This is a genomic window from Streptomyces sp. NPDC104761 (genome assembly GCF_055583445.1).
Genome location: NZ_JBVJNZ010000001.1, coordinates 174,585 through 230,184, shown reverse-complemented (window position 1 = coordinate 230,184; position 55,600 = coordinate 174,585). Strand labels below are relative to the sequence as shown.

Below are 55,600 nucleotides of genomic sequence, written 5' to 3'. Positions count from 1 at the left end.
GACCGCGACGCGGAGGTCGGACCACTGTCCGGCGCCGGGGAAAGCGGCCGCGCGGACGCCGCCTTCGGGGGAGGGAGACGTCCGCGCGGCAGCGCCGGTGCGTGGGGGATCCAACCTCAGGGCATCCGACCAGGGGCGCGGGGAACTGCGCGATCAACCCCCACGCACCCGCACCCGGCAGCGCACCGCGCCCACCCCGCCCCTTGTCCGCCCGACTCCGGCGGTCGCGCGGGGTCCTTGGACCATTCCTCGAGTGAACCGTCGTACACGGACACGTCCTGACGGCCCAGCAGGGTGAGCGCGAGCGCCGTCGAGCTGGTGGCCGCGCAGGTGTGAGCCTCACCGGCGGCGCCACTCCGCCGCGAGGAGTTCGTACGAGCGGACGCGGTCGGCCTGGCCGTGGGTGATGGTGGTGATGAGCAGTTCGTCGGCGCCGGTGGCCTCCTGGAGCTGTTCCAGGCGGTCGGCGACGTGCTGCGGGCTGCCCACGAACTGGGTGTCGAGGCGGTCCTGGACCAGTTCCCGGTCCTCGTCGGTCCAGACGTGCGCCCGGGCCTCCTCGGGGGTGGGGAAGGGGATGGCCCCCTCGGCGGTGCGGATGCCGCGGACCCAGGGTCCGTAGCCGGTGGCCAGTTCACGGGCGGTGGCGTCGTCCTCGGCGACCACGACGTCCGCGGAGACGCTGACGTACGGCTTGCCGAGGGCGTCCGAGGGCTGGAAGTACGACCGGTAGCCGTCCACCGCCTCCAGGACCGTGGCCGGGCTGACGTGGTAGTTCGCGGCGAAGCGCAGACCCCGCTCGCCCGCGACCCGGGCGCTCTCGCCACCGCTGCTGCCAAGGATCCACACCTCCACGTCGGCTCCCTCGCCGGGCACGACGTGGGCCTCGACGCCGTCCTCGGTGCGGTAGGTCCCGGCCAGCAGGGCGAGGATGTCGTCGATCTGTTCCGCGTAGTCCTGGGACTCGGCGTTCGGGAGCAGGAGCAGCTTGCGGTGGAGTGCGAACCGCGGGGAGCCGAGGAGCCGTGCGAAGGAGAAGCGGGGCGGGACGACCAGGCCGTTGGGGGCCCGGCCCTCGACCACCGGGGTCGTCGTCGGCGCGGCCGTCTTCTCCGCGGGCGGACGGCCGCCGGACCGGCCCAGCCCCAGGTCGAGGCGGCCCGGGTGCACGGCGTCGAGGAGACCGAACTCCTCGACCGTGGACAGCGCGGTGCGGTGGCCGAGTTGTACGGCGCCGGAGCCGAGCCGGATCGTGGTGGTCGCGGCGGCGGTGAGCGCCAGGACCACCGCGGGGGAGGTGCCGGCCACCCCCGGGTTGAGGTGGTGTTCGGCGAACCAGTAGCGGGCGTAGCCGAACTCCTCCGTACGCTGTGCGAGTTCGACGGAGTTGCGCAGGGCGTCGGCGGCGGTGGCACCGCTCGGGATCGGCACCAGGTCGAGGACGCCGAGCGGGATGTCAGACATGGGCCGCCTCCTCGGCGGCCGGGTGCACGGGTGCCCAGGGGAAGGGCGGGTCGGGGATGTCCTTGCGCAGGACCGGGGCCACCGCCGACTGGAAGAGCTCCAGCGAGTCGCGGTGCTGGGTGTCGGTCAGCCCGCCGGCGTCTGCGTGGAGATGCAGGACGGTGTGCCCGAACTGCTCGTGATAGCGGTGGACTTTGTCGATGACCTGCTGCGGGCTGCCGATCAGCGCCGAGCTGCGCTCGACGAAGTCCTCCAGGGTCTCGAAGGCGACCGGCAGCCCGGCCCTGCGGAAGAAGGCCAGGTTCGCCTCGAACACGGGGCGGTAGGCGGCCAGGGCCTGCTGGCTGGTGGGCGCCACCAGGAGGCCCGCCGTGCCCGCGCCGACGGCGATGTCCGCCGGGTCGTGGCCGTAGTGCTCCCAGCGTTCCCGGTAGTACCGGACCAACTCGGCGTAGGGTTCGATGGGGTTGGTGACGTTGGCGGAGAACAGCGGGTCGCCGTAGCGGGCGGCGAGGTCGACGGACTCCTTGCTGGTGGCGCTGCCGTGCCAGACCCGGACCGGCCGCTGGTAGGGGCGGGGCCAGACCTCGGCGTCCGTGAGCTCGGGCCGGAACCGGGTCTTCGCCGTCACCTTGTCCTGCCGCCACAGCTGCCGGAACACCCCGTAGCTCTCGGCGTTGCGGTCCCACTGGTCCTCGGGCGTGACGTGGAACAGCTCGCGCTGCGCGGAGCCGTTGCCCTTGCCGATGATCAGGTCGAGGCGGCCCTCGGAGAGGTGGTCGAGGGTCGCGTAGTCCTCGTACGCCCGGACGGGGTCCAGCAGGCTCAGCGTGGTCACCGCGGTGAACAGCCGGATGCGCCGGGTGAGCGCGGCGACGTGGCTGAGCACGACCGTCGGGGAGGAGGAGATGAACGGGCGCTCGTGCCGCTCCCCCACCCCGAAGCCGTCGAAGCCCAGTTCCTCGGCGAGCACGGCGTTGTCGAGGACCTCGCGGAACCGGTCGTGGGTGGACTTCTGTCTCCCGGTGACCGGATCCGGGCGGTGCACGATCAGGGTGATCGCCAGGAACCTCACGACGCCACCCGCTCACTGCGCCTGTCGTCGGGGTGGGCGAGGCCGAGGTGGTCGCGCAGGGTGGTGCCCTCGTACTCGGTGCGGAAGGCGCCCTGCTCCTGGAGGAGCGGTACGACCGTGTCGGCGAAGGTGTCGAGGCCGCCGGGGGTGATGTGCGGGACCAGGATGAAGCCGTCGGAGACGTCGGCCTGCACGAAGTCGTTGATGGTGCGGGCGACGGTGGCCGGGGAGCCGACGAAGGTCTGCCGGTTGCCCGTGTTGATCACGAGGTCGCGGATGGACCACTTGTTGGCCTCGGCGAGCTCGCGCCACTCGCGGGCGATGGCGAGCGGGTCGCGGTACATCCTGACCTGGGCGCGACCGCGGGAGATGTGCTCCTCGCCGACCAGCGGGTCGACGTCGGGCAGCGGTCCCTCCGGGTCGTACGACGACAGGTCCCGGTTCCAGACGAACTCCAGGTGCTTGAGGGCGGTCGCGCCGCTGACCTGCTGGCGGCGTACCTGGTGGGCGATCTCCTCGGCCTCCGCGTCGGTGTCGCCGAGGACGAAGCTGGCGGCGGGCAGGATCAGCAGTTCCTCGGGGCGGCGGCCGTACTTGGCGAGGCGGGACTTCACGTCGGTGTAGAAGGCCTGGCCGGCGTCGAGGGTGGCGTACCGGCTGAAGATGGCGTCGGCACCGGAGGCGGCGAACTCGCGGCCCTCGTCGGACTCGCCGGCCTGGAAGATCACCGGGCGGCCCTGCGGGGAGCGGGGCACGTTGAACTGACCGTGGATGTCGAACTGCGGGCCCTTGTGCACGAAGGAGCCGGCCCTGGCGTCGCTGAGGAAGGTGCCGGTGGCCTGGTCGGCGAGGATCTCATCGCCGTGCCAGGAGTCGAAGAGCTCGTTCGCGGTGGCGAGGAACTCCTTGGCGCGGGAGTAGCGCTCGTCCTGCGGCAGGAACCCGCCGCGCCGGAAGTTCTCGCCGGTGAAGGCGTCCCAGGAGGTGACCACGTTCCAGGCGGCCCGGCCGCCGGACAGGTGGTCGAGGCTGGCGAACTGGCGGGCCACCTCGTAGGGCTCGTTGAAGGTGGAGTTGATGGTGCCGGTCAGCCCGAGGTGGTCGGTGACGGCGGCCAGCGCGGCGAGGACGGTGAAGGTGTCGGGGCGGCCGACGACGTCCAGGTCGTATATCTTCCCGCCCTGTTCGCGGAGCCGCAGGCCCTCGGCGAGGAACAGGAAGTCGAACCTGGCGCGTTCGGCGGTCTTCGCGAAGTGCGTGAAGGAGCTGAACTCGATGTGGCTCCCGGCGGCCGGGTCGCTCCACACGGTGGTGTTGTTGACGCCGGGGAAGTGCGCGGCCAGGTGGATCTGCTTCAGCGGCTTGCTCATGTCGGTGCGGGGTCCTTCCGGCTCAGGCGTTGGCAGCGGCGTAGCGGTTGACGGGGCGGGCGAGCCCGAGCAGGCCGCGCAGGGTGTCCGCCTCGTAGGCGGTGCGGAAGCGGCCGAGGCGCTGGAGTTCGGGGACCAGGTCCGCGGTGATGCGCGGCAGGTCGTGGCCGAGGACGGCGGGCCGCAGCCGGAAGCCGCTGAGGCCTGCGGCGGCGAACTCCTCCAGGACGTCGGCGAGTTCGGCCGCCGTTCCGGTGAAGATCCGCGCGTCGCTGGTGTAGGCGCCCCCGTCGAGGGCGTCGAGGCGGTCCTTGCGGGCCTCGGCCGCCGCCCGGTCGTCGTCGAGGAAGACCACGAGGTCGCCGAAGACGTGCACGGTGTCGCCGGCCCGGCCGGCGGCCTCCTGCTCGGCGCGGATCTCGGCGACGATCGCGCGGGCGTCGGCGGCGTCCTGCGGGGTGACGTAGCCGACGTCGGCCTGGCGGGCGATCAGCCGGTAGGGCACGGTCTGGTGGCCGAGGGCGGTGACGAGCGGCTGGCCCTGCGGCGGGCGCGGGGTGATGGAGGGGCCCTTGACGCTGAAGTGCCGGCCCTCGAAGTCGATGTAGTGCAGCTTGTCGCGGTCGACGAAGCGGCCGGTGGCGGCGTCCCGGATCTCGGCGTCGTCCTCCCAGCTGTCCCAGAGCCGGCGCACGACCTCGACGTGGTCGGCGGCCTCCTCGAAGTGCTCGGTGAGTCGCTCCTGCCCGGCCGGGGACCGCAGCTCGGCCAAATCGATGGGCGGGAAGGCGCGCCGGCCGAAGTGGTCCGCCTCGTTGGGGCGGGCGGATATCTGCACCCGCAGCCCGGCGCGGCCGGTGCTGACGTAGTCCAGGGTGGCGATCGCCTTGGAGATGTGGAACGGCTCGGTGTGGGTGGCGATCACCGTCGGCACCAGGCCGATGTGGCTGGACAGGGGCGCGATCCGGGACGCGATCAGGACGGCGTCGAGGCGGCCCCGGACCTGGTCGGTACGGCCGTCGAGCTCGCTGTAGTGCGAGGACTGCAGGCCGAGGCCGTCCTCGATGGTGACGAAGTCGACGAGGCCGCGCTCGGCCTCGGCGACCAGGTCGGCCCAGTAGCCGGCGGTGAACAGCTCGTGGGGGCGGGCGACCGGCTCGCGCCAGGACGCCGGGTGCCAGCCGGTGCCGTCCAGGGCGACGGCGAGGTGCAGAGGGGAAACGGGAGATGAGGACACAGTGGTGCCTTCCTGAGAGTCCGTACGAGGGCGCGCCGGAGGGAGGGGCGCGGCGGGGACGACTGGTCAGGAACAACAGAGCGCGCCGGCCACGCGCTGCAGGTCGATGTGCGGCCGGGAGTGCAGGACGGTACGGCGGCTGGGGCTGAGAAAACGTGTCACGTCCCGCACCTCCCGGCCTGCTCCGCGTGCATCTCGTCGTGACTCACAACAGACCGGCGTCCGTGGTTGTTCCCGGGCTCCGCACGAGCAGGGTGCGGCCGCGCAGCCGCTCGGTGAAGCCGATCGACTCGTAGAGCCGGATCGCGTTCGCGTTGCCGGGAGCCGCGTGCAGGAACGGGGTGTCCCCGCGCTCCCGGATCCCGGCGGCGACCGCGCGGATCAGGCGGGTGGCCAGGCCCCGCCCGCGGTGGTCCGGGTCGGTGCAGACGGCGCTGATCTCCGTCCAGCCGGGCAGCCGCAGCCGCTCCCCGGCCATGGCGATCAGCCGTCCGCGGTCCCGGATGCCGAGATAGGTGCCCATCGCGACGGTCCGGGTGCGGAACGGGCCCGGTTCGGTACGGGCGACCAGGTCCAGCATCTCGGGCACGTCGTCAGGACCGAGCCGTACCGCCTCGGGGGCGGGCTCGGCCCTGAGCGCCGTGTCGACGAACTGGACGCCGGTGCCGCCGCCGACCACCTCCCAGCCGGGCGGCGCCGCCTCGACCGGCTTGATCCTCACGGTCGTTCCCGGGCCGACGAGCGTGCGCAGGTCGGCCCAGGCGGCCGGGTCGGTGGCATCGGCGACGGCCGCGTAGCCGTAGACGTCGTCCGGATACCGCGCCGCCCGGCCGACCCGCTCCCCGAGGTGGGCGTGCGGGCCGGTGAGGGCCGCCCAGACGGCGTTGTCGAGCGGGGACGTATCGGGGCTGAGCGAGGCCCCGCCTCCGTGGAGGCCGGTCTGGAGGGTCACGGAGGCGCGGTCCTTTCTCGCCTGGCTGCCTTGCTTCTTGACGGGTGATCAGGAGTTGTCGAGGGGCAGCCCGGGCGGGTTGACCTCGGACTTGGCGACGGCCTCGTTGGAGAGGTTGTAGGCCTTGAGCCACTCGGCGTACTGACCGTTCTTGATCAGGTAGTTGATGGCGTCCGCGAGGGGCTTGGCGAGGCCGCTGTCCTTCTTGGCGGTGGCCGCGATCAGGCCCTGGAGGCCGGCGCCGGCGCCGGAGTAGGTGCCCGCGGTGCGGGTGGCGTTGGGCGTGTTCGCGGTCTGCTTGTTGTGGTACGCGATGCCGGGGTTGGGACCGAGGTAGGCGTCGATCTTGCCGCTGGACAGGGCCAGGTAGACGCTGTTGCTGTCCTGGAAGTACTTGACGGTGACCTTCTTGCCTTCCTTCGCGAGCTTCGCCTTCCACTCCAGGAGGATCTTCTCCTGGTTGGTGCCGGCGCTCACGGAGACCGTCTTGCCGGCGAGGTTCTCGTAGTTCCCGTCGAAGTTCCAGGTGCTCTTCTTCGGCACGGTGAAGGCGAGGTTGTCCTGCCGGTAGGAGGCGAACTCGTACTTCTTCTTGCGCTCCTCGGTGTCGGTGACGTTGGAGAAGGCCACGTCGACCTTGCCGCTGTCGATGCCGACGAACATGTTCTCCCAGGTGGCGTTCTGGATCTCGGGCTTCAGGCCGAAGACCGCGGCGACCAGGCGGCCGAGGTCGGGCTCGGAACCGGTGAGGGTCTTCTGGTCGCTGCCCACGAAGGCCAGCGGCGGGAACCCGGCGGGCAGGGCACCCTCGCCGATGACGAGCTTGCCGCTCTTCCTGACGGAGTCGGGCAGTTCGGCGCTGATCGACTTGACCTCGGAGACCTTGATCGTGGTCTGGGTGGCGGCGCCGTTGGAGACCTGGCCGATGACGACCTCGCCGGTCTTCGCGGCGGAGGTGCTGGTGGCCGCGTCGCTGTCGCCCCCGCAGGCGGCGAGCCCGGTGGCGAGGGAGGCGGCGACGGTCGCCGCGGAGATGCCTCTGATCAGGCTGCGTCGGGTGAAGTGGGCAGGCATGGTCGTCCTTTGTGACGGGGTGAGAGGGAGAGAGGCGTGGGGGGGGAGATCCGGGGGTACGGCGGTTCAGAGGACCTTGCTGAGGAAGTCCCTGGTCCGTTCGTGTTGCGGGTTGTCGAGGACCTCGGAGGGCGGGCCCTGCTCGACGATCCGGCCGCCGTCGATGAAGACGACCCGGTCGGCGATCTCGCGGGCGAAGCCGATCTCGTGGGTGACGATGACGAGGGTGGTGCCGCTGGTCGCCAGGTCCTTGATGACGGCGAGGACCTCACCGACGAGTTCGGGGTCCAGGGCCGAGGTGGGCTCGTCGAAGAGGATCACGCCGGGGCGCAGGGCGAGCGCGCGGGCGATGGCCACCCGCTGCTGCTGGCCGCCGGAGAGCTGGCGTGGGTAGGCGCCGATGCGCTCGCCGAGGCCGACCCGTTCCAGGAGTTCCTTGGCCAGGGCCTGGGCCTCCGGCTTGCCGAGCTTTCCGGTGGCGGCCGGGGCCGCGGCCACGTTGTCCAGCACGGTCAGGTGCGGGAAGAGGTTGAAGTTCTGGAAGACGAAGCCGATCCGGCCGCGCTGGGCCAGGATGGCGCGCTCGCTCAGCTCCTTGAGCCGGCCGCCCTGCCGTTTCACGCCGATCGGCTCGCCGTTGATGCTGACGTGGCCGCGCTCGGGCTTCTCCAGGTGGTTGATGACCCTGAGGAGGGTGGACTTGCCGGAGCCGGACGGGCCGAGGACGACGGTGACCTCGCCGGGGCGGATGGTCAGGTCGATGCCGTCGAGGACCCGGTGGGTGCCGTACCACTTGTGGACGCCGTTGATCTCCAGGGCGGCGGGGGCCGTCGCCACGGTGTCGGTGATGGTCATATCGCGGCCTCCCGGCGGATGCGGGCGCGCAGGCCGGTGAGACCGGTGCGCAGTTTCTGCAGGGGGGTCGGGGGCAGCGCGCGGGTGGCGCCGCGGGCGTAGTACCGCTCCACGTAGAACTGGATCACGGAGACGACGCTGGTCAGGATCAGGTACCAGACGGTCACCACGAGGAGGAGCGGCACGATGTCGCCGGGGTAGGTGGAGCCCATGCTCTGCGCGGAGCCGAACAGGTCGAGCAGCGAGACGTAGAAGACCAGTGAGGTGCTCTTGATCAGGCCGATCAGCTGGTTGACGTAGTTCGGGGTGATCGACCGCAGGGCCTGCGGGAACACGATCCTCCGGAACTGGTAGCCCTTGGGCAGGCCGAGTGCGGCGGCCGCCTCGTGCTGGCCCTGGTCGACGGAGAGGATGCCGCCGCGGACCACCTCGGCCGCGTAGGCGGCCTCGTTGAGGCTCAGGCCGATGACCGCGACGACCATGTCGGTGGCGAGCTTCGACTCGTCGAAGGAGAAGAAGGCCGGCCCGAAGGGGACGCCGATGCTCAACGTCTTGTACAGGGCGCTGAAGTTGTAGAGGAAGAGCAGGACCACGATGAGCGGGATGGAGCGCAGCGCCCACACGTAGGTCCAGCTGACCGCGCGCAGCACGGGGCTCTTCGAGAGCCGGGCCAGCGCGAGCAGGATGCCCCCGAGCAGGCCCAGTACCGCGCTGTAGGCGGTGACTTCGAGGGTGATGACCAGTCCGTCGAGGATGGTCGGCCGCAGGAACCAGTAGCCCCAGCGGTCCCACTGGTAGAAGGGGTTGGTCACCAGTCCGTGCACGAACTGGGTGGCCAGGACCAGGACGACGGCGGTGGCGATCCACCGTCCCGGCCTGCGCAGCGGCTGAACGCGCTGTGCGGCGAGGGGTGGTGACGGTTCGTCGGAGGCGGGCGGTGCCTCGGGGGCGGCGATCGTGGCGCCTGGGGGTTCACTCATGGCGGGCTCCGGCGGAGTCGGACACCCACGTGTCCCACGGCGGGGGCCGCGCACCGGTCCGTGTTCGGGCAAGGCGCGGTGCGCGGGGGCGCGCGGGGCACGGGGCTGGGCGGACGGCGGCACACCGGACGGCCGGTGTTCCGACGGGGACGCTGGGGTGCGAGGCTGCGGGGAACCGGCGGAAAGGCCTGGTCAGACCCGACAGCGGGCACAGCCCGGTGCGGTACACGCGCTACACAGGGCGCTGTTGACACGGAGCAGGTCGACGGCTCGGTCGGCGACGAGCGGGCTCGGGTACGGGCGTACGCAGCCCTCGGCGCGGCGCTGGGCCGTCCTTGAGGCTGCGTACATGTCCGTCACCTGTCACTGTCGTGCCGGCCCCGGAGGGCACTCGCGCTTACCGATTCGTCGCTTGCCGAAACGTCGTCGGTCCGGTCGTCACCTGGGGCACCCCACCGCGGTGCGAGGGTTGCCGGTCAGCAAGCCAGGGCTTGATGCTGACGCTCATGACCGTTCTGGTCCGTAAGTAACGCAGTTGCCCGAACGAATGTCAACGCCTGTCCGACTGGCGAAACGGTTCGGACCTCTCTCACCTGCGCGGACCGCGGGATGCGTCCGCCGCGTGGCCCGCCCAGTCCAGGATCTGGACGGCCGCGCCGGCGGCTTCCAGGCCCTGGCAACGGCCGTGATGGCGGCGGGCGATGCCCTCCAGGTCGAGGTGGGTGCCGAAGGCCGGGTGGGCGGCCAGCCGGCGGGCGTAGGCCCACAGCACCGGGTGGCCGGCGATGGCGTGCACGGCGGCGGCGTCCAGGTGGTTGCGGTGCACGGTGTCGAGTTGCACCAGGGTGACCCACAACTCGATGTCGGCGGCCGTGAGTTGCCCGCCGACCAGGAACTCCACCCCGGTCAGCCGGCGCTCCAGTTCGTCCAGGGCGGCGAGCAGCACCTCCAGCGCCTCGGGGTCGCCGCCCTCGCGTCCGGCCCGCTGTGCGGCCTGCTCGATGTCATCGGCGCACAGCCGCTCGACGGCCTCGATCCCGGCCTCGGCACCGCACGGGTAGAGCCGGGCGACGCCGTCGCCGAAATGCTGGTCCAGGTCGCGCAGGATGTCGCGGCTGTGGGTGCTGACGATACGTCCGGACCAGTCGTCGCTGAACACGGGCGCGAGGGCGGGTCCCGAGTAGTGGTGGGCGCTGGCCTCGTACAGCGGGCGCAGCACCGCGTGGCTGCCGTCGGGACAGTCCGGAACGGCGGGCAGGAAGGTGACGGGACAACAGTCGTCCAGGGCCAGCAGGCTGTGCCCGACGGCGATCCGCAGGCCGTCGGGACAGGCCGTGGAGAGGTGGAGCCGGTAGCGGCGCGGCACGGCGTAGTGGCCGCTGCGCGCGTCACGGCCGATGCGGCCCCGGAAGGCGGGAGCGGTGCGGACGGACGGCAGGGCGGCGAGTGGAGTGATGGACATGCGTCTCCCCGAGGCGGGCGCGCGGACGTACGCGCGGCGGAAGCGTTCGTCGGTGGGTTATCGGCGGATTCCGGTGAGTCCTTGTGGACGGGCGCCCGGCTCGTACGGCCGGGGTCGGGCACCCGGCTCGTACGGCCGGGGTCGGGCACCCGGCTCGTACGGCCGGGGTCGGGCGCTCAGCCTCTGCGGCCGGTGGCGCCGCACATCCGCAGCAGGTCGAGGTGGCGGCGGGAGGTGAGCAGGGGGGCCGTCCAGGGCGCGGGGCTCTCGCGGCGCTGTCTGCCGGTGAGCGTGCGCAGGCGACCCATCTTTCCCTACCTTTTCACTAGGATTCTCCCACCTGGAGTGTCGATCGGCCTCCGCCCGGCGTCAAGGGGGCGTCCACGCCTGGGACACCCGGCCCCGACTTGCCGCCGCGCGGGCGGGGCGGTGCGCTGGTGGCGGAGGCCGAGTGACAGGAGCCGGAGCCGATGACCGAGCCCCCGGGTCCCGGGCCGGTGCCGGGCGCCGTGCGCGAGACCTTCGCGTTCCGCTGCGAGCGGTGCGGCCACGGCTGGGAGGCCGTCTTCCAGGCGGTGTTCTTCACCGACCCGGTCGCCGACCCGGAGCTGCAGAGCACCCTGGAGTACGTCGACGAGGCCGGCCGAGCCGTGCCCTCGCCGCTCACGGACGCGGTGTGCCCGCGCTGCGGCAGCCGACGGGTGCGGGTCACGGCGGCCTGATCACGACGCTCACCCGAATGGCACGTGCGGGTGGTCGGAGCCTGCGGCCGGTGGTGGCGTGGAGGGACGCAGCGACGTCGTCCGGCGTCGTCCGGCGGAAGGGGCGCACCGGCGCCGCCCGCCCAGTGCCGTACCGCGTCCCCGAGGAGGCAGTCGCGATGACCCGTCCGTCCCGACCCGCGCGTGTGCTCGCCACGGCCCTCGCGGCGGGGACCCTGCTCGCCACGGCGGCCTGTTCGGACGGCAGCGGCTCCCCCGAGGCCGCGGCCGTCTCGCCCGCCGCCGAGCGCTCCCCGGCCCCGTCGCGCACCCCCACCCTCACCGGCCCCGGGGCGCAGGCCGCGCTGATCACGCCGGCCGACATCGAGGACGACTGGCAGCTGGCCAACGACGCGGCCACCTGGCGCAACCAGATGCTGGTCGGAAAGGTCGACGTCGCCCAGTTCCTCAACGCCAAGTCGGACGCCGCCGACTGCCAGCGGCTGCTGGACAGCCTCTACTCCGACACCCTGCTGGGCCGCGCCACCGGCGCCTCCGGGCTGCGCGGCTTCACCTCGGAGGACTCCCGGCTGCTGTACCAGGTCGGCGACTACGGCCAGCCGACGATGGACGCCACCATCAAGTGGCTGAAGAAACTCCCCAGCGAGTGCAACCAGTTCACGGCCACCGGCTCGGACGGCAGCAAGCGGACCGTCCAGGTCGTCGAGTACAAGGAACCGCCCAAGGCGGGCGACAACCTGGCGGCGCTCACGGTCACCGTCCAGGGCACCTGGGACGGGCAGGCCGCCACGACCACCCTCGACGTCGCGGTGCTGCGCGTCGGCGCCTCCGGGGCCGCGGTCACCAACGGCGGCCTCTCGGGCGTCGACCACGACAGCACCGCCCTGGCCGTGCAGAACGGCGCCAAGCGCCTCAAGGACGTACTCTCCGGCAAGACCCCGGCACCGCTGCCGAGCCAGTTCGAATAGGTCAGCCGGACCGTGGGGGCGCCAACGCGATCTCTGGGTCTTGGAGCGGCTCGGTAGGTGGGCACACACTAGTCGGCCGTGGCAGGTGACCTGTGGACCCCAGTGATTTCGATGGCCGGTGTGACGCCGGAGCCTGACCTGACGTCGCAGGTCACAGCCACTCGTTGAGCGCAGCGACCCGTACGGTCGCCTCACAGCGCACTACCAGGCCACGTCGTCGGCCACCGCGGGCAGGCGCCCGTTCCGGTCCGCCAGTGTCGCGGCGGGCCGGTCGTCGGTGTTCGCGGCGAGCACGAGGCGGGCCGCCGTACGCCAGCGCTCGTAGGTCTCGGGCGCGGCGGTGGCCAGCCGGTGCACGTCGGTCACCCGGAGCCGGCCGCCCAGGCCCGCCGCGCCCGCCGGACGCAGCCACCGCAGCTCGGCACCCCCAAGCGGTGCCGCCGCCCGGTCCGGCACCACCTGCTCGATGCGGGCGAGGTCCGCTGCGGCGGCGGTCGCGTAGAGGGCCAGCGCGACGAGTACGACGGCCATGTGCGCGTCGAGCGCGTTGCCTCCGGCGGGCGGGTAGAGCCGCTCGTAGACCTCGCCGTCGCTCGGCAGGGCCCAGGCGCACAGCCGCCGCGCCCAGTGCAGGCAGTCGGTCAGCGGCGGGGTGCCGGTCGCGGTCAGGACGCGGCCCTCCCAGCGCAGCAGGTGCCCGGGCACGTCCGGCGACGGCGGGTACAGCGTCCGGTCCTCGGAGATCCGCGGCAGCATGTCGATCCTGACCGTCGCGCCCGGGAACCGGGGCGGAGACCCCTGCGTGCTCAGGTGCAGCAGCTGCCGCACTCCGCACGCGGCCACCTCGGGGTCGGTCCAGACGTGGCCCTCCGCGCACTCCAGGTGCGCCTCGCGTCCGTCGGCCACCAGCGTCAGCCCTGCCGTGCGGCCGCAACGGGGGCAGAACAACGGCACATCAAGCACGTCGTCGATCAGATCGCCGTACTTCGTCACGACGATCTCGCCGGCGACCAGCACCCGGACCAGTCCCTGCACGCGTCTCCCTCCGAGCGGGCCGACGGTCACTGTCGCCGTCGATGGTCACACATCCGCACGGCACCGACCCGACTCCGCCCCGTGTGAAACGCGCCGCTCAGAGGTCCGTTGCGCCCGGACAGTGGTGACGAAGTACGCGGAGTACGCGCTCGTCACAGCCCTGACGTCCCACAACGAGCTGTCCACGTCGGTCAGGACGACCATCACCCTGTCCTCGGTTGAGCCACGTGCTTCGGCGTCGATCAGCCGGCCGCCACTGCTTCGGCTGTATCGCGTGACAAGCGGACCGGTCTGCCCTGGCGGCCCCTGCCGTCCACGGGGATCGAAGGCGGGGGGATCGAAGGCGGCCGCCAAAACGGCCGGCGTGGGACGGCCCCGCCCGGCGGACCGTGTCTGCCCGGGTCAGGGCGTCAGGACGATCCTGCCGAACACCTCGCCCGCGTCCATTGCGCGGTGGGCCGGCACCGCCTGGTCGAGTGGCAGCGTCGCGTGCACGACCGTGCGCAGGTCCCCGCGCGCGGCATCGGCGAACTGGGACGACCGCACGGCCTGCCGGTCGGGTCCGGGCACCGTGTCGGAGCTGAAGGTGGCGAACGACAGTGACCTGCGGAAGGCGTCCATCAGCCGGGTGCCGAAGTCCGCCGGCGGCTGCCCGCCGACCACGCCGACGGCCACGTACCGCCCGTTGGCGTTCAGCCTGTCCAGGAAGAGGGGAAGCTGGGGACCCCCCACGACGTCGATCACCACGTCGAAGCCCGACGGTGCGTCCGGGCCGCCCTCGCCGGAGCGGCCGACGACATGGGTCGCGCCCAGGTCCCGCAGGCGGCCGCCGCGCTCCGCCGACGACGTGGTGACCGCCACCGCGCCCGCACCGCCCCTGGCCGCGAGCTGGACCGCCGTGATCCCGATGCTGCCCGCCGCACCGCGCACGAGCACGGTCTCGCCGGGCGCGAGGCGGGCGCGGTCCAGGGCGAAGTGGGCGACCACGCCGGAGCCGCCGAGCGTCACCGCGTCCGCGCCGCTCAGGCCGTCAGGCAGCGGAAGCACGTCCTCGACCGAGGCGACGGCCTGCTCGGCATACCCACCCCACAGGCCGGTGAACGCCCACACCCGCCGTCCCATCCACGATCCGTCCACGCCCTCTCCCAGCGCGGTGACGCTTCCCGCCACCTCGCTGCCGAGGAGGTGGCCCTTCCGGAAGCCGTAGGCGGCGAGCGTTCCCCGGCGGATCACGGCGTCCACGCCGCCCACCCCGATCGCCTCCGTGGTGATCCGTACCTGCCCCGGGGCAGGTACGGGCACGGGCAGGTCGACGAGTTCCAGACCGTCAGGGCTTCCGAACTCCCTGATCACGACAGCCATCATCTCTGCTCCTCAGGTCGGTGGACGGACGGGTCGCAGCTGCTGCGACCGGGAGCGGCGAGCCCGGCCCGACAGCCCGAGGCACCGGCGGGGAGCCGGACGGGGCGGCGTCACCGCCCTCGGACCGTAACGGACGCCCCCGTCCGCTTGGCTAAAGTGAGAGGCCATGACCGCCCGTTTGCCTCACCCTGTGCGCTCCGACGCCCGCGACAACCGGGCCCGCGTCCTGGACACCGCCCGCGCGGTGTTCGGCGAGGAGGGCCTGAGCGCGCCCATGCGCGAGGTCGCCCGGCAGGCAGGCGTCGGCCCGGCCACGGTGTACCGGCACTTCCCGACCAAGCAGGCACTGATCCTGGAGGCCTTCGCCGAGCAGCGACGAGCCTGCCATGCCGCCGTCCGCGACGCCCTCGCAGACTCCGACCCATGGCACGGGTTCCGGAGCCTGGTGGAGCGGATCTGCGAACTCCACGCGCACAGCCGGGGATTCGCCGACGCCTTCATGACGGCTTTCCCCGAGGCCATGGATTTCGCCGCCGACCGAGAGCGGACGCTGCGTGCGGTTGCCGAACTGGCCCGCCGCGCCCAGGAGACCGGCAGGCTCCGCCCCGGCTTCGTCGTCGACGACCTGATCCTCATGCTCATGGCCCACCGGGGCCTCCAGGACGCCCCGCGTGCCTCCCGGCTCACGGCCTCCCGCCGCTTCGCCGCCTACATGATCGAGGCGTTCCGCACCGCACCGGAGACGGGAGCCCCTGCACCGCTGCCGCCGGCACCACGCCTGCAGTCCGTCGATCACTCGCCCGGCAACGCCCCCCGTACGCGGAACGGCGGTTCGGGCCTCTGAACGTCCCACCCGTGGAGTGCCGCTCCGCGCCGTCGACAGGTTGGGCGAGGAACCGGTCCCCGAAAATGGCCGAAAGGCCCCTCCAGAACTTGTCTGAAGCGGCCTCTGACCTGCGACTTCGAAAAGTCGGGACGACAGGATTTGAACCTGCGACCCCTTGACCCCCAGTCAAGTGCGCTACCAAGCTGCGCCACGTCCCGCTGCGGAGTCACGCGGCGGCTGCCCCGTGATCACGCAGGTCAACACTACCGTACGCGTACGGGTGCTGCCGTCGGCTGCTCCACGACCGGGCCGGCGACGCGGCTCGCGCGGCGGACCGGGACGAGGAGGGCGGCCCCCGCCGCGGTGAGGCAGAACAGGGCGAGCAGGGCCCAGGCGTGGGTGTAGCCGGAGGCGTACGGCAGCCCCGAGGGCTGGAGCCGGCCGGTGACCAGGACGCTGGTGAGCGCGGCACCGATGGAGCCGCCGATGGTGCGGATGTTGGCGTTCATGCCGGTCGCGGCGCCGGTCTGCTCGGGCGGCACGCTGCCGACGATGAGGTTGGCCATCGAGGCGAAGGCCAGGCCGATGCCAAGCCCGAACAGGCCCGCGACGACGCCGATCTCCCACTCCTTGTCGTGCCAGAGGGCGAGGAAGCCGCAGGCCAGCGCGCCGAGCGCGGCCCCCGCGGTGAGCTGCGCCTTGGCGCCGACGCGGGGTTCGAGGCGGCCGCCGATGACGCCCGAGAGGAACATGGCGACGAGCATCGGCAGCATGAGCAGGCCGGACTCGGTGACCGTGGCGCCGAAGCCGTAGCCGGCCGCGGTGGGGGTCTGGACGAAACCGGGCAGGAAGGACCAGATCGCGTACATGCCGGCACCGAAGAGGAGGGCGGCCGTGTTGGTGGTCCAGACGGCGGGCAGCCGCATCACGCGCAGGTCGATCAGCGGGGTGGCGGAGCGGGACTCGGTGAGCAGCCAGACGGCGCACAGGACGACGGCCGCACCGAAGAGGCCGAGCACCTTGGCCGAGCCCCAGCCCCACTGCCCCGCCTGGCTCAGCGGCAGCAGCAGCGCCACCAGCCAGGCGGAGAGCAGCCCGGCGCCGAGCCAGCTGACGCTGCCCTCGGCCCGCTTGGGCGACTCGGGAACGTAGCGGGCGGCGATCAGGACGGTGGCCGCGACCACGCCGACCGGGATCCAGAACAGCCAGCGGTAGTCGAGCGCCGAGACGATCGGTCCCGCGGCCACGATGCCGACGCCGCCGCCGGCCGCGATCACCGCGGACAGGTTGCTGATGCTGCCGCTGACCTCGGCCGGGGTGAACTCGTCGCGGATGATGCCGAAGGAGAGCGGGAACAGGGCACCGCCGACGCCCTGGACGACCCGGGCGATGATCAGGACGCCGATGTTCGGCGCGAGGGCGGCGACCAGGCAGCCGGCCAGGACGGCCAGCAGGACGGCGACGAGCGTGCGCTTCTTGCCGATCAGGTCGCCGACCCGGCCGAGTATCGGGGTGAAGACCGAGGCGGACAGCAGGTAGGCCGTCATCACCCAGGTCGCGGTGGACTGGGAGGTGTGCAGGGCGTGCTGGACGGTCGGCAGGGCGGGGGCGACCAGCGACTGGAGCATGGAGAACACGCCGGCACCGGTCGCGAGGACCGCGAAGGTGAGGCGGGTGGACTTCCGGGGCATGAAGAGCCTCTCCGACATCGGAACGGAGGGAACAACGGAGGAAACTGCGAGCGAGACCTCCGTGCGCGTGCGGGAAGGGGACACCGGGCCGCGTCCGGCCATGGCGGTACCGCTCCGCACTGCTAAAGTGGAGGTACCCCTCCACTCTACTGGAGGCAACCCTCCGCTTCAACCGAAGTCGAGGAAACCCTCCGGTTTACCCGCGCACACGGGAGGCAGCAGTGACGGACAGCCCGTTCCCCGTCAGCGAGATCGTCGCGTCCCGCAGACCGCACCGTAAGGACGCGGCCCGCAACTACGACGCGCTCGTCACGGCCGCCCGCCAGGCGTTCGCCGAGCGCGGCGCCGACGTCTCCCTGGAGGACGTCGCCCGCCGCGCGGGGGTCGGGATCGGCACCCTGTACCGGAACTTCCCCACCCGCCGCGACCTCTTCGAGAGCGTCTACGCGGACGAGGTCAACGCGCTGTGCCGGGCCGCCGTGGACCTGGCCGGGCTGGAGCCCTGGGAGGCTTTGAGGACCTGGCTGGACCGCTTCACCGGCTACATGGTCACCAAGCGGGCGGTGCGCGAGGCCCTGAACGACGAGTCGGAGATCTTCCAGGCCTGCCGTGACTCGATGTACGCGGCCGGCGGCCCGCTGCTCGAGCGGGCCCAGAAGGCGGGCGTGGTCCGCACCGACATGGAGATCGGCGACCTGCTCCGCATGGTCTCCGGCATCACTGCGACGGCCTTCGACGACGACGCCCAGCGCGACCGCGTCCTCGGCATCGCCCTGGACGGGGTACGCACCGGCCGTTAGCGGGCACCGCTCCCCCAGCGCCCCCGCCCCCACCGGCTCACGCCGGCTCAGAGCCGTACGACGACGAGCGCGATGTCGTCCCGGCCGCCACTGGCGACGCCCAGGCGGGCCAGCACGATGTCGGCGAGCTGTTCGGTGCCCAGATGGGCGAACTCGCCGAGGACGCCGCACAGTTGCCCCAGGCCGACGTCGATGTCCTGGTCCCGCCGCTCGATGAGCCCGTCGGTGTACAGGACCAGGGTGTCGCCCGGCCGGTACGGCAGGCTCGCCTGCGGACGGGGCACGTGCTGCGGACGGGCACCGAGCGGCGGGTCGGTGGCCTGGTCCAGCAGGTCACAGCTGCCGTCGGGGTGGATGAGCATCGGCGGCGGGTGGCCCGCGCTGCTGTAGGTGATCAGGCGGCTGGGCATGTCGACCACCGCCTTGACGGCGGTGGTGCCCAGCGCCCCCTCGACGGACCTGGCGTACAGGCCGAGTACCTCCAGGGCCTGGGCGGGGCGTTCCAGGGCCCGGATGGCGGCGGACAGGGCGCTGCGGAGCATGCCCATGACGGCCGCCGCTTCCAGGCCGTGCCCGATGACGTCGCCGACCGCGACGGCGAGCCGGTCGGGCGGGATGTCGACGACGTCGTACCAGTCGCCGCAGACGTTGAGGGAGCCGGTGGCGGGCAGGTAGCGCACCGCGATGTCGCGGTGGTGGGCCAGGTCGGGGACGTGCAGCATGGCTTCCTGCAGGATGACGGCGACCTCGCGCTCGCGCGTGTGGGCCTGCCGCAGCTCCTCGTTCAGCCGCTGCAACTCCCGTGCCCGGGCGTAGAGTTCCGCCTCCAGGGCCTGGGTCTCCTTCAGCCGCTGCCCCACCCGGACGCCCTCGGGGTGGGTGGCCTGGTACTCCTTGACGAACGCGGTGACGTCCTCCACCCGGTGGATGATGTACATCACCTCCCCGTCCGGGCCGAGCACCGGGGTGTTCACCGGGGACCACCAGCGCTCCTCGAAGACCCCGGGACGGCTGGCGACGGGGATGTCGTACTTCTGCAGCGCCATCGTGTCGGGCCGGCCGGTGGCGAGGACCCGGCGCAGGGAGGCCCCGAGGTTGCGGACCCCGTCGGCGTCCGGGTCGGCGGGGTTGTCCGGGAAGGCGGTGAAGATGTGCCGCCCCAGCAGGTCCTCCCGGGTGCGTCCGGTCGCCGCGAGATAGGCCCGGTTCACATCGACGATGACCAGGTCGGGACCGAGCACCAGATACGGGCTCGGTGTCGCGGCGAAGAGCGCCGTGTGATCAACCCGCGATGCCACCGCTGACGCTCCTTCCCGCCTCAACGGCTCCGTCCTCAATCTACGGTCCGCACTGCGGCTCTGCCCGTCGTGCGGGTCCTCGCGGACCGGCGTGCCGGTCCGGGTCGTGTCAGGCTGGAGATCCGGGCCGACTGGGACGGCGGTGAGTACGGATGAGCGCGAGCCCTGTGGGCAGCCCGGATCCCGGCCCCATCGGTGCCCGGAACGGGCCCGCCGTCTCCCGCCGGGATTTCGACGCGCTCTTCGCGGCGGTCCGCACCTGGGGCCGCTGGACCCCGGCCGACCGCGGCGCCTGGAACCGGGTGACCGCGGAGCGGGTACGACGGGCCACGGCCGCCGTGCGGTCCGGCCGGGTCGTACCGCTGGCGCTGCCCTGGAACACCGTGCCCGGCCCCGACAACCCCAGGCCCGCCCTGCACCACATGACCGATCTCGGTGACGTGGAGAGCCCGGAGCCCGCCACCCACAAGGACTTCATCGCCGCCGACTACCACGGCAAGTCCGTCACCCACCTCGACGCCCTGTGCCACGTCTCCTACCGGGGGCAGGTGTACGACGGCCGGGCGGCGAGGGACGTCGTCGGCGCGGCGGGCGCCCGGTTCGGAGCGGTGCCGGCGCTCGGACCGCTCGTGACCCGGGGCGTCCTGCTCGACCTCCCCGCCGTGCTCGGGGTGCGCTGGCTGGAGCCGGGGCTGGCGGTGCACGCGGAGGACGTCCTCGCCGCGGAGCGGACGCACGGCGTGCGGATCGGCGAGGGCGACGCGGTGCTCGTGCGCTCCGGGCGGACCCGTCGTCGTGCGGAACTCGGCGCCTGGGACCCCGGCACGGCCTGCGCGGGCCTCCACGTGGATGCCGTGCCGCTGCTGGCCGAGCGCGGCATCGCACTGCTCGGCGGCGACGGCGACAATGACGTACGGCCCTCCCCCGTGGCCGGTGTGCACTCGCCCGTCCACACCCTCGCCGTGGCCGCGATGGGGGTGCCGCTGCTGGACAACCTCGATCTGGAGGCACTGTCGGCCGCGGCCGCCGAGGCCGGGCGGTACGAGTTCCTGCTGGTGGTGGCGCCGCTGGACATCCCGGGCGGGACCGGTTCGCCGGTCAACCCGGTCGCCGTCCTGTGAGAGCGGGTGCGTGATGTCCGTAATCTTACGTATATCCTATTGTTGTAGTCATAGTTGCCGACAGAACGTGTGGCCGTACCTGGGGGCGTACGCGTGCGCGTACGTGTCGGCGAAAACGGACTCTGCGAACGCGAGCGAGGCGAAGCGTGGTTCGGGGCGGCGGGAAAGCGGCGGCGACGGGGCCTGCGGCGAACGGCAGGGGTCCCGCCCGCTCGCGTGAGCGTTTCCTCCAGGGCGAGGCGGTCGAGGCCGCCGTACGCATTCCCATCTCGCACTCCTGGCAGCGCTGCCGGGCCCTGGGGCTCTCCCCCGACCAGCCGGGGCTCCCCTTCCGGGACGACTTCGAGCGTGATGCCCGGGTCGTCCGGGCGGCCGCGCCGGTGCTCGACCGGCTGGAGTCCTGGTTCGCCGGCACCAGGATGAACATCTCCGTCGCGGACGCGAACGGAACCGTGCTGCTGCGCCGTTTCGGAGATGCGTCGCTGGCCAGAAGCCTGCCGGCGTTCCAGCGCGTTCCCGGGTTCGTCTTCGCCGAGCGGTACGCCGGCACCAACGGGATCGGGCTCGCGCTCGCGGAACGGCAGCTCGTCCAGGTCTACGGCGCCGAGCACTTCGCCGAGCGCGCACAGGGCAACGCCTGCCGGGCGCTGCCCGTCCGCGACCCGGTCAGCGGCCGTATCGAGGGCGTCCTGTGCCTCGGCTACCCGCGCACCTTCGAGGACCCCGCACTGGCCACCGTGATACGCCGGGCGGCCCACGCCATCGAACGGCGGCTGCTCGGGCAGAGTTCCGAACGCGAGCGGGCCCTGCTGCGGGCGTACCTGGACACCGGTGCCGAGACCGCCGCCGGACCCCATCGCCGTCTGGGGCTCGGTGAGCCGGCCCTCGGGATGCGCCCCTGCGACCGGGCGGTCCTCATGGAGAAGGCCGTCGAGCTGATCTCGTGGGCGCAGCGGGCCGCCGTCCACGTGGCCCTGTCCGACGGCCGCCGGGTCACGCTGGTCAGCCGTCCGACGACGACCGCCACCGGCGTGCAGGGCTTCGTCGTCGAGGCCGTCCTGCCCGGCCCCGCACCGCACGAGCCGCTCCTCGTCCCGTGGCCGGCCGGGGAACCCCCGCGCCCCGTCCTCGTCCCCGCCGTCCCCGCCGACTTCGCCCACGACGCCCACGACAGCGCCCGGTCCGCCGTGGCCGCCGCGGGGGTACGGGCCGCGTCCGCGCTCTTGACGGCCACGGCCGTCTCCGACGCCACGGCACCCGGCTCCGTGCCCGGCACCACCGCGCCCGGCCTCGTCCCGCTCCGGGCCGGGACGCCCGGCACCGAGCCGCCGTTGCCTCCGGCGGAACCCCCGGCCAGAGGGCTCGTGCTGGTGGGAGAGCCGCACGTGGGGCGGTACGCGCTTGCCGCCCGCCGCCGCCTGGAGCTGCTGACCGACGCCAGCACGCGCATCGGGACCACCCTGGACGTGCGACGCACCGCCGAGGAACTCGCCGAGACGGCGGTGCCACGGCTGGCCGACTACGTCACGATCGACCTTCCGGAGGCGGTGCTGCGCGGCGAGGAGGCCGCCGACCCCTGCTCCGACCTGAACCGCACGGTGGTCCACGGCATCACGGACGACTGTCCGTTCCACCCGGTCGGCAAGCGCGTCGACTACGGCCCGGCCACTCCGCACCTGCGCTGCCTCACCGGCGGGCAGGCCGTGCTGGAACCGGACCTGAGGACCGCCGTGGGCTGGCTCTCCCACGACCCGCCGCGCACCGAGGTGATGCTGGCCCACGTCCACTCGCTCATCACCGTGCCCCTGGTGGCCCGCGGCGTCGTGCTCGGCGTGGCCGCGTTCTACCGCGGGCGGCAGCCCGCGCCCTTCGACGACGACGACCGCTCGCTCGTCCAGGAACTCGCCGGCCGCGCCGCCCTGTCGATCGACAACGCCCGCCGCTACACGCGGGAGCGCACCATGGTGCTGACCCTGCAGCGCAGCCTGCTCCCGCAGGGACTGCCCGACCAGGACGCCGTCGACGTGGCGCACCGGTACCTGCCCGCGGAGTCGGACGTGGGCGGGGACTGGTACGACGTCATCCCCCTCTCCGGCACCCGGGTCGGCCTCCTGGTCGGTGACGTCGTGGGCCACGGCATGCTCTCGGCCGCCACCATGGGACGGCTGCGCACCGCCGCCCGCAGCTTCGCCGAACTCGACTTCTCCCCTGACGAGGTCCTCACCCACCTCGACAACCTGGTGGGACGTCTGGACCGGGAGGGCCCCGCCGGGGGCGACACGGGCGTCTTCGGCGCGACCTGCCTGTACGCCGTCTACGACCCGACGACGCAGCAGTGCACCATGGCCCGCGCCGGGCACCCGCCGCCCGCGCTCGTCCGCCCCGACGGCACGGTCTCCTTCCCCGAGCTGCCCGCCGGGCCCCCGCTGGGCCTGGGCGGCCTGCCCTTCGAGGCGGTCGACATCGACCTCCCCGAGGACAGCCGGCTGGTCCTCTACACCGACGGGCTCATCGGGGGCCGCAACCGCGACGTGGACCTGGTCCTGGACCGGCTGCGCGGCGCCCTCGCCACCCCGGACCGCACCCCCGAGGAGATCTGCGAGACGCTGCTGGACACGGTGGCCCCGGTCCACCCCCGTGACGACATCGCCCTGCTCGTCGCCCGTACCCACGCGCTGGCCCCGCACCGGATCGCCACCTGGGACCTGCCGGCCGACCCCTCCCGCGTCAGCGAGGTCCGCTCCTCGGCGCTGTCCCGGCTGGCCGACTGGGGACTCGAGGAGGCCGGGTTCGCCGCGGAGCTGGTGCTGAGCGAACTGGTCACCAACGCCATCCGGCACGGCTCCGGCCCCGTCCGGGTACGGCTGCTGCACGGCCGGACCCTGATCTGCGAGGTCTCCGACGGCAGCAATACCGCCCCGCACCTGCGCCGGGCGGCCACCACCGACGAGGGCGGCCGCGGCCTGTTCCTGGTGGCCCAGCTGGCGCGCAGCTGGGGCACCCGCTACATCCGGCAGGGCAAGGTCATCTGGGCCGAGTGCGGGGCCGAAGCCGCCTGAGTCCGCGCAGACCCGGGCCGGCGGGGCGACCGGCGCCCCCGTGCCCCGGTGCCCCGGCGGGCGTCCGATCCGGCACCGAAAACGGCACGAGGGCGTCAAATCCGGAATGCCATGAACCGGCCCACTAGTATCACCGGCGAGAGTCGGGAAGAAGAGAACGTCAGGCCGACCCCCGGAGCTGTCCGTGCACGAGCCTCCCGACCCCCTGGTCCGGATCCGCGGGCTGGCCAAGCGGTTCGGCGGGACCCTCGCACTGGACGGGGTCGATCTCGATGTCCGGGCCGGCAGCGTCCTCGCCCTCCTCGGCGCCAACGGCGCCGGAAAGTCCACCCTCATCAAGGTGCTCGCCGGGGTCCATCACGCCGACGCGGGGTCGGTCACGGTGGCGGGACACCCGCTCGGCAGTCAGGCCGCCGCGCGCAGCATGTCGTTCATCCACCAGGACCTCGGGCTCGTGGAGTGGATGACCGTCGCCGAGAACATCGCCCTGACCACCGGATACCCGCGCCGCGCCGGACTGATCTCCTGGCGGCGGACCCGGGAGCGCTGCGTCGCAGCCCTGGAGGCGGTCGCCGGACACCTCGATCCGGACACGCCGGTCGCGCGGCTCGGTCCCGCCGAGCGCTCCCTGGTCGCCGTCGGCCGGGCGCTGGCCGCCCGCGCGCGACTCGTCGTGCTCGACGAACCGACCGCCCGCCTGCCCGCCCCGGACTGCACCCGGCTCTTCCGCGTCCTGCACGACCTGCGGGACCGGGGCCACGGCATCCTCTACGTCACCCACCGCATGGACGAGGTCCACCAGGTGGCCGACGCCTTCGCCGTCCTGCGCGACGGCCGGCTGGTCAGCCACGGCTTGCTGGCGGGCCACGACCCCGCCCGGCTGGTCCACGACATCGTCGGCCCGGAAGCGGCCCGCGACCTCGCCGGCGAGAGACCGGAACGCCCGCTTCCCCCCACCGCCCCCGCCGCCCCCACCCCCGTCGTCCTGGTCCTCGACGGCGCGCGGACCGCGGGCACCGCGCCGGTCACCGCGGAGCTGCGGGCCGGGGAGGCTCTGGGCCTGGTCGGGCTCTCGGGCGCCGGGCACCAGGAGCTGGGCCGCGCGCTGGCCGGTGCCCGGCCCTTCCTCGGCGGCCGGGTCCTGCTGGGCGGGCGGCCCTACCGGCCCCGTACGGTCGCGGACGCCGTCGCGGCCAGGGTCGGCCTGGTGCCCGGCGACCGGCAGCGCGAGGGCTGCGCGATGGGGCTGACCGTGCGTGAGAACCTGCTCGCCAATCCCCGGGCGGCCGGGCGCCCCGCGCTGCGCTGGACGGCTCCGCGCCGCGAACGTGCCCGGGCCGCGGAGCTGATCGAGCGGTTCGCCGTGCGGCCCCGCGACGGCGAGGCTCCGCTCGCCACCCTGTCCGGCGGCAACCAGCAGAAGGTCCTGATCGGCCGCTGGCTGGGTGTGCACCCGCGGCTGCTGGTCCTGGAGGAGCCGACCGCGAGCGTGGACGTCGGCGCCAAGGCCGCGGTCCACCGCCTGCTCGGCGACGCGCTGGCCGGCGGTCTGGCGGTCCTGCTCGTCTCGACCGACTTCGAGGAGGTGGCGGGCGTGTGCCGGCGCGCCCTGGTGTTCGTCCGCGGCCGCGTGACCACCGAGCTGAGCGGCGCGGACCTCACGGTCACCGGACTCGCCCGGGCGGCCTCGGCCCTGCCGACACCCGGAACCGGCGCGGGCTCATGACCGCCGCCGCGCCCCCGCCCGCCGCGCCGCGCTCCCGGCCGCCGCGGCGGGACACGGCCCGGCACCTCGCGGCCTCCTACGGCCTGCTGGTCCTCACCGCGCTGCTCGTCGTGGTCTTCTCCCTCGCGCTGCCGCACACGTTCCCCACCCGGGACACCCTGGACTCGATCCTGTCCAGCCAGGCGATCCCGGCCGTCCTCGCGCTCGGTGCCATGGTCCCGATCGTGACCGGCTCCTTCGACCTCTCCCTCGGCTACGGTCTCGGCCTGGCCCACGTCATGGTGCTGTGGCTCGTCGTCGACGGCGGGTGGCCCTGGCCCTGGGCCTGCCTCGCGGTGATCGCCGGGGGCGGGGTGGTGGGGGTGCTCAACGGCGTGGCCGTCGAGTTCGGCCGGATCGACTCGTTCATCGCCACCCTCGGAACCGGCAGCATGCTGTACGCCGTGACCGGCTGGGTCACCGGGGGCGGCAGGATCGTCCCGGGCCCGGCCGGGCTGCCGGCCGCCTTCACCGGCCTCTACGACTCCACCCTCCTCGGCCTGCCGCTGCCCGCGTTCTACGTCCTCGCCCTGGCCGCCGTCCTCTGGGTGGTGCTGGAGCGGCTGCAGCTGGGCCGGTTCCTGTACGTCATCGGTGCCAATCCGCGCGCCGCCGAACTGGTCGGCATCCCGACCCGCAGGTACACCGTCCACGCGTTCGCCGCCTCGGGGCTGATCGTCGGCTTCGCCGGGGTGCTGCTGGCGGCCCAGCAGCAGATCGGCAATCCCAGCGTCGGCCTCGACTACCTGCTGCCCGCGTTCGTCGGGGCGCTCCTCGGCTCCACCACGATCAGACCCGGCCGTCCCAACGCCCTCGGCACGCTCGTCGCCGTGGCCGTGCTCGCCGTCGGCCTCACCGGCATCGGACAGCTCGGCGCCGACTTCTGGACGGTTCCGCTGTTCTACGGCGGCACGCTGCTGCTCGCCGTCGGCCTGGCCGGTTACTCCGCCCGCCGCCTGCGCACCGGGGCCGACGCGGCCCGGGACGTACCGGCGGCCGCACCGCGCCCGCCGACGGCGGCGTCCGGAGGCGGCACCGCGGGCACCGCGCCATGACCCCCACCAGGGCCGCCCGCCCCCACAGGGCCACCGCTCCTCCCCTGGCGGGCGCGGTCCGGGCCGTCGCCCTCACGCTGCTGGCCGGGGCAGCCGCCCTGACCGGCTGCCAGCGCGGCTCCTCGGGCGGCCCCGCGGTCGCCACCACCGGCCCCGGCGGATGTCCCGCCGTCCAGGCCTCGGCGGGGGCCGCCGTCGCGCGGGCGGAGCGGACCGGGACCGCCTGGGACGGACCGGCCACCGGCCCCCGGGCGGTGGCCGGCAGGACGGTCGTCTTCGTCGCGGAGACCATGACCAACCCCGGCGTCGCGGGCGTCGCGAAGGGCCTGCGGGAGGCCGCGCGCGTCATCGGCTGGGACGTCCGGGTGATCGACGGGGCCGGGAGCCCCGCCGGCATCCAGGCGGCCATGAGCGAGGCCGTGGCCCTGCGGCCCTCGGGCATTGTCATCGGCGGCTTCGACCCGGGCTCGACCGCGCAGCAGGTCGCCGAGGCCGGCGCGGACGGCATCCCGCTCGTCGGCTGGCACGCGGTCGTCGCGCCGGGCCCCAGCAGACGGCCCCCACTCTTCACCAACGTCACCACCCGGGTCGAGGACGTGGCCGGCATCAGCGCGGAGTGGATCATCGCGCACTCCGGCGGCCGGGCCGGGGTCGTCCTGTTCACCGACGCCTCGGTCCCGTTCGCGCGGACGAAGTCCGACCTGATCAGGGCGGAGCTCGCCACCTGCGCGGGGGTGCGGCTGCTGGCGTACGAGAACATCCCGATCCCGGACGCGAGCAGCCGCACCCCGCGCGAGATCGCCTCGCTGCTCGCCCGCTTCCCCGACACGTGGACGCACTCCGTCGCCATCAACGACCTGTACTTCGCCGACGCCGCCCCCGCCTTCCGCGCGGCGGGCCGCAGGGGCACCGGGCCGCCGTTCAACATCGGGGCCGGCGACGGCGACCCGTCCGCCTTCCAGCGCATCGACAGCGGGCAGTACCAGGCCGCCACCGTTCCCGAACCGCTGTCACAGCAGGGCTGGCAGATCGTGGACGAGTTCAACCGCGCCTTCGCCGGCCGGCTGGCCAGCGGCTACGTCGCCCCCACCCACGTCTCGACGGCCGCCAACAGCGCGGGAGCCACCACCTGGGACCCACCGGGCTACCGGGAGGCCTACCGGAGGATCTGGGGCAGATGAGCCTCCCGGTCCCGCCGGCCGGTCCGGGAGGTGTCCGGCGCGTGGTGTCGCGGGCGGGTGTGCGGCGGTCGTCACGGGACACTCGGGGGAGACGGCCGGCGAGCGGGGCGGGGAGGCGAGCGTGGTGATCGCCGTCAATCCGACGGACAGCGGCGCGCTGCTCGCTGCCTTCGGCGCGCTGGGCGTCCTGGCGGTGATCTTCGCCGAGTCGGGGCTGCTGGTCGTCGGCTTCTTCCTGCCGGGAGACACGCTGCTGTTCCCCGCCGGTGTGCTGTGCGCGGCGACCGCGGACCGGGCGCCCAAGCTGGAGCTGTGGCAGGTGCTGGTGTGCGCGGCGGTCGGCGCGGTGGCGGGCGGCCAGGTCGGCTACCTGATCGGCCGGCACGGCGGACGGCCGCTGCTGGCCCGTACCTCCCGGCAGCGGGTGCGAGAGGGCGCCGCCCGCGCGGAGCGGCTGCTCGCCCGCTACGGGTACGGCAAGGCGCTGGTGATCGGCCGGTTCGTGCCGATGCTCCGGTCGGTGCTGCACCCGGCGGCCGGGGCACTGGGGGTGCCGGTACGGCCGTTCACCCTGTGGCAGGCCGTCGGCGGGGTCCTCTGGTCCCAGAGCTTCGTCCTCGCCGGGTACGCGCTGGGTTCCTCGGTCTCCCACATCGACCGCTATCTGCTGCCGCTGGTCGGTGCGATCGTCGTACTGTCCCTGGTGCCGCTGCTGCTGGAGGCCCGCCGGGCCCGCCGCAACCGCTGACCGGACGGCCGCGACGGTGACGGCGAGCAGGACGACGTCCGCCCACAGGAGCTTCGACATGGCGCCGTCGGCCGTGTCGAGCGGACGGGGCGATCACGATGCTCGTGCCGTCGTCCCCGTTGCGGAGCACGACGCGCCAGTGCCCGTCGCCGCTGACGGCGGGCAGGGTCGCGGTCCTGCCCTCCCGCAGGTCCAGGTTGCGTGCGGAGTCCGGCAGCCGGGGACCGGGCTTGTCGTGGGCGGGGTGATCGGGTTCGTCCTGTCGGCCTCGGTGTACGAGCCGATCCCCGGCCTCGCCGTCTCCAACGCCCTGCGGCCGGCGCTGGCCGGCTACGCGAAGACCCTCGCGGGCGAGGTGGGCCCGCGGGGCATCCGCGTGGGCGGGCTGGTGCCGGCCCACATCGGGACCGACCGGACGCTCGAACTCCAGTCGGTCACCGGTGACGCCGCCACCACCGCCGCCGGCATCCCGCCGCGCCGCCTGGGCACCCCGGAGGAGTTCGGCCGCGCCGCCGCCTTCCTGCTGTCGCCGGCCGCGGGCTACGTCACGGGCGCCATGGCGACGGTGGACGGCGGAACAGGGGCCGGCTTCCAGCCGGATACCGCAGGCCCGGCCTAGACGGACACCGGCGGCACCAGTCGGCCCCGGGAGATGAGCGACGCCGCCTTCTTGAGTGGGCGGGCCCGCATGCTGACGCTGTAGCCGTCGATGCCCGAGGTCGCGGCCACGCGCGTGGTCAGATAGCGGTAGAAGTCGTCGGGGTCCCGGGCGATGACGCTGACCAGCAGGTTGTACTCGCCGGTGACGGCCCCGGCGAACGGGACCTCCTCGTGACGGGCGAACTCCTCGCCGACCCGCTCCAGATGGGCGGGGGCCACGCGCAGCCATACGGTGGCGTTGAGGGGATAGCCCAGGTGCTCCGGCAGCAGTTCGACCTCGTACTCGAGGGTGCCGGAGCCCTCCAGCGCCTCCAGCCGGCGGGCCACCCGGGCCGACGACCAGCCGGTGCGCTCGGCGAGGCGGGTGTGGGTGGTACGGCCGTCCTCGGCGAGCGCGTCGAGCAGCGGGGCGTCCTCCTCCGCGGGAAGCGGCGGGGGCGCGGCGGCGGGCGACGGGCGTTCCGCGGTGAGCAGCCGTACCTGCTCGGCGTCCAGGCTGTCGCCGAAGCCGGTCCACTCGGCGGTGCCGGGAGCCCCGTACTCGTGCAGGAGCAGGTCGACACTGACGTCCAGGACCGAGGCGGACTTCGGCAACTGCCGGAACAGGGCGTCGTCCCGTTCCGTGTCGAGCGGTGCGCGGATCACGCAGAAGATCTCCGAACCGCCCGAGGCCAGATGGGCGTAGGAGATGTCGGGGCGCCGGGCCAGCGCGTCGGCGAGCGGGCCGACCCGGTCGGGGCGGCAGCGGACCCGGGCCACCCACTGCGCGGAGCCGTACACCCGGGGGTTGACCAGTCCCAGCACGCGCAGCGTCCCACTGCGGCGCAGCGCCTGGTAGCGGCGGGCCGCGGTCTGCTCGGAGACGCCCGCCACCTCGCCGATCCGGCGGAAGGGCAGCCGAGGCGCGCACTGCAGGGCCCGGAGGATCTTCCTGTCCACGATGTCGAGCATGACGGAAGTCTGCCAGGCGAGAGGGACAGAATGGAGGTTTCGGTAGCCGTACCCTCGCTTGGTTGGCGGTTGCGGGTGTGCAGACCGGATGCTGTGGCGGCGGGTTTCCCTTCGGAAGTCCGTTCGACACAGGCCGCCGGACCCGCCGGTGGCCTTCGACCGCGGTGCGGTGCGCCGCGAAGGAGTATCTCCGTGAACGTCACGACACCGGCGAGCGCGCCGGTCGAGCGGCGGGCGGCCACGATCGTCATGGCCTGCCTGGGCGTCTTCGTCGCCTATCTTCCGGTCACCACCGTCGCCGTGAGCCTGCCCGCCCTGCAGGCCGCGCTGAACGCCTCGACCGCCCAGCTGTCGTGGGTGCAGGACGCGTTCGTGCTGCCGATGGCCGCCTTCATCCTGACCGCGGGCGTCTTCGGGGACGTCCACGGCCGCCAGAAGGTGTTCCAGGCGGGCCTGTTGTTCTCGGCGGCGGGCGCGGTCACCGCCCTGTGCGCACACTCCATCGAGGCCGTCTGGGCCGGACAGGCCCTGGCCGGCGTGGGCGCGGCCGCGCTGCTGCCGACCACGCTGGCACTGATCAGCCATGTGGTGCCGGACCACCGGGAGCGCGGCAAGTTCATCGGCATCTGGGCCACCTGCCTGTCGGCGGCCCTGGCCGTCGGTCCGCTGCTCGCCGGGGTGATCGTCCAGCACTTCTCGTGGCGCTGGATCTACCTGCCGACCGTGCCCGTCGCCCTCCTGACCGTCGCGGTCGCGGCGCGGCAGCCGGCCGACTCGCGGGCACCGCACGGGCGCCGCCTGGACTGGCCCGGCCAGCTCACCGCGACCCTCGCGGTCACCGCGCTGGTGTACGGCGTGATCGAGGGCGGGGCGAGTTCGTTCACCGACGTCAAGGTGATGGTGGCGCTGTTCACGGCCGTGGTCGCGGGTGCCGGTTTCGTGATGGCGGAGCGGCGCAGCGACAGCCCGATGCTGGACCTGAGCCTGTTCCGCAGCCCCGCCTTCACCGCCACCACGCTGGTCGCGACGACCAGTTTCCTGGCGCTGATCGGCTTCTTCTTCGTGCTCAGCCTCTACTTCGGCATGGTGCAGCGGCTCGACACCATGGCGGCCGCGTGGCGGCTGCTGATGGTCACCGGGGCGGCCCTGCTGGTGGGCGGCCCGGCCGGACGGCTGATGCACCGGATATCGGCCCGGGTGATGATCACCGGTGGTCTGCTGGTGGTCACCGCCGCCCTGTTCGCGCTGACCGGGCTGACCGCCGGCACCTCGCTCGGCTCGGCCGCCTGGCGGCTCGCCCTGCTGGGCCTCGGCATGGGCTTCGTCATGACGGCGATGACCGCGACCGCGGTGGCCTCCGTGCCGCACCACCTGGCGGGCATGGCGGCCGCGGGCAACAACGCCTTCCGGCAGGTCGGCGGCGCCCTCGGCCCGGCCGTCCTGGGCGCGCTGCTCACCACCCGGGCCCTGGACGCGCTGCCCGGTCACCTGACCGCCGCGGGCGTCACCGGCGCGGCGCAGGAGCGCATCGTCACGACCGCGCGGACCGAAGGACTCGGCGCGGTCGCCGGCCAGGACCTGGGCGCCCGCACCGGGCAGACGATGGGCGCGCTCGGTGACTCGTTCCTGGACGGCATGCGCCTGTGCCTGGTCACGGCGGGGAGTCTGACGTTGCTGGCCGCCCTGGTCGCGGTGGTCCTGCTGCGGGCACCCAGGCAGCAGCTCACGCTCCGGGCGGCCGGGCACGCCACGACCGAGACGTCCTCGGCCGCGCAGGGCGCCTGACGGCTCACCGCACCAGGCAGGGCCGCTTGGCGTCGAAGCTCCAGCCCGCCACGAGGTACTGCATCCCGGCCGCGTCGTCCCGGCCCGCCCCGAGGCCCAGCTCCTCGTGGCGGGCGTGGGCCGCGAGCAGCCGGTCCATGTCGAGCCGGACACCGAGCCCGGGGGCGTCGGTGACGGCGACCTCGCCGCCGGTGATCCTCGGCGGCTCGACGGTGAGCCGCTCCTGCCCTTCCTGCCAGATCCAGTGCGTGTCCAGGGCGTTGTACTCGCCGGGGGCCGCGGCACCGCAGTGCGCCATCATCGCGAGCGAGATGTCGAAGTGGTTGTTGGAGTGGCAGCCCCAGGTCAGCCCCGCCTCGTGGCAGAGCTGCGCCACCCGCACCGACCCCTGCATGGTCCAGAAGTGCGGGTCCGCCAGCGGGATCGACACCGACTGCAGGGCGAGGGCGTGGGTGAGCTGCCGCCAGTCCGTGGCGATCATGTTGGTCGCGGTGGGCAGCCCCGTGGCCCGGCGGAACTCGGCGAGGATCTCCCGCCCGGAGTAGCCGCCCTCCGCCCCGCAGGGGTCCTCGGCGTAGGCGAGGGTGCCCAGCAGCGGGCGGCACAGCGCGACGGCCTCGCGCAGGGACCAGGCGCCGTTGGGATCGAGGGTGATCCGGGCCTCGGGGAAGCGGTCCTTCAGCGCCCGGACGGCCTTGACCTCCTCGGCCCCCTCCAGCACACCGCCCTTGAGCTTGAAGTCCCGGAAGCCGTAGCGGTCGTAGGCCGCCTCCGCCTGCCGGACGACCGCCTCCGGGGTGAGGGCCTCCTCGCGGCGGATGCGGTACCAGGGCACGTCGGAGTCGGGTTCGCGGAGGTAGTCCAGGTCGGTTCGGCCCGGGTCGCCGACGTAGAAGAGGTAACCGAGGACGCGGACCGAGTCGCGCTGCTTGCCGTCGCCGAGCAGGGCGGCGACCGGCACCTCCAGGTGCTGGCCGAGCAGGTCGAGGAGGGCCGACTCCACGGCGGTGACGGCGTGCACGGTGGTGCGCAGGTCGAAGGTCTGCGCACCGCGGCCGCCGGCGTCCCGCCCCGCGAACTCCTCCCCCACGGCCCGCAGCACCCGCTTGTAGTCCCCCACCCGGGAGCCGACGACCAGGGACCCGGCGTCCCGCAGGGTCCGGGTGATCGCCTCCCCGCCGGGTACCTCACCGAGCCCGGTGCGGCCCTCGGAGTCCTCGACGACCACGACGTTGCGGGTGAAGTACGGGGCGTGCGCGCCGGAGAGGTTGAGCAGCATGGAGTCCCGGCCTGCCACCGGATACACGGAGAAGCGGGTGACGACGGGCTGGCTCATGGGCGGGACGTCCTTACTGCTGGAGAGGCATCGCGCGAGCCTCTGTCTACGTATGAAGATGAAGGCTATGGATGCGGACGCACTCCAGTCAACGGACGGGCCCGCGGAATCGGCAGCATCACGCCAAAACGCATGGAAACTCGCTAATCGGACACATCGCAGCAGCGGCCCATCGCTCGACGACGCATGCTGGACGCACCGCTGACGCCGCGTGAGACTGAGGGGATCCGACGCCCCCGGCCCAGGACGGTGCCCATGGACGACGACAGGACCGCGCCCGCGCGCGTCGAACTCACCCCGCAGGCCGCCGAGCTGGTGCGCCGGCTCCATGCCGAGCACGGGCCGCTGATGTTCCACCAGTCCGGCGGCTGCTGCGACGGCAGCGCGCCCATGTGCTATCCGGACGGCGAGTTCCGTACCGGCGGATCGGACGTGCTGCTGGCCGAGCTGGCGGTGGACGGGGTCGAGGAGCCGGTGACCTTCTGGATGTCCCGCAGCCAGTACGAGGCGTGGAGCCACACCCGGCTGATCGTGGACGTGGTACCCGGAAGAGGGAGTGGTTTCTCCCTGGAGGCACCCGAGGGGGTGCGTTTCCTCACCCGTTCTCGCGTAGTCGACGGCTAGCCGCCCCGCGGGCCACTCTCGTCTGCTGCACTTCCTGAGTCCTGGAGAACTTGACGAGACATCAGGGGGTGCGGTGACGCATCGTCGGAGACGGCTTGCAGCGACGACCCGAAACCTGTGCACGATTCTCACCACGTCCGGCGTGCTGGCCGGTGCGGCCCTCGTGGGGGCGGCACCGGCCGGCGCCGCGTCGGGCGCCGGACGGATCGAGTCCGGCCTCATCTACCGGCAGTTCGACCTCCCCGCGGCCAAGGGCACGGTCCACGTCCATCTGCTGACCGTCGACCTGGCCGACCCGCACGTCCGCGTGGACCTGCTCTCGCCGGGTGCGGTGGCCGCACGGTCGCGGGTGTCCACGATGGCGGACGCGGCGGGCGCGGTCGCGGGCGTGAACGGCGACTTCTTCAACATCACCGAGACCCAGCACCCGGGCGTCGAGGTGACGGGCGCGAGCGTCGGTCCGGCGATCGCGCACGGCCGGGCGCTCAAGTCGGCGGTGCCGACGGCCCAGCGGTTCGGCCCGTCGCTGCCGCCGGGCACCGACACCACCGACGTCTTCGGCGTCGGCGTGGACCGCCGCGCCCGGCTCGACCGGCTGACGCTCGCCGGTACGGTCCGCACCCCCCACGCCACCCTGGCGCTGCGGGGGCTCAACCAGTACGCCCTGGCGCAGGGATCCGTCGGCGCCTACACCGCCGCCTGGGGCTCGGCGTCCCGCAAGCGCGCCACCTGCGGCTCGGACACCGACCGGGCCGCCGGGTGCAGCACGGACACCTACGAGGTGCGGATCCGCGGCGGCCGGGTCGTCGCCACGTCCGCGACCCCGGGCAGCGGTGCGATCAGCGCGGGCACCACCGTCCTGCTGGGCCGGGAGGCGGGCGCGGACAGGCTGCGCGCCCTCACCAAGGGCGAACGGGTCACGGTGCGCGAGCGGATGGTGGCGGCCGCGTCCAGGATCCCGTACCGCTTCGCGGTCGGCGGGTACCCGGTGCTGCGCGACGGCGAGCCGCTGGCCGGTCTCGACGACACCACCGCGGCCGTGCGCACGGCCGTCGGCTACGCGAACGGCGGGCGCAGGCTGCTGCTGCTCGCGCTGGACGGTGCGGTGGCCTACCGCAGCGGCCTGACCATCGCCGAAGTAGCCGAGGAGATGCGGCAGTTGGGAGCGGCCGACGCGTTCAGCCTGGACGGCGGCGGCTCCACGACCATGGTGGCCCGCACCGCGGGCACGCAGACGGTGAGCGTGCTCAACCACCCGACCGTGAGCCCGGAACGCGCCGTGGCGAACGGGATCGGGGTCTTCTGGAAACCCTGACGCAACCCCCGAACGGCCGGCTCAGGGCCGCAGACTGCTGACCAGGTCCGCGGTGGCGGTGAGCCCGCTGGTGATGGTCGGCGCCATGCTGGTGCTGGCCAGGAAGAACCCGAAGAGCATGCAGACCAGGGCGTGCGAGATCTTCAGCGCGCCCTGGCGCATGAAGATCACGGCCAGCAACAGGAGCAGCAGCACCACAGAGATGGAAACGGCCATCGCGAACCTCCTCCGCCACGCCCGTTCCGGGGCGTTCGGCCGCAAGTGTGGCGTAGCGGAGGGTGGGGCCGTGCGGTCGACACGGCCCCCGTTCGAGTGGTGTTACGACCCCGCGTGGGCGTCCAGGAAGGTCTCCAGGCCCGCCAGGTCGTCGGTGTTGAAGTAGTCGATGCCGGCGGCCAGCAGTTCGCCCCACAGCGCGTCGCGGTCGGGGCCGGCCATGTCGGGGGTGTTCCAGAAGCGCACCGTCTGGCCGTGCGCGTGTGCCCGGCCGATGATGTCGCGCAGCTTCTGCCGCTCGGCGTCGGGAAACGGGCCCGCGCCGAGCCAGGTGAAGTTGAGCTGCCAGTTGTCGCTGATCAGCGGGACGAAGGAGGCGGGCGCCGAGGTGCCGAGGTCGGTGAGCCGGCCGTCGTAGAAGGCCCGGCGCACGGTCTGCGCCTCCATCGGCGTGCGGGCGGCACGGTCGCCGGAGATGACGTTGGTGACCGCGCCGGGGATCACCCGGCCGTGCGCGTAGGTGGTGAACAGGTGCGGGTAGCGCCGCAGATGCCGGTCGAGCTCCAGGTAGGTCGAGGAGCCCTCGGTCTTGATGTCGATGAGCAGCTGCAGCGGCCTGCGCCGACCCCGGTACACGACACCGTGGTTGGCTTTGACGATCGCGGCCAGCGGGTCGAGGTAGAGGGATTCGAGGGTGCGGCTGGGGTCGAGGTCGTCCTCGGTGTGGCCGATGAGGAGCTGGTCCCCGACGAGGAAGATGTCCGCCTCGACGCTCCCGAACCGGTGGCCCAGGGCGTCGTGGAGGGGGTGGGTGTGCTCGTAGTCGTTGTGGGCGTGGGCACGCCACAGCGGCCGCCGCCCACGGCGGCCGCCCGCCCAGGCCTGCGCGCCGGGCAGGACGACGGCACCGGCGAGGGCGGCACCGAGGGTGCCGAGGGCTCTGCGACGGGTGGTGAGGGCCATGCTCTGCCTCCCTTGTAGGGCCATGAGTGACCCAAGGGAGTATGCGTTCGAGCAGAGCCCAATTGACGTATCTCTGCAGGGAGTTGGCTGGACTGCCGCCCCTGGTTCACTTCAGGCGCCCCGAAAGGGGCGCGGGGAACTGCGCGACCAGCCCCCACACACCCGCACCCGAAAACCGGAAATCACGGCGCCTGAAGACCGACCAGTTCGCCCAAGACCTCCCGATGCGCCCCCGCCGTACCGAAAGCAATCGAATCCGCCTTGGCCCGCTTCAGATACAGATGGATCGGATGTTCCCAGGTCATCCCGATCCCCGCATGCAACTGCAGCGCCTCCTCGGCGGCGTGCACGGCGACCGGCGCCGCGTAGGCCTGAGCGACGGCCACGGCCACGTCGGCGTCCTCGCCGGAGGCCAGCGCATCGGCGGCGCCCCGCGCAGCGGCCCGCAGGTTCACCACCTCCAGCCACACCTGCGCCAGCCGGTGCTTGACCGCCTGGAACCCGCCCACCGGACGGTTGAACTGCTTGCGCTCCTTGAGGTACCGCACGGTCTCGGTCAGCGCCCACTCGGCGACGCCGAACTGCTCGGAGGCCAGCAGCCCGGCCCCGGCGCGCAAAGCCCGCCGTACCGCGGGCTCGGCGTCGCCCACGCGCCGTCCGGCCGCCCCGTCCAGGGTGACCATGGCGAGCGGCCGGGTCAGGTCGAAGGACACCTGCGGGGTGACGGTCACGGCACCCGCCTCGACCGCGTACAGGCCGCCGTCGTCCCCGGGCACCAGCAGCACGTCCGCGGCGACCGCGTCCGCGATCCCGGTCAACTCGCCGTGCAGGCGCCCGTCCTCGACGCGCACGGCCTTGAACTCGCCCCCCGGAGCGACGTGCAGCCCCACGGCCAGCGCCCCGACGGTCCGCCCGGACGCCAGCTTCCCGAGCAGCTGCCCGTCGCCGCAGGCCAGCAGCGCCTCGGTCGCCACCACGGCACTGGTCAGGTACGGCACCGGCGCGACCGCCCGCCCCAGTTCCTCCAGGACGACGGCGACCTCGCGGTGCGAGGCGCCCTGGCCGCCCTGCTCCTCGGGGACCAGCAGCCCGGCGAGCCCCATGCCCTCGGTGAGGGCCTTCCAGGTGGCCGGGTCGTACGGGGTGTCGGACTCGGTGCGGGCGATGACGCCCGGCGCGTCGCAGTGGTCGGCGAGCAGGTCCCGCACCGCCGCCCGCAGCGCCTCTTCCTCCTCCGAGTACAGCAGATCCGTCATCGGGCCAGGTCCTTCCAGGCGACGTCCTTGTCGGTGCGCGGTTCGGCCGGCAGGCCCAGGACGCGCTCGGCGACGATGTTCAGCAGGACCTCGCTGGTCCCGCCCTCGATGCTGTTGCCCTTGGCGCGGAGGTAGCGGTAGCCGGCGTCGCGGCCGGTGAAGTCCACCAGTTCGGGCCGCCGCATGGTCCAGTCGTCGTACAACAGGCCTTCCTCGCCGCGGAGTTCGACCTCCAGGCCGCTGATCTCCTGGTTGAGGCGGGCGAAGGCGAGCTTCATGCCGGCGCCCTCGGGGCCGGGCTGGCCCGCGACGAGCTGCTGGCGCAGGCGCTCGGCGGTGAGGCGGGCGACCTCGGACTCGACCCACAGCTTCAGCAGCCGCTGGTGCAGGTCGTGGGTGCGCAGCTCGGGGCGTTCGCGCCAGGTCCTCGCGACCGGGCCGATCATGCCGCCCTCGCGGGGCAGCCGCATGCCGCCGATGGCGACGCGCTCGTTGTTCAGGGTGGTCTGCGCGACCCGCCAGCCGTCGCCGATCGCACCGAGGCGGCGGGAGTCGGGGATGCGGACGTCGGTGAGGAAGACCTCGTTGAACTCGGCCTCGCCGGTGATCTGCCGCAGCGGGCGGACGTCGACGCCGGGATCGGTCATGTCGCAGATGAAGTAGGTGATGCCCGCGTGCTTGGGCACGTCCGGGTCGGTGCGGGCGATCAGGATGGCCCAGCGGGAGTTGTGCGCGCCGGAGGTCCACACCTTCTGCCCGTTCACCACCCAGTCGTCGCCCTCACGGACGGCGCGGGTGCCCAGCGCGGCCAGGTCGGAGCCGGCGCCCGGCTCGCTGAACAGCTGGCACCACACCTCCTCCCCGATCCACAACGGCCGCAGGTAGCGCTGCTTCTGCTCCTCCGTGCCGTACCTGAGGATGGTCGGCGCGGCCATGCCGAGCCCGATGCCGTTGCGGCGGGAGTCGTTGTCGGGGGCGCCCGCGGCCTCCAGCCCGGCGTCCACGACGGCCTGCAGGGAGCGCGGGGCGCCGAGGCCGCCGAGGCCCTCCGGGTAGTGCACCCAGGCCAGCCCGGCGTCGAAGCGGGCCTTGAGGAAGTCGAGCCGATCCGTCGCGGCGGGCGGGTGCGCGGCCAGCAGTTCGGCGGTGCGGCGCTCGAGTTCGGCGGCGTCGGTCATGCTGCGGCTCCGTTCGGTACGACGGTGACCCTGCCGGTGGTGACGCCGTCGCCGACCCGCTGGACGGCCGCCGCGGCCTCGGACAGCGGGACCCGCTCGCTCACCAGCGGCTTGATGGCGCCCTTGGCGGCCAGCTCGGTGAGCTGCCGGTGGCAGTCCAGGATCAGCCTGGGGTTCTTGGTGGCGTACAGGCCCCAGTGCAGGCCCTGGATGGAGTAGTTCTTCACCAGGGCGTGGTTGAGCGCCGGGCTGGGGATGGTGCCGCTGGCGAAGCCGACGACCACGATCCGGCCCTCGAAGGCGACGACCTTGGTGGACTGGGTGTAGGCGTCGCCGCCGACCGGGTCGTAGATCACGTCGGCACCCCGGCCGCCGGTGGCCTCCTTGACGGCGGCGACGACGTCCTCGGCGCGCCGGTCGACGACGACGTCACAGCCCTGCTCGCGGGCGACGGCGGCCTTGTCGGCGCCGCCGACCACGCCGATCACGCGCGCCCCGGCCGCCTTGCCGAGCTGGACGGCCGCACTGCCGACCCCGCCGGCGGCGGCGTGCACGAGCAGGGTCTCGCCGGCCTGGAGAGCCGCCCTGCGGTGCAGTCCGAACCACCCCGTCTGGTAGCCGATGTGCAGCGCGGCGGCCTCGGCGTCGTCCAGCGCGTCCGGGGCGGGCAGCAGCGCGGCGGCGTCCGCGACCGCGTACTCGGCGAAACCGCCGTGCGGCAGCGCGGGGTTGGCGATCACCCGGCGTCCGTCCTCGGTCTCGCCGCAGATCTCGACGCCCGGGGTGAACGGCAGCGGCGGACGGACCTGGTAGTGCCCCCGGCACATCAGGACGTCGGGGAAGTTGATGTTGGCGGCACGCACCCTGAGCAGCACCTGGCCGTCACCGGGCGTGGGCCGCTCCACCTCCTGGAGCCGCATCACCTCGCTCGGCTCGCCGTTCTCGTGCACTTGCCATGCCTGCATGCGGTGCCTCCACAGACTGCTTCGTCGGGGTCCATCGCATACTAAGCGGTCGCTTGCCCGCGAGGGAACCGGGTCCGGGGTAACAGACGGATTCGTCACTCCTTCTTCTTCGGCCGTGCCCGCACATGCATCCGCTCCCCCTGCGGCCCGAACAGGCTGAGGAACTCCACCGGCCCCTCCCCCGTCGACCCGAACCAGTGCGGCACCCGGGTGTCGAACTCGGCCGCCTCCCCGGGCCCCAGCACGACGTCGTGCTCCCCCAGCACCAGCCGCAGCTTCCCGGACAGCACGTAGAGCCACTCGTAGCCCTCGTGGGTGCGCGGCTCGGGTTCGAGCTTCCGCTTCGGCTCGACCACCTTGAAGGCCTGGAGGCCGCCGGGCTGCCGGGTGAGCGGCAGGAAGGTGCGGCCGTACCGCTCCATCGGCTTGGCCCGCACCCGGGGATCGCCGGCCGGCGGCGCGCCGACCAGTTCGTCCAGGGGCACCTGGTGGGCCTGCGCGATCGGCAGCAGCAGCTCCAGGCTGGGTTTGCGCAGCCCGGACTCCAGCCGGGAGAGGGTGCTGACCGAGATGCCGGTGGTCTCGGAGAGGGCGGCGAGGGTGACCTCCCGCTCCTTGCGGAGCCGGCGCAGCCGGGGCCCCACGCCCGCGAGGACGTCGTCCGTTGTCATGCCTGCATTGCAGTTTCGGCAAAAGCGTTTGTCAATCCCGCACCGGCGCGCCGTGCGTGACCGGCCCGCGGGAGTTACGGTCGCCGGAGCGCGCCCTGGCCGCCCGCCAGGGCGGCCGGGACACCGGCGGAGAGCCGGGCGCAGAGCCTCCTGGGAGACGGTGTGGACGGTCGACAGCGGCAGGAGACGTCGCCGGTGCCCGGGTCCGGGACCGCCCGCAGGCGGTTCCTCGGTCTCTGCGCGGGCGCAGGGCTGGGGGTGGCCGCCTGCGAGCCGACGGCCCCGGCCCGACGGCCCGCCGCGCCGGACAGCCGGCTGCCCGAGGCGGAGCGCGGGCGTCCGGGGACCGCGGACTGGCGCATCAGGTCCCTCGGCTCCGCCGACGCAATCGCCGGGTACGCCGACCGGGTGAGTGTGACCCCGGGCGAGGAATTCGGCCTGTCCGTGTCGACCACGGCCGCCGCGTTCCGGATCTCGGCACTGCGGGTCGGCTGGTACGGCGGCAAGCAGGCCCGGCGGGTCTGGCACTCGCCCCGCATACCGGGTCGCGCCCAGCCGTCCCCCCGAATCCTCGCCGCCACCCGCACCGTGCACGCCGGGTGGCCGCGCACGCTCACCGTGGACACCACCGGCTGGCCGGAAGGGGCGTACCTGCTGCGCCTGGAGGCCGACAGCGGCCACCAGCGGTACGTGCCGCTGATCGTACGCTCCACGCACGGCGCGGGCCGTACCGTCCTGCTGCACGCCCCGGCGACCTGGCAGGCGTACAACAGGTGGGGCGGGCTCAGCCTCTACGCCGGATCCGACGGCGGTTACGCGGGCCGCTCGCTCGCCGTCACCTTCGACCGGCCCTACGATCTGAACGGCGCGGAGAAGTTCCTGGTGTACGAGTGGGCCGCGGTCGTGCTGGCCGAACGGCTGGGCATACCCCTCGCCTACACCACAGGGACGGACGTGCACACTGACCCGGGCGTGCTGGCCGGGGCCGCCGCGGTCGTGTGCCTGGGCCACGACGAGTACTGGACGCCCGAGCAGCGCCGGCATGTCACGGCCGCCCGGGACGCCGGCACCAACATCGCCTTCCTCGGCGCGAACACCTGCTTCCGGCGGGTCCGGCTGGAGGCCTCGGACAGCGGGCCCGGCCGTACCGTCGTCTGCTACAAGTCCTCGTACACCGCCGACCCCTGTTTCCCCGCCCGGCCCGCCTTGGTCACGACGGACTTCCGCGCGACTCCGGGCGCCGACCCGGAGTCCTCCCTCACCGGAGTGCTCTACGAGGGCTACCCGGTGGACGCCCCCTACGTCGTCACGGCCCCGGACCACTGGCTGTACGAGGGCACCGGTGTCCGCGCCGGGCAGGGCTTCGCCCATCTGGTGGGCGTCGAGTACGACCGGGTCCCGGCCGGCACGACCGCTCCGGGCCCGCTGGAGATCACGGCCCACTCCCCGCTGGTGTGCAACGGCCGGAACAGCCACAGCGACTCGGCGTACTACACCGTGACCGGCGGCGCCGGGGTCTTCGCGTCCGGCACCATGCGCTGGGTGGAGGCCCTGATGGCGGCCACCGGGGACGGCAGCAGGCACCACGGCATGGACGCGGCCACCCGCGCCTTCGTCACCCGCACCACGGAGAACCTGCTGCGCGCGTTCGCCGAGGGCCCCGCGGCCCGCCACCGGCCGGCACCGCGCCCCAACACCCGGCAGGTGTACGCGACCGCCCCGGCCTGACCCCGGCACCGGCCGCGGGTGTCGGCGGGCCGTATCCGGAGCACTATGGCTGCATGCTGCTGACCCGGCTCGCCGAAGTGTCACGGGAGGTCGCCGCCACCGCGGCCAGGTCCCGCAAGACCGCGCTGCTCGCCGAGCTCTTCCGGGAGACGGCGCCCGACGACGTCCCGGTCGTCATCCCCTACCTGGCCGGCCGGCTCCCGCAGGGCCGTCTCGGCGTCGGCTGGAAGGTGCTGAGCCGGGCCGTCCCGGCGGCCGCCGAACCGTCCCTCACCGTGCACGAGGTCGACGCCCGGCTCAGCGAGCTGGGCAAGGTCTCGGGGCCCGGTTCGCAGGCCGAACGGGCCCGGATCGTGGGCGAGTTGATGGGCGCGGCCACGGCGGAGGAGCAGCGTTTCCTGCTGGGGCTGCTCTCCGGGGAGGTGCGGCAGGGCGCCCTGGACGCGGTCGCCGTCGAAGGGCTCGCGCAGGCGACCGGGGCGGCCCCGGCCGACGTCCGCCGGGCGGTGATGCTCGCGGGGTCCCTCCAGACGGTGGCCGCGGCGCTGCTGGCGGACGGCCCGCCGGCCCTGGACCGCTTCCGGCTCACCGTCGGCCGCCCGGTGCTGCCCATGCTGGCGCACACCGCCTCGTCGGTCGCCGAGGCGGTGGAGAAGCTGGGCGGCTCGGCGGTCGAGGAGAAACTGGACGGCATCCGGGTCCAGGTCCACCGGGACGGCGACACGGTACGGGTCTTCACCCGCACCCTGGACGACATCACCGACCGTCTTCCCGAGGTGACCTCCGCCGCACGCGGACTGAGGGGCGAGCGGTTCGTCCTGGACGGCGAGGTGATCTCCTTCGACGCGGCCGGCCGGCCCCGCTCCTTCCAGGAGACGGCGGGCCGGGTCGGCTCCCGCACCGACGTGGCGAAGGCGGCCCGTCAGGTCCCGGTCTCCCCGGTCTTCTTCGACGCGCTCTCGGTCGACGGCCACGACCTGCTCGACCTCCCGTTCGCCGAACGGCACGCGGCGCTGGCCCGGCTGGTCCCCGAGCCGATGCGGGTGCGCCGGGCGCTGGTGTCCGGGCCGGACGACACGGCCGTCGCCGAGGAGTTCCTCGCCGCCACCCTGGACCGCGGCCACGAGGGCGTGGTCGTCAAGTCGCTGGACGGCCCCTACAGCGCGGGCCGCAGGGGGGCCTCCTGGCTGAAGGTGAAGCCCGTCCGCACCCTCGACCTGGTCGTGCTGGCCGCCGAGTGGGGCCACGGCCGCCGCACCGGCAGGCTGTCCAACCTCCACCTCGGCGCCCGCAACCCGGACGGCACCTTCGCCATGCTCGGCAAGACCTTCAAGGGCATGACCGACGCGATGCTGGAGTGGCAGACCGCCCGGCTCAAGGAGCTGGAGGTCTCGGACAACGGCCGGCTGGTGACCGTACGCCCGGAACTCGTCGTCGAGATCGCCTACGACGGCCTGCAGCGCTCCTCCCGCTACCCGGCAGGCGTCACCCTGCGCTTCGCGCGCGTCGTGCGCTACCGCGAGGACAAACGGCCGCAGGAGGCCGATACGGTGGAAACCCTGCTGGCCGCGCACCCGGAGGTACGGCGTTGACGGAGCCGAGGCGAAGCGCCGGACTGCTGTTGTTCCGGCATACCGGCGAGGGCGTTGAGGTGTTGCTCGGCCATATGGGCGGGCCGTTCTTCGCGAAGAAGGACGCGGGTGCCTGGACCGTACCCAAGGGCGAGTACGAGCCGGACGAACCGGCCTGGGACGCGGCCCGCCGCGAGTTCCAGGAGGAGCTGGGGCTGGCGCCGCCGGACGGGGAGCCGATCGATCTGGGCGAGGTGCGGCAGACCAACGGCAAGATCGTCACCGCGTGGGCGGTCGAGGCGGACCTGGACCCGGACACGATCGCACCCGGCACCTTCGTGATGGAGTGGCCGCCGCGGTCCGGCCGGATCCAGGAGTTCCCCGAACTGGACCGGGTGGCCTGGCTGAGCCCGGCCCGGGCCCGCGAGGTGATCGTCAAGGCCCAGGCGGCGTTTCTCGACCGGCTGGCGGAGCACTCGGGCTGAACGGAGTCCTCTACGTTGCGGCCGACCCGGCCGCGCGCGAAGGTCTTAGCAAGCCCGCTCCCAGGGAGGTCAGCCATGCCCATCGCGACGGTCAACCCGGCGAACGGCGAGACGCTCGAAACGTTCGACCCCATGGACGAGGACGAGCTCGAACGCCGGCTCGAACTCGCCGAGGCGACGTTCCGCACGTACCGCACGAGCACCTTCGCCGAACGCGCCCGGCAGCTGCACGCCGCCGCCGACCTGCTGGACGCCGAACGGGACGACATCGCGCGCACCATGACCACCGAGATGGGCAAGCCGCTGAAGCAGGCCCGCGCGGAGGCCGCCAAGTGCGCGAAGGCGATGCACTGGTACGCCGACCACGCGGAGGAGCTGCTGGCCGACGAGGAGCCGGCGGACACGGACGTGAAGGACTCGGGCGCGTCCCGGGTGCGGGTGCGCTACCGCCCGATCGGGCCGGTGCTCGCCGTGATGCCGTGGAACTTCCCGCTCTGGCAGGTGGTCCGCTTCGCCGCGCCCGCGCTGATGGCGGGCAACGTGGGCCTGCTCAAGCACGCGTCCAACGTCCCGCAGACCGCCCTGTACCTGGAGGACCTGTTCCACCGGGCCGGCTTCACCGAGGGCTGCTTCCAGACCCTGCTGATCGGCTCCGGCGCGGTCGACGACATCCTGCGCGACGAGCGGGTGCGGGCGGCGACGCTCACCGGCAGCGAGCCGGCGGGCCGCGCGGTCGCCGCCACCGCCGGCGAGATGATCAAGAAGACGGTCCTGGAACTGGGCGGCAGCGACCCGTACGTGGTGATGCCCTCGGCGGACGTCGACCGCGCCGCGAAGATCGCGGTGACGGCGCGCGTGCAGAACAACGGGCAGTCGTGCATCGCGGCGAAGCGGTTCATCGTGCACACGGACGTCTACGACGCGTTCGCCGAGAAGTTCGTGGCGGGCATGGCGGCGCTGCGCACGGGCGACCCGATGGACGAGGCGACGGACGTCGGGCCGCTCGCCAGCGAGGAGGGGCGCAAGGACCTGGAGGAGCTGGTCGAGGACGCGAAGCGGTCGGGTGCCGAGGTGCTGTGCGGCGGTCAGCGGCCGGACGGACCCGGCTGGTACTACCCGCCGACCGTCCTCGCCGGGATCCACCGCGACATGCGCATCCACCGCGAGGAGGCGTTCGGGCCGGTGGCCACGCTGTACCGGGCCGGGGACCTGGACGAGGCGATCCTCATCGCCAACGACTCGCCCTTCGGACTGAGTTCGAACGTGTGGACGCGGGACGAGGCCGAGGTGGACCGGTTCGTACGGGATCTGGAGGCCGGTGGCGTGTTCGTCAACGGCATGACCGCCTCCCACCCGGCGTTCCCGTTCGGCGGGGTGAAGCGGTCCGGATACGGCCGTGAGCTGTCCGGGCACGGAATCCGGGAGTTCTGCAACATCACGACCGTTTGGCAGGGTGCGTGACGGTTGCACGACTACGATCCCGAGTGTGAACCGCGAAGTGACCCTGCCACTGATCGTCGACGACCGCGGGACCTTGCAGGTGGCCGCGGCCGACGTGAGTAAGTTGTTGCGGACGTTGGGGGCACGGTGGCTGCGTCTGGTGGAGGCCGACGAGGGTGGGCTGGACGAGGACACGGTGGCTGCGCTGACCATCGAACTCGCGAAGCTCGCCGACCGGATCGACGTGGCTTGTATCGCCCACAGCAGTGGGGAGTGACGGTCGTTCGGCGAGTGCGGGTGGGTGGGGGTTGCTCGCGCAGTTCCTCCCCCAGCCTTCGGCCGGGGGTGCCCCCAGCGCCCCTAAGTCAGTCCCCTGAGCGATGTCCAGAACATCTGCTCGTACGCCTGGAGTAGACGGCCGTAGGTGTACACCAGCTTCTCGTCCAGTCGGCCCGCGTTCAGTGCCGCCTCCACCGCTGCCGTCGCCTGCTGGTCCAGCGCCGGGGCCGGTTCGGCGAAGAAGTCGAAGAAGGCGCAGGCCTCGTCGGTGAAGCCGTAGTGGGTGCGCAGGCCGTGCGCGATGGTCGCGCAATACGTGCCCCACGTCGCGAAGTTGGCCGTGACGGCGAGGACGGCGTCCGCCGGGGCCGCGTTGAGCGCCAGCCAGGAGATGTACGCCGGGTACGCCTGACAGCCCGGCAGGGGCTCGTACGCCTGCATGCGCTCGGCGTCCACGCCGCACGCCTCGGTGAACGCGCCCAGCCGCTGCGCCGCCAGCTCCTCGCCCTCGGCCAGCATGGTGAAGAACCCGGCGGCCGCCGGGTCCCCGGAGGCGCGCTGCGCCAGATGCAGGAACGCGCGCAGGTCGGCGGGGATCACGCGGTGTTGTTCCAGGGCAAGAGCGGCGAGTGTCTCCAGACTCGCCCGGCCGCCGGCGACGAGGGGGACCAGCGGATTGGCGTTCGGGTCCGGGGCAAGCTCTGACCTGGTCGTTTCCAGCATTTCCGCGGCCTTGCCGGGCATCGCGTCCTCCTCGTCCGGGATAGCTCTGTGCTGCTCCGACCCTGACACGGGGTCACCGGTTCGGAGTAGTCCGGCGCGAGATCGTCGCTCTCTCGGGTGATCGTGAGGGGACCACCTCCTGAGGTGAACCACCTCTCTGACCGGTCGGGCCAAACCCGCCGGAAGGCTGAAAGCAGGCACGGTTCATGGCGACTTTGTGCAAACCCTCAGTGTCGGTCCCGGAGTACGTGATCACGATGGAGGAGACGCTGGAACTGGCGCGCTCCCACCACGAGAACCACCCGCAGCTGCCGCTGGCGCTGAGACTGATCGAGAACACGGGCGTACGCACCCGGCACATCGTGCAGCCGATCGAGGAAACCCTCAAGCACCCCGGCTTCGAGGAGCGCAACAAGCTCTACGAGGCCGAGGCCAAGGCCCGGGTCCCCGCAGTCATCCAGCAGGCGCTCGACGAGGCCGAACTGCTCACCACCGACATCGACGTGATCATCTACGTCTCGTGCACGGGCTTCATGATGCCGTCGCTCACGGCGTGGCTGATCAACGAGATGGACTTCGACTCCACCACCCGCCAGATCCCCATCGCACAGCTCGGCTGCGCGGCCGGCGGAGCGGCGATCAACCGGGCCCACGACTTCTGCTCGGCGTACCCGCACGCCAACGCCCTCATCGTGGCCTGCGAGTTCTGCTCGCTGTGCTACCAGCCGACCGACCTCGGCGTCGGCTCGCTGCTCTCCAACGGCCTCTTCGGTGACGGCATCGCCGCCGCCGTGGTCCGCGGCCAGGGCGGCACGGGCGTCGAGCTCGAACGCAACGGCTCGTACCTGATCCCGAAGACCGAAGAGTGGATCATGTACGACGTGCGGGCCACCGGGTTCCACTTCCTGCTGGACAAGCGGGTCCCGGCGACCATGGAGCCGCTGGCGCCGGCCCTCCAGGACCTGGCGGGGCTGCACGGCTGGGACGCGTCCGACCTGGACTTCTACATAGTCCACGCGGGCGGGCCGCGCATCCTGGACGACCTGAGCAAGTTCCTCCAGGTCGACCCGCACGCCTTCCGGTTCAGCCGGTCCACGCTCACCGAGTACGGCAACATCGCGAGCGCCGTCGTCCTGGACGCGCTGCGCCGGATGTTCGACGAGGGCGGCGCCGAGCACCAGGCGCGCGGTCTGCTGGCCGGGTTCGGTCCCGGCATCACCGCGGAGATGTCGTTGGGTCGCTGGCGGCGTCCGGGCGGAGAGGCGGCGCGATAGAGATGGCGCTCACCGAACCGCTCGACCCCGCGGGCGAAGCCGCCGAGGAGGCCGCCGGCGCGGCCACCTGCGCGGCCACCGGTGAGGCCGCCTGGCAGGTCCGGCACTGGGAGGTGCCGGACCTGGCGGGGGTGGAGTTCGACCCCACCCTGGCCGAGCTGATGCGGGAGGGTCCGGTCACCCGGATCCGGCTTCCCAACGGCGAGGGCTGGGCGTGGCTGGTCACCCGGTACGACGACGTGCGGATGGTGGCCAACGACCCCCGGTTCAGCCGTGAGGCGGTGATGGCGCAGCCGGTCACCCGGCTCGCCCCGCACTTCATCCCGGACCGCGGCGCGGTCGGCTTCCTGGACCCGCCCGACCACACGCGGCTGCGCCGCACGGTGGCCCCCGCGCTCACCTCCAAGGGCGTGGAGCGGGTCCGGGACAAGGCCCGCGTGATGCTGGACGAGATCGTCGACGAGCTGGTCCAGGACGGCCCGCCCGCCGATCTCACGGCGACGGTGCTCACCCCGTTCCCCATCGCGGTGATCTGCGAGGTGATGGGCGTACCGGCCGCCGACCGGCACACCATGCACCTCTGGACCCAGCTGATCCTGTCCTCCAGCCACGGCAAGGAGGTCAGCGAGAAGGCCAAGCGCGAGATGGGCGCCTACTTCGCCGACCTCGTCGCCGCGCGCGAGGGCAGTACGGGCGAGGACGTGACCTCCCTGCTGGGCGCCGCCGTGGGCCGCGGCGAGGTCACGGTGGAGGAGGCCGTCGGTCTCGCCGTCCTCCTCCAGATCGGCGGCGAGGCGGTCACCAACAACAGCGGGCAGATGCTCTACCTGCTCCTGACCCGCCCCGACCTCCTCGACCGGCTGCGCGCAGACCCGGCGATCCGCCCCCGGGCGATCGACGAGCTGCTGCGCTGGATCCCGCACCGCAGCGCGGTCGGGCTGTCCCGGATCGCCACGCGGGACGTGGAGATCAAGGGCGTACGGATCCGCGCGGGCGACGCGGTCTACGTCTCGTACCTGGCCGCCAACCGCGACCCGGACGTCTTCCCTGACCCCGAGACGATCGACTTCACCCGCAGTCCCAACCCACACGTCTCCTTCGGGTTCGGCCCGCACTACTGCCCCGGTGGCCAGCTCGGCAGGCTGGAGGAGGAACTCCTCGTCGACGCCCTGCTCGACCGGCTGCCCGGGCTGCGGCTCGCCGTTCCTCCGGAGCAGGTGCCCTTCCGAAAGGGCGCGCTGATCCGGGGACCCGAAGCACTACCGGTGACCTGGTGAGGAGCCCATGACGACAGCCGAGGGACTTCTCGTCCCGCCAGGACACGGGCGCGTGGTCCACACGCCGGCCCAGCGCGTCACCTTCAAGGTGACGGGAACGCACTCGCGGATGGCCTCCACCTTCGAGGTGGACGTCCCGCCGGGCTTCGACGTGGGCGCCCATGTGCACACCCGCAGCGAGGAGCTGTTCTACGTCCTCGAAGGCGAGCTGGACGTCCTCGCCTTCGAGCCACGCATCCGCACCCCCGACAACTGGCAGAAGTGGGAGTCGAGTTCGGGCACGAGGGTGGTACGGGCGACCCCGGGCACGCTGATCGCCGTACCCCCCGGCTGCCCGCACGCCTTCGCCAACCCGACGGAATCCCCCGCGCGGATGTTCTTCCAGTCCTCCCCGCCACCCGACCACGAGCGCTACTTCGAGGAGCTCCTGGAGATCCTGGGCAGCGGTGGCCCCCCGGACCACGAGGCGATCGAGATCCTCCGCAAGCGCTACGACATCGAGCAACTCACACCGTTGAAGCACCGGTGAGGACATGTACGTAGGGGCGCGGGGCGTTGTCGACATGTGGCTCCGCCGCGTGGGCGCGACCAGCCACGACGCACGGCCGGTCCGCGACGCACCCGCGCCCCCACGGCGCTACCGGATCGGCATCCCCGACAGGGTCCGCGCAATCACCAGCCGCTGGATCTCGCTCGTCCCCTCGAAGATCGTGTAGATCGCCGCGTCCCGGTGCATCCGCTCCACCGGATACTCCCGCGTGTACCCGTTCCCGCCCAGGATCTGGATCGCCTGGGCGGTCACCTTCTTCGCCGTCTCGCTCGCGAACAGCTTCGACATCGACCCCTCGGCCGCGGTGAACGGCTTCCCGTTCACCGCCATCCAGGACGCCCGCCACACCAGCAGGCGGGCCGCGTCGACGGCCGTCCGCATGTCGGCGAGCTGGAACGCCACGCCCTGGTTGTCGATGATCGGCCGCCCGAACTGCTCCCGGGTCACGGCGTAGTCGAGGGCCACCTCGTAGGCGGCGCGTGCCGTACCGACGGCCATCGCACCGACGGCCGGCCGCGAGGCCTCGAACGTGGCCATCGCCGCGTTCTTCACGCGCTCACCGCCCGACTTCGCCCGCTCCCGGGCCCTGGCGAGGCGCTCGTCCAGTTTCTCCTTGCCGCCGAGCAGGCAGGACCCGGGCACCCGGGCGTTGTCCAGGACGACCTCGGCGGTGTGCGAGGCACGGATCCCGTGCTTCTTGAACTTCTGGCCCTGGGACAGGCCGGGCGTCCCCGGCGGGACGATGAAGGAGGCGTGGCCCTTGGAGCCGAGCTCCGGGTCGACGACCGCGACGACGACGTGGACGTTGGCGATGCCGCCGTTGGTCGCCCAGGTCTTCGTGCCGTTGAGCACCCACTCGTCCTTGGCCTCGTCGTAGACGGCCCGGGTGCGCATGGAGCCCACGTCGGAGCCGGCGTCGGGCTCGGAGGAGCAGAACGCGGCGACCTTGACGTCGTTGGCGTCCCCGTACATCTGGGGGATCCAGGTGCCGATCTGCTCCTCGGTGCCGTTGGCGAGGACGCCCACCGCGGCGAGACCCGTGCCCACGATGGACAGGGCGATGCCCGCGTCGCCCCAGAACAGCTCCTCCATGGCCATCGGGATGCCGAGGCCGGTGGGGTCGAAGTACTGCTGGGCGTAGAAGTCGAGGGAGTAGATGCCGACCTTCGCGGCCTCCTGGATGACCGGCCAGGGAGTCTCCTCACGCTCGTCCCATTCGGCGGCCGCGGGACGGATGACGTCGGCGGCGAAACCGTGCAGCCAGTCGCGGACCTCCTTCTGTTCGTCGTTGAGTTCCATGGTGAACTCGGCCATGACCCCTCCAGCGGCGGCGCATAATGTGTTACTAGCGGTAACCCGAGTCTGTTACTCACCGGTAGGAAAAGTCAACTCCCAAGGTCACCTCGGCAGCCAGTTCGAGAGCAGACGGCTGTCAGGTGTTAGTTTGCGCAGGCGTCACCGAAAAGAGCACGGGGTGGGGAGAGCACATGGACACCACGCAGCGGACCGAACAGCAACGGTCCGCCGACCGCCGACGGCGCGAGCTGCTGGAGGCCGCCGACCGGGTGGTGCTGCGCGACGGCCCACAGGCTTCCATGAACGCCATCGCGGCGGAGGCGGGCATCACCAAACCCATCCTCTACCGCCACTTCGGCGACAAGAGCGGGCTGTACGCGGCACTGGCCAAGCGGCACACGGACGCGCTGCTGAACTCGTTGCGGGCTGCGCTGGACGCCCCGGCGGAGCGCCGTGAGCGCGTCGAGGCGACCCTGGACACGTACCTCGCGGCGATCGAGGCGCGGCCTCAGGTGTACCGGTTCCTGATGCATCCCGCGGAGGGCGGCACGGGGGCCGACCAGGGGTTCGACGTGGGGAAGCACTCGGCTCCGCTGCTGCGGCGGATGGGTGAGGAGCTGGCGCAGGTCATCGAGGACCGGCTGGACCTCGGGCCCGGGAGCCAGCAGCTGGCGCGGGTGTGGGGGCACGGGATCGTCGGGATGATGCATGCCGCGGGTGACTGGTGGCTGGGGGAACGGCCCTGTTCCCGTGCGGAACTGGTGAAGAGTCTGGCGGACCTTCTGTGGGGGCGGCTGGCGGCCGCGGGAGACAAGATCGGAGGTCCGGGGTTCTGAGGGTTCAGGTGCGGCGGACCGCACTCACCGGCACCAAGAAGACTTCGCCACCTGGCGCATCAGTCTGCGCTTGCGCCAGCCCGTGACGTGGTCGGCGTAGACGCGGCCGTCCAGGTGGTCGGTCTCGTGCTGGAGGCATCTCGCGAAGAAACCCGTGCCGTGGACGGTGATCGGTTCCCCCGTCGCCGTGAAGCCCTCCACCACCGCCTGGTCGTACCGCTCCGTGCCCGCCTCCAGGCCCGGCAGGGACAGGCAGCCCTCGGGGCCGCGGAGGGTCACGCCGTCCGCGGTCACCAGGCGGGGGTTCACGACGTGGCCCAGGTGGCGGACGTCCTCGTCGTCGGGGCAGTCGAAGACGAACACCCGCAGCGGCTCGCCCACCTGGTTCGCCGCCAGGCCCACGCCCTGAGCCGCGTACATCGTCGCGAACAAGTCCTCCACGAGCCGGGAGAGTTCGGGGCCGAACTCGGTGACCTCCGCGCAGCGGGCGTGCAGGACGGGGTCGCCGAGCAGGGTGAGGGGCCGGACCCGCCCGTGGGCGCCCGGAATGGAACCGTGTCGCATGGCCGCAAGGGTACGGTTCGGATGGGCCCCTGCTCGCCGCGCAGGCATGGGCCGGAATTCGGGTGTGCGAATGGATCTCGATAGGCTGAGGTGCACACCACGTTGCCGGATGGCTCAGGCGCGGCGCGTACGCAAGGAGGATCGAGAACTGATGGCAGGCAACTCGGACCCGCTCACGCCGCGGGCCAAGCTGGCCGTGACCGCGGGCAAGGCGGTCGCGGCGGCGTCCCGGGCGGCGGGTCGCGGCAGCGGATCCGTGATCGGCGGCCGGGTCGCGCTCAAACTCGACCCCGACCTTCTCGCCCGACTCGCCCAGAACCTGGACGTGACCCTCGTCTCGGCGACGAACGGCAAGACGACGACCACCAGGCTCATCGCCGAGGCGCTGAAGGCCGCGGGTCCGGTCGTCTCCAACGCGCTCGGGGCCAACATGCCGGCCGGCATCACGTCGGCGCTGGCAGGTGGCTCGGAGTCCAAGTTCGGCGTCATCGAGGTCGACGAGAAGTACCTGGCCGGGGTGGCCAGGGACACCGACCCGAAGTGCATCGCGCTGCTCAACCTCTCCCGCGACCAGCTCGACCGCGCCGCCGAGACCCGCATGCTCGCCGAGAACTGGCGGGAGGGGCTGGCCGGGTCGAAGGCCGTCATCGTGGCGAACTGCGACGACCCGCTGGTGGTCTGGGCCGCGTCCTCCTCCCCCAACGTGATCTGGGTCGCCGCCGGCCAGATGTGGAAGGACGACGCCTGGTCCTGCCCGTCCTGCGGCGGCGTGATGCAGCGGCCCGGCGACGACTGGTTCTGCGGCGAGTGCGGGTTCCGGCGGCCGACGCCGAGCTGGGTGCTCTCCGGGGACCACGTGCTCGACCCGCACGGCTCCGCCTGGCCGATCCACCTGCAGCTGCCGGGGCGCGCCAACAAGGCGAACGCCGCCTCCTCGGCCGCCGTCGCCGCCGTCTTCGGGGTGCCGCCGCAGGTCGCCCTGGAGCGGATGTACCAGGTGCAGGCCGTCGCGGGACGCTACGACGTCGTGCAGTTCCAGGGGCGTGACCTGCGTCTGCTCCTCGCCAAGAACCCGGCCGGCTGGCTGGAGACGTTCTCGCTGATCGACCCGCCGCCGGCGCCGGTCATCCTCTCCGTGAACGCGCGCGGCGCCGACGGCACCGACACCTCCTGGCTGTGGGACGTCGACTACACGCGCCTGACCGGCCACCCGATCTTCGTGCTCGGCGACCGCAAGCTGGACCTCGCGGTACGTCTTGAGGTCGCGAACCAGCACTTCCAGGTCTGCGACTCCCTCGACCAGGCCGTCCAGATGTGCCCGCCGGGCCGCATCGAGGTCATCGCGAACTACACCGCGTTCCAGGACCTGCGCCGCCGCGTCGGCAACTGACCCCGAAGGACGAACCGTTCATGAGCGACAACCAACTGCGGCTGGTGTGGATCTACCCCGACCTGCTCAGCACCTACGGCGACCAGGGCAACGCGCTCGTCGTGGAGCGTCGGGCCCGGCAGCGCGGTCTCGACGTGGCCCGGCTGGACGTGCGCAGCGACCAGCCGATCCCGACCTCCGGCGACATCTACCTGATCGGCGGCGGTGAGGACCGTCCGCAGCGCCTCGCCGCCGAGCGGCTGCGCCGCGACGGGCACCTGTACCGGGCGGTGGAGAACGGCGCGATCGTCTTCTCCGTGTGCGCCGGTTACCAGATCCTCGGGCACGAGTTCATCAACGACCTCGGGCAGCGCGAGCCCGGTCTCGGCCTGCTCGACGTGACCACCGTGCGCGGCACCGGCGAGCGGTGCGTCGGTGACGTCCTCGCCGACATCGACCCGCGCCTCGGGCTGCCCCCGCTCACCGGGTTCGAGAACCACCAGGGCATCACCCAGCTCGGCCCCACCGCCCGCCCCTTCGCCCGGGTCCAGCTGGGCAAGGGCAACGGCACCGGTGACGGCACGGAGGGCGCGTACAACGACACCGTCTTCGGCACGTACATGCACGGTCCGGTGCTCGCCCGCAACCCGCTCATCGCGGACCTGCTGCTGAAGCTGGCGCTCGACGTGAACGCGCTGCCGCCGATCGACGACCGCTGGTACGAGGCGCTCCGCAACGAGCGCATCGCGGCCGCCCAGCAGCCCGCCTGAGCTGCGTCGCAGCGGCCGGTTCCGGGCCCGCCTGACAGGGTGTCCGCTCACATGTGCGGGCGCGTCCAGCAGGCGGACGCCCGGTGCGGAATGACCCCCTTGCGCCGGTAGGGTGGCCGCGATGTCAGCCGGACAGCGTGGTCCGGTCTCCGGCCCACGTGGAGAAGGTTGTTTCGGGCTATGCGCATTGGTGTCCTCACGTCCGGCGGCGACTGCCCCGGCCTGAACGCCGTCATCCGGTCCGTCGTGCACCGCGCCGTCGTCGACCACGGCGACGAGGTCATCGGCTTCCGGGACGGCTGGAAGGGCCTCCTGGAATGCGACTACCTCAAGCTCGACCTCGACGCCGTGGCCGGCATCCTGGCCCGCGGCGGCACCATCCTCGGATCGTCCCGGGTCCAGCCCTCGCACCTGCGGGACGGAGTGGAGCGGGCCAGGGGCCACGTCGCCGAGCTCGGCCTCGACGCGATCATCCCGATCGGCGGTGAGGGCACACTGAAGGCGGCCCGGCTGATGTCGGACGCCGGCCTGCCGATCGTCGGCGTCCCGAAGACCATCGACAACGACATCGCCGTCACCGACGTGACCTTCGGCTTCGACACGGCCGTGGGGGTCGCCACGGAGGCCCTCGACCGGCTGAAGACCACCGCCGAGTCCCACCAGCGGGTGCTGGTCGTCGAGGTCATGGGCCGGCACACCGGCTGGATCGCCCTGCACTCCGGCATGGCGGCCGGCGCCCACGCCATCGTCGTCCCCGAACGGCCCTTCGACATCGACGAGTTGACCCGCCGGGTCGGCGAGCGGTTCGAGGCGGGCAAGCGGTTCGCGATCGTCGTCGCGGCGGAGGGGGCCAAGCCCAAGCCGGGCACGATGGCCTTCGACGAGGGCGGCAAGGACATCTACGGTCACGAGCGGTTCGCCGGGATCGCCCGGCAGCTCTCCATCGAGCTGGAGCAGCGGCTCGGCAAGGAGGCACGGCCGGTCATCCTCGGGCACGTGCAGCGGGGTGGGACGCCGACGGCGTACGACCGCGTCCTTGCGACGCGGTTCGGGTGGCATGCGGTGGAGGCGGTGCACGGGGGGAGGTTCGGCCACATGACGGCGCTGCGGGGGACGGAGATCGTGATGGCGCCGTTGGCCGAGGCGGTGGAGACGCTGAAGACGGTTCCCGCGCAGCGGTACGACGAGGCGGAGACCGTGCTCTAGGGGGTGCGGTCGTGTGTCGGGTGCGGGTGAGGTGTGGCTGGTCGCGCAGTTCCTCCCCCAGCCTTCGGCCGGGGGTGCCCCCAGCGCCCCTTTAGGTAGGGATCGTGCACCCCGCTCACAGGCTGGGTTGGCCGCGGTTCTAATGTGGGGTCGATAGAAATACCCCCACGAATCAGGAGCCGCCGGATGGATCACAGCGGGCACGGCATGAC

At 72.7% G+C, this 55,600-nt stretch carries 52 protein-coding genes, 1 tRNA gene, 1 pseudogene and 1 riboswitch (1 of these 55 running past the window's edge); of the genes and pseudogenes, 27 read left to right on the top strand and 27 right to left on the bottom strand.

What is annotated here, in order from left to right:
* Positions 1 to 339: 339 nt before the first annotated feature.
* The 11 genes from ACZ63F_RS01100 to ACZ63F_RS01050 all read right to left on the bottom strand — a co-directional run bounded on the left by ACZ63F_RS01100 (position 340) and on the right by ACZ63F_RS01050 (position 10,777).
* Positions 340 to 1,464, bottom strand: a complete 1,125-nt coding sequence (locus ACZ63F_RS01100) for an LLM class flavin-dependent oxidoreductase (protein ID WP_469707520.1) — start codon at positions 1,462 to 1,464, stop codon at positions 340 to 342.
* On the bottom strand, positions 1,457 to 2,539 hold the full coding sequence (locus tag ACZ63F_RS01095) for an LLM class flavin-dependent oxidoreductase (protein WP_469707519.1): 1,083 nt from the start codon (positions 2,537 to 2,539) through the stop codon (positions 1,457 to 1,459). The genes ACZ63F_RS01100 and ACZ63F_RS01095 overlap by 8 nt, the downstream gene beginning before the upstream one ends.
* A complete protein-coding gene (locus ACZ63F_RS01090) occupies positions 2,536 to 3,909 on the bottom strand; it encodes an NtaA/DmoA family FMN-dependent monooxygenase (protein ID WP_469707517.1) in 1,374 nt (457 codons plus the stop codon). Before ACZ63F_RS01090 ends, ACZ63F_RS01095 begins: the two co-directional genes overlap by 4 nt.
* 22 nt (positions 3,910 to 3,931) lie before the next feature.
* Entirely contained in the window at positions 3,932 to 5,146 is a 1,215-nt protein-coding gene (locus ACZ63F_RS01085) for an LLM class flavin-dependent oxidoreductase (protein ID WP_469707515.1), read from the bottom strand.
* A 66-nt stretch (positions 5,147 to 5,212) separates the two neighbouring features.
* Positions 5,213 to 5,308, bottom strand: a complete 96-nt coding sequence (locus tag ACZ63F_RS01080) for a putative leader peptide (RefSeq protein ID WP_469707514.1) — start codon at positions 5,306 to 5,308, stop codon at positions 5,213 to 5,215.
* Positions 5,309 to 5,351: 43 nt separating this feature from the next.
* Positions 5,352 to 6,098: a GNAT family N-acetyltransferase gene (locus ACZ63F_RS01075; RefSeq protein ID WP_469707512.1), complete on the bottom strand. Its 747-nt coding sequence runs from the start codon at positions 6,096 to 6,098 to the stop codon at positions 5,352 to 5,354.
* Positions 6,099 to 6,146: 48 nt separating this feature from the next.
* Positions 6,147 to 7,172, bottom strand: coding sequence for an ABC transporter substrate-binding protein (locus tag ACZ63F_RS01070; RefSeq protein ID WP_469707510.1), 1,026 nt, complete (start codon positions 7,170 to 7,172; stop codon positions 6,147 to 6,149).
* A gap of 66 nt (positions 7,173 to 7,238) precedes the next feature.
* Positions 7,239 to 8,027, bottom strand: a complete 789-nt coding sequence (locus ACZ63F_RS01065; RefSeq protein ID WP_469707508.1) for an amino acid ABC transporter ATP-binding protein — start codon at positions 8,025 to 8,027, stop codon at positions 7,239 to 7,241.
* Positions 8,024 to 9,007: an amino acid ABC transporter permease gene (locus ACZ63F_RS01060; RefSeq protein WP_469707506.1), complete on the bottom strand. Its 984-nt coding sequence runs from the start codon at positions 9,005 to 9,007 to the stop codon at positions 8,024 to 8,026. Before ACZ63F_RS01060 ends, ACZ63F_RS01065 begins: the two co-directional genes overlap by 4 nt.
* A gap of 388 nt (positions 9,008 to 9,395) precedes the next feature.
* Positions 9,396 to 9,519, bottom strand: a riboswitch (SAM riboswitch).
* A gap of 77 nt (positions 9,520 to 9,596) precedes the next feature.
* Positions 9,597 to 10,469, bottom strand: coding sequence for a glutathione S-transferase C-terminal domain-containing protein (locus ACZ63F_RS01055; protein WP_469707504.1), 873 nt, complete (start codon positions 10,467 to 10,469; stop codon positions 9,597 to 9,599).
* Between the two features lie 176 nt (positions 10,470 to 10,645).
* Positions 10,646 to 10,777, bottom strand: a complete 132-nt coding sequence (locus ACZ63F_RS01050) for a hypothetical protein (protein WP_351955620.1) — start codon at positions 10,775 to 10,777, stop codon at positions 10,646 to 10,648.
* A gap of 162 nt (positions 10,778 to 10,939) precedes the next feature.
* On the opposite strand from ACZ63F_RS01050, the gene ACZ63F_RS01045 reads away from it, so the two are divergent.
* Both ACZ63F_RS01045 and ACZ63F_RS01040 read left to right on the top strand, forming a co-directional pair.
* Positions 10,940 to 11,191, top strand: coding sequence for a hypothetical protein (locus tag ACZ63F_RS01045; RefSeq protein ID WP_469707502.1), 252 nt, complete (start codon positions 10,940 to 10,942; stop codon positions 11,189 to 11,191).
* Between the two features lie 158 nt (positions 11,192 to 11,349).
* Positions 11,350 to 12,159, top strand: coding sequence for a hypothetical protein (locus ACZ63F_RS01040; protein WP_469707500.1), 810 nt, complete (start codon positions 11,350 to 11,352; stop codon positions 12,157 to 12,159).
* A 201-nt stretch (positions 12,160 to 12,360) separates the two neighbouring features.
* Here the strand turns inward: ACZ63F_RS01040 and ACZ63F_RS01035 are convergent, their stop codons facing one another.
* Both ACZ63F_RS01035 and ACZ63F_RS01030 read right to left on the bottom strand, forming a co-directional pair.
* The gene (locus tag ACZ63F_RS01035) at positions 12,361 to 13,194 is read right to left on the bottom strand and encodes a hypothetical protein (RefSeq protein ID WP_469707498.1); all 834 of its coding nucleotides are present in this window, start codon (positions 13,192 to 13,194) and stop codon (positions 12,361 to 12,363) included.
* 402 nt (positions 13,195 to 13,596) lie between these two features.
* Complete coding sequence (locus tag ACZ63F_RS01030; protein WP_469707495.1) at positions 13,597 to 14,559, bottom strand: zinc-dependent alcohol dehydrogenase family protein; 963 nt, start codon at positions 14,557 to 14,559, stop codon at positions 13,597 to 13,599.
* A gap of 163 nt (positions 14,560 to 14,722) precedes the next feature.
* On the opposite strand from ACZ63F_RS01030, the gene ACZ63F_RS01025 reads away from it, so the two are divergent.
* Entirely contained in the window at positions 14,723 to 15,400 is a 678-nt protein-coding gene (locus ACZ63F_RS01025) for a TetR/AcrR family transcriptional regulator (RefSeq protein WP_469707493.1), read from the top strand.
* Positions 15,401 to 15,526: 126 nt separating this feature from the next.
* On the opposite strand, the gene ACZ63F_RS01020 is transcribed toward ACZ63F_RS01025, so the two are convergent.
* Both ACZ63F_RS01020 and ACZ63F_RS01015 read right to left on the bottom strand, forming a co-directional pair.
* Positions 15,527 to 15,600: transfer RNA gene (locus ACZ63F_RS01020), tRNA-Pro, on the bottom strand.
* Between the two features lie 45 nt (positions 15,601 to 15,645).
* Entirely contained in the window at positions 15,646 to 17,073 is a 1,428-nt protein-coding gene (locus tag ACZ63F_RS01015) for an MFS transporter (protein WP_469709271.1), read from the bottom strand.
* A gap of 221 nt (positions 17,074 to 17,294) precedes the next feature.
* Here ACZ63F_RS01015 and ACZ63F_RS01010 point away from each other — a divergent pair, with 221 nt between their 5' ends.
* Positions 17,295 to 17,873 (top strand): TetR/AcrR family transcriptional regulator, encoded by a 579-nt coding sequence (locus ACZ63F_RS01010; RefSeq protein ID WP_469707492.1) that lies wholly within the window; start codon positions 17,295 to 17,297, stop codon positions 17,871 to 17,873.
* A gap of 47 nt (positions 17,874 to 17,920) precedes the next feature.
* On the opposite strand, the gene ACZ63F_RS01005 is transcribed toward ACZ63F_RS01010, so the two are convergent.
* Positions 17,921 to 19,171, bottom strand: a complete 1,251-nt coding sequence (locus tag ACZ63F_RS01005; RefSeq protein ID WP_469707490.1) for a PP2C family protein-serine/threonine phosphatase — start codon at positions 19,169 to 19,171, stop codon at positions 17,921 to 17,923.
* Between the two features lie 152 nt (positions 19,172 to 19,323).
* Here ACZ63F_RS01005 and ACZ63F_RS01000 point away from each other — a divergent pair, with 152 nt between their 5' ends.
* The 7 genes and pseudogenes from ACZ63F_RS01000 to ACZ63F_RS00970 form a co-directional block, all read left to right on the top strand.
* On the top strand, positions 19,324 to 20,292 hold the full coding sequence (locus tag ACZ63F_RS01000) for a cyclase family protein (RefSeq protein ID WP_469707488.1): 969 nt from the start codon (positions 19,324 to 19,326) through the stop codon (positions 20,290 to 20,292).
* Positions 20,293 to 20,438: 146 nt separating this feature from the next.
* Complete coding sequence (locus ACZ63F_RS00995; RefSeq protein WP_469707486.1) at positions 20,439 to 23,351, top strand: SpoIIE family protein phosphatase; 2,913 nt, start codon at positions 20,439 to 20,441, stop codon at positions 23,349 to 23,351.
* 184 nt (positions 23,352 to 23,535) lie between these two features.
* A complete protein-coding gene (locus tag ACZ63F_RS00990; protein WP_469707484.1) occupies positions 23,536 to 25,077 on the top strand; it encodes a sugar ABC transporter ATP-binding protein in 1,542 nt (513 codons plus the stop codon).
* Positions 25,074 to 26,171 (top strand): ABC transporter permease, encoded by a 1,098-nt coding sequence (locus tag ACZ63F_RS00985; protein WP_469707482.1) that lies wholly within the window; start codon positions 25,074 to 25,076, stop codon positions 26,169 to 26,171. Before ACZ63F_RS00990 ends, ACZ63F_RS00985 begins: the two co-directional genes overlap by 4 nt.
* Entirely contained in the window at positions 26,168 to 27,352 is a 1,185-nt protein-coding gene (locus ACZ63F_RS00980) for a substrate-binding domain-containing protein (protein WP_469707480.1), read from the top strand. Before ACZ63F_RS00985 ends, ACZ63F_RS00980 begins: the two co-directional genes overlap by 4 nt.
* 124 nt (positions 27,353 to 27,476) lie before the next feature.
* Positions 27,477 to 28,100, top strand: a complete 624-nt coding sequence (locus tag ACZ63F_RS00975) for a DedA family protein (protein WP_469709269.1) — start codon at positions 27,477 to 27,479, stop codon at positions 28,098 to 28,100.
* 229 nt (positions 28,101 to 28,329) lie between these two features.
* Positions 28,330 to 28,719, top strand: a pseudogene (locus ACZ63F_RS00970) (SDR family oxidoreductase); the annotation flags it as partial.
* Here ACZ63F_RS00970 and ACZ63F_RS00965 read toward each other — a convergent pair.
* The gene (locus ACZ63F_RS00965; RefSeq protein ID WP_469707478.1) at positions 28,716 to 29,711 is read right to left on the bottom strand and encodes an Lrp/AsnC family transcriptional regulator; all 996 of its coding nucleotides are present in this window, start codon (positions 29,709 to 29,711) and stop codon (positions 28,716 to 28,718) included. The pseudogene ACZ63F_RS00970 and the gene ACZ63F_RS00965 overlap by 4 nt on opposite strands.
* A 192-nt stretch (positions 29,712 to 29,903) precedes the next feature.
* On the opposite strand from ACZ63F_RS00965, the gene ACZ63F_RS00960 reads away from it, so the two are divergent.
* Complete coding sequence (locus ACZ63F_RS00960) at positions 29,904 to 31,496, top strand: MFS transporter (protein ID WP_469707476.1); 1,593 nt, start codon at positions 29,904 to 29,906, stop codon at positions 31,494 to 31,496.
* A 4-nt stretch (positions 31,497 to 31,500) separates the two neighbouring features.
* Here the strand turns inward: ACZ63F_RS00960 and ACZ63F_RS00955 are convergent, their stop codons facing one another.
* Positions 31,501 to 32,832, bottom strand: a complete 1,332-nt coding sequence (locus tag ACZ63F_RS00955) for an enolase C-terminal domain-like protein (protein ID WP_469707474.1) — start codon at positions 32,830 to 32,832, stop codon at positions 31,501 to 31,503.
* A 255-nt stretch (positions 32,833 to 33,087) separates the two neighbouring features.
* On the opposite strand from ACZ63F_RS00955, the gene ACZ63F_RS00950 reads away from it, so the two are divergent.
* Complete coding sequence (locus tag ACZ63F_RS00950) at positions 33,088 to 33,456, top strand: DUF779 domain-containing protein (protein ID WP_093505952.1); 369 nt, start codon at positions 33,088 to 33,090, stop codon at positions 33,454 to 33,456.
* 142 nt (positions 33,457 to 33,598) lie between these two features.
* A complete protein-coding gene (locus ACZ63F_RS00945; protein WP_469707472.1) occupies positions 33,599 to 34,771 on the top strand; it encodes a phosphodiester glycosidase family protein in 1,173 nt (390 codons plus the stop codon).
* Between the two features lie 21 nt (positions 34,772 to 34,792).
* Here ACZ63F_RS00945 and ACZ63F_RS00940 read toward each other — a convergent pair whose 3' ends face one another.
* The 6 genes from ACZ63F_RS00940 to ACZ63F_RS00915 form a co-directional block, all read right to left on the bottom strand.
* Positions 34,793 to 34,987, bottom strand: a complete 195-nt coding sequence (locus ACZ63F_RS00940) for a hypothetical protein (RefSeq protein ID WP_093505948.1) — start codon at positions 34,985 to 34,987, stop codon at positions 34,793 to 34,795.
* 102 nt (positions 34,988 to 35,089) lie between these two features.
* Positions 35,090 to 35,950, bottom strand: a complete 861-nt coding sequence (locus ACZ63F_RS00935) for a phosphatidylinositol-specific phospholipase C/glycerophosphodiester phosphodiesterase family protein (RefSeq protein WP_469707470.1) — start codon at positions 35,948 to 35,950, stop codon at positions 35,090 to 35,092.
* A 182-nt stretch (positions 35,951 to 36,132) separates the two neighbouring features.
* A complete protein-coding gene (locus ACZ63F_RS00930) occupies positions 36,133 to 37,206 on the bottom strand; it encodes an acyl-CoA dehydrogenase family protein (protein WP_469707467.1) in 1,074 nt (357 codons plus the stop codon).
* Complete coding sequence (locus tag ACZ63F_RS00925) at positions 37,203 to 38,384, bottom strand: acyl-CoA dehydrogenase family protein (RefSeq protein ID WP_469707465.1); 1,182 nt, start codon at positions 38,382 to 38,384, stop codon at positions 37,203 to 37,205. Before ACZ63F_RS00925 ends, ACZ63F_RS00930 begins: the two co-directional genes overlap by 4 nt.
* Positions 38,381 to 39,349 (bottom strand): NADPH:quinone oxidoreductase family protein, encoded by a 969-nt coding sequence (locus tag ACZ63F_RS00920; RefSeq protein ID WP_093505942.1) that lies wholly within the window; start codon positions 39,347 to 39,349, stop codon positions 38,381 to 38,383. Before ACZ63F_RS00920 ends, ACZ63F_RS00925 begins: the two co-directional genes overlap by 4 nt.
* A 95-nt stretch (positions 39,350 to 39,444) precedes the next feature.
* Positions 39,445 to 40,020 (bottom strand): helix-turn-helix domain-containing protein, encoded by a 576-nt coding sequence (locus ACZ63F_RS00915; RefSeq protein WP_469707463.1) that lies wholly within the window; start codon positions 40,018 to 40,020, stop codon positions 39,445 to 39,447.
* 162 nt (positions 40,021 to 40,182) lie between these two features.
* On the opposite strand from ACZ63F_RS00915, the gene ACZ63F_RS00910 reads away from it, so the two are divergent.
* From ACZ63F_RS00910 to ACZ63F_RS00890, 5 genes are all read left to right on the top strand, one after another.
* A complete protein-coding gene (locus ACZ63F_RS00910; protein WP_469707461.1) occupies positions 40,183 to 41,748 on the top strand; it encodes a N,N-dimethylformamidase beta subunit family domain-containing protein in 1,566 nt (521 codons plus the stop codon).
* A 53-nt stretch (positions 41,749 to 41,801) separates the two neighbouring features.
* Positions 41,802 to 43,340, top strand: a complete 1,539-nt coding sequence (locus ACZ63F_RS00905) for an ATP-dependent DNA ligase (RefSeq protein WP_469707460.1) — start codon at positions 41,802 to 41,804, stop codon at positions 43,338 to 43,340.
* Positions 43,337 to 43,804, top strand: a complete 468-nt coding sequence (locus tag ACZ63F_RS00900; RefSeq protein ID WP_469707459.1) for an NUDIX hydrolase — start codon at positions 43,337 to 43,339, stop codon at positions 43,802 to 43,804. The genes ACZ63F_RS00905 and ACZ63F_RS00900 overlap by 4 nt, the downstream gene beginning before the upstream one ends.
* Positions 43,805 to 43,879: 75 nt before the next feature.
* Positions 43,880 to 45,265 (top strand): NADP-dependent succinic semialdehyde dehydrogenase, encoded by a 1,386-nt coding sequence (locus ACZ63F_RS00895; protein WP_469707457.1) that lies wholly within the window; start codon positions 43,880 to 43,882, stop codon positions 45,263 to 45,265.
* Positions 45,266 to 45,290: 25 nt separating this feature from the next.
* Positions 45,291 to 45,521, top strand: coding sequence for a DUF6213 family protein (locus tag ACZ63F_RS00890; protein ID WP_089105419.1), 231 nt, complete (start codon positions 45,291 to 45,293; stop codon positions 45,519 to 45,521).
* A gap of 83 nt (positions 45,522 to 45,604) precedes the next feature.
* On the opposite strand, the gene ACZ63F_RS00885 is transcribed toward ACZ63F_RS00890, so the two are convergent.
* On the bottom strand, positions 45,605 to 46,267 hold the full coding sequence (locus tag ACZ63F_RS00885) for a thiaminase II/PqqC family protein (RefSeq protein WP_469707454.1): 663 nt from the start codon (positions 46,265 to 46,267) through the stop codon (positions 45,605 to 45,607).
* Positions 46,268 to 46,452: 185 nt separating this feature from the next.
* On the opposite strand from ACZ63F_RS00885, the gene ACZ63F_RS00880 reads away from it, so the two are divergent.
* From ACZ63F_RS00880 to ACZ63F_RS00870, 3 genes are read left to right on the top strand one after another with little or no spacing between them, the layout of a single operon-like run.
* The gene (locus tag ACZ63F_RS00880) at positions 46,453 to 47,520 is read left to right on the top strand and encodes a type III polyketide synthase (RefSeq protein ID WP_469707452.1); all 1,068 of its coding nucleotides are present in this window, start codon (positions 46,453 to 46,455) and stop codon (positions 47,518 to 47,520) included.
* Positions 47,521 to 47,522: 2 nt separating this feature from the next.
* Complete coding sequence (locus tag ACZ63F_RS00875) at positions 47,523 to 48,797, top strand: cytochrome P450 (RefSeq protein WP_469707449.1); 1,275 nt, start codon at positions 47,523 to 47,525, stop codon at positions 48,795 to 48,797.
* A 7-nt stretch (positions 48,798 to 48,804) separates the two neighbouring features.
* The gene (locus ACZ63F_RS00870; protein WP_469707447.1) at positions 48,805 to 49,326 is read left to right on the top strand and encodes a cupin domain-containing protein; all 522 of its coding nucleotides are present in this window, start codon (positions 48,805 to 48,807) and stop codon (positions 49,324 to 49,326) included.
* A gap of 108 nt (positions 49,327 to 49,434) precedes the next feature.
* Here ACZ63F_RS00870 and ACZ63F_RS00865 read toward each other — a convergent pair whose 3' ends face one another.
* Positions 49,435 to 50,661: an acyl-CoA dehydrogenase family protein gene (locus ACZ63F_RS00865; protein ID WP_352365464.1), complete on the bottom strand. Its 1,227-nt coding sequence runs from the start codon at positions 50,659 to 50,661 to the stop codon at positions 49,435 to 49,437.
* Positions 50,662 to 50,834: 173 nt separating this feature from the next.
* On the opposite strand from ACZ63F_RS00865, the gene ACZ63F_RS00860 reads away from it, so the two are divergent.
* Positions 50,835 to 51,479 (top strand): TetR/AcrR family transcriptional regulator, encoded by a 645-nt coding sequence (locus ACZ63F_RS00860; RefSeq protein ID WP_093505920.1) that lies wholly within the window; start codon positions 50,835 to 50,837, stop codon positions 51,477 to 51,479.
* Positions 51,480 to 51,503: 24 nt separating this feature from the next.
* On the opposite strand, the gene def is transcribed toward ACZ63F_RS00860, so the two are convergent.
* A complete protein-coding gene (def, locus tag ACZ63F_RS00855; protein WP_469707445.1) occupies positions 51,504 to 52,043 on the bottom strand; it encodes a peptide deformylase in 540 nt (179 codons plus the stop codon).
* A gap of 151 nt (positions 52,044 to 52,194) precedes the next feature.
* Here def and ACZ63F_RS00850 point away from each other — a divergent pair, with 151 nt between their 5' ends.
* The 4 genes from ACZ63F_RS00850 to ACZ63F_RS00835 all read left to right on the top strand — a co-directional run.
* Positions 52,195 to 53,433, top strand: a complete 1,239-nt coding sequence (locus ACZ63F_RS00850) for a Mur ligase family protein (RefSeq protein ID WP_093505916.1) — start codon at positions 52,195 to 52,197, stop codon at positions 53,431 to 53,433.
* Between the two features lie 20 nt (positions 53,434 to 53,453).
* Positions 53,454 to 54,182, top strand: coding sequence for a type 1 glutamine amidotransferase (locus ACZ63F_RS00845; RefSeq protein ID WP_352365469.1), 729 nt, complete (start codon positions 53,454 to 53,456; stop codon positions 54,180 to 54,182).
* Between the two features lie 180 nt (positions 54,183 to 54,362).
* Positions 54,363 to 55,388: a 6-phosphofructokinase gene (locus ACZ63F_RS00840; RefSeq protein ID WP_469707443.1), complete on the top strand. Its 1,026-nt coding sequence runs from the start codon at positions 54,363 to 54,365 to the stop codon at positions 55,386 to 55,388.
* 186 nt (positions 55,389 to 55,574) lie between these two features.
* A protein-coding gene (locus ACZ63F_RS00835) for a cytochrome c oxidase assembly protein (RefSeq protein ID WP_469707442.1) crosses the window boundary here: on the top strand, positions 55,575 to 55,600 show its 5' end (the start). 925 nt of this gene lie beyond the right edge of the window; the window shows 26 of its 951 coding nt (coding positions 1-26); it begins with the start codon at positions 55,575 to 55,577; the stop codon falls past the right edge of the window.

Excerpts from the sequence above, each read along its gene's own strand:
- ACZ63F_RS00980 (WP_469707480.1), top strand. The coding sequence starts at position 26,168 with ATGACCCCCACCAGGGCCGCCCGCCCCCACAGGGCCACCGCTCCTCCC.
- ACZ63F_RS00860 (WP_093505920.1), top strand. The coding sequence starts at position 50,835 with ATGGACACCACGCAGCGGACCGAACAGCAACGGTCCGCCGACCGCCGA.
- ACZ63F_RS00870 (WP_469707447.1), top strand. The coding sequence starts at position 48,805 with ATGACGACAGCCGAGGGACTTCTCGTCCCGCCAGGACACGGGCGCGTG.
- ACZ63F_RS01000 (WP_469707488.1), top strand. The coding sequence starts at position 19,324 with ATGAGCGCGAGCCCTGTGGGCAGCCCGGATCCCGGCCCCATCGGTGCC.
- ACZ63F_RS01060 (WP_469707506.1), bottom strand. The coding sequence starts at position 9,007 with ATGAGTGAACCCCCAGGCGCCACGATCGCCGCCCCCGAGGCACCGCCC.
- ACZ63F_RS00935 (WP_469707470.1), bottom strand. The coding sequence starts at position 35,950 with ATGGCCCTCACCACCCGTCGCAGAGCCCTCGGCACCCTCGGTGCCGCC.
- ACZ63F_RS01030 (WP_469707495.1), bottom strand. The coding sequence starts at position 14,559 with ATGATGGCTGTCGTGATCAGGGAGTTCGGAAGCCCTGACGGTCTGGAA.
- ACZ63F_RS00850 (WP_093505916.1), top strand. The coding sequence starts at position 52,195 with ATGGCAGGCAACTCGGACCCGCTCACGCCGCGGGCCAAGCTGGCCGTG.
- ACZ63F_RS01050 (WP_351955620.1), bottom strand. The coding sequence starts at position 10,777 with ATGGGTCGCCTGCGCACGCTCACCGGCAGACAGCGCCGCGAGAGCCCC.
- ACZ63F_RS01090 (WP_469707517.1), bottom strand. The coding sequence starts at position 3,909 with ATGAGCAAGCCGCTGAAGCAGATCCACCTGGCCGCGCACTTCCCCGGC.
- ACZ63F_RS00915 (WP_469707463.1), bottom strand. The coding sequence starts at position 40,020 with ATGACAACGGACGACGTCCTCGCGGGCGTGGGGCCCCGGCTGCGCCGG.
- ACZ63F_RS00880 (WP_469707452.1), top strand. The coding sequence starts at position 46,453 with ATGGCGACTTTGTGCAAACCCTCAGTGTCGGTCCCGGAGTACGTGATC.
- ACZ63F_RS00865 (WP_352365464.1), bottom strand. The coding sequence starts at position 50,661 with ATGGCCGAGTTCACCATGGAACTCAACGACGAACAGAAGGAGGTCCGC.
- ACZ63F_RS00905 (WP_469707460.1), top strand. The coding sequence starts at position 41,802 with ATGCTGCTGACCCGGCTCGCCGAAGTGTCACGGGAGGTCGCCGCCACC.
- ACZ63F_RS00940 (WP_093505948.1), bottom strand. The coding sequence starts at position 34,987 with ATGGCCGTTTCCATCTCTGTGGTGCTGCTGCTCCTGTTGCTGGCCGTG.
- ACZ63F_RS01045 (WP_469707502.1), top strand. The coding sequence starts at position 10,940 with ATGACCGAGCCCCCGGGTCCCGGGCCGGTGCCGGGCGCCGTGCGCGAG.
- ACZ63F_RS00895 (WP_469707457.1), top strand. The coding sequence starts at position 43,880 with ATGCCCATCGCGACGGTCAACCCGGCGAACGGCGAGACGCTCGAAACG.
- ACZ63F_RS00885 (WP_469707454.1), bottom strand. The coding sequence starts at position 46,267 with ATGCCCGGCAAGGCCGCGGAAATGCTGGAAACGACCAGGTCAGAGCTT.
- ACZ63F_RS00950 (WP_093505952.1), top strand. The coding sequence starts at position 33,088 with ATGGACGACGACAGGACCGCGCCCGCGCGCGTCGAACTCACCCCGCAG.
- ACZ63F_RS01055 (WP_469707504.1), bottom strand. The coding sequence starts at position 10,469 with ATGTCCATCACTCCACTCGCCGCCCTGCCGTCCGTCCGCACCGCTCCC.
- ACZ63F_RS01015 (WP_469709271.1), bottom strand. The coding sequence starts at position 17,073 with ATGCCCCGGAAGTCCACCCGCCTCACCTTCGCGGTCCTCGCGACCGGT.
- ACZ63F_RS01065 (WP_469707508.1), bottom strand. The coding sequence starts at position 8,027 with ATGACCATCACCGACACCGTGGCGACGGCCCCCGCCGCCCTGGAGATC.
- ACZ63F_RS01040 (WP_469707500.1), top strand. The coding sequence starts at position 11,350 with ATGACCCGTCCGTCCCGACCCGCGCGTGTGCTCGCCACGGCCCTCGCG.
- ACZ63F_RS00985 (WP_469707482.1), top strand. The coding sequence starts at position 25,074 with ATGACCGCCGCCGCGCCCCCGCCCGCCGCGCCGCGCTCCCGGCCGCCG.
- ACZ63F_RS00965 (WP_469707478.1), bottom strand. The coding sequence starts at position 29,711 with ATGCTCGACATCGTGGACAGGAAGATCCTCCGGGCCCTGCAGTGCGCG.
- ACZ63F_RS00925 (WP_469707465.1), bottom strand. The coding sequence starts at position 38,384 with ATGACCGACGCCGCCGAACTCGAGCGCCGCACCGCCGAACTGCTGGCC.
- ACZ63F_RS00845 (WP_352365469.1), top strand. The coding sequence starts at position 53,454 with ATGAGCGACAACCAACTGCGGCTGGTGTGGATCTACCCCGACCTGCTC.
- ACZ63F_RS00875 (WP_469707449.1), top strand. The coding sequence starts at position 47,523 with ATGGCGCTCACCGAACCGCTCGACCCCGCGGGCGAAGCCGCCGAGGAG.
- ACZ63F_RS01100 (WP_469707520.1), bottom strand. The coding sequence starts at position 1,464 with ATGTCTGACATCCCGCTCGGCGTCCTCGACCTGGTGCCGATCCCGAGC.
- ACZ63F_RS00930 (WP_469707467.1), bottom strand. The coding sequence starts at position 37,206 with ATGACGGATCTGCTGTACTCGGAGGAGGAAGAGGCGCTGCGGGCGGCG.
- ACZ63F_RS00955 (WP_469707474.1), bottom strand. The coding sequence starts at position 32,832 with ATGAGCCAGCCCGTCGTCACCCGCTTCTCCGTGTATCCGGTGGCAGGC.
- ACZ63F_RS00840 (WP_469707443.1), top strand. The coding sequence starts at position 54,363 with ATGCGCATTGGTGTCCTCACGTCCGGCGGCGACTGCCCCGGCCTGAAC.
- ACZ63F_RS01025 (WP_469707493.1), top strand. The coding sequence starts at position 14,723 with ATGACCGCCCGTTTGCCTCACCCTGTGCGCTCCGACGCCCGCGACAAC.
- ACZ63F_RS00920 (WP_093505942.1), bottom strand. The coding sequence starts at position 39,349 with ATGCAGGCATGGCAAGTGCACGAGAACGGCGAGCCGAGCGAGGTGATG.
- def (WP_469707445.1), bottom strand. The coding sequence starts at position 52,043 with ATGCGACACGGTTCCATTCCGGGCGCCCACGGGCGGGTCCGGCCCCTC.
- ACZ63F_RS01070 (WP_469707510.1), bottom strand. The coding sequence starts at position 7,172 with ATGCCTGCCCACTTCACCCGACGCAGCCTGATCAGAGGCATCTCCGCG.